A 57,180-nucleotide genomic window follows, 5' to 3' on the forward strand; every position below is an offset into this window, starting at 1 on the left:
TCATAAAGGAATCTCCAACCGATCCAGAGGACCGGCCGGGGATGTCAACATATCTGGCGTTGACTTTTGGCACGCTGTTGAGTTCTCAAGGAACGGACGCTTCCTTCGAGCCGCATTCCTGCGGGCCCTCCGGGCGCTTCGTTCTTTCGTGTTCTCAGCTTATCAGATGTTTTCCGCTCCGTTTTCCGGAGTTTCATTCAGTCCGACTTGCTTTCGTTCGCCCCTCTCGGTGCGACTCCGGAACTGTACGGGGATCGGCGTCCGCAAAGCAAATCCGCCCCCGCACGCGAACGGTGCGGGGGCGGAAGAGGGACCGGGACGTCCGGGAGGTCAGTGGACCTCGGTGATCTCGGGGCCGCGCGAGAAGGGGTCGATGGAGCCGCCCGCGTAAGGGGAGTCGGCGTCGGCCGGGGCCGCGGCGCCGTCGGCGACCATCTGGGCGTTCTCGGGGAGCTTCAGGACGATCGGGTCCCGGGGAGCCATGGGGGACTCGCCACGGACGACGACGGTCTGGCGGAAGACCTCTTCGAGGATGCCGGCCATCTCGGGGTGGACGGCCGCCTGGCCGGAGATCACGCCGCGGAGGAACCAGCGCGGGCCGTCGCAGCCGACGAAGCGCACCAGCTGGGCGCCCTGGGTGCCGTCCGGCAGCGGAACGGGGACCTGGGCCCGGAGGTGCCAGCCGAGCGAGCCCTCCTCTTCCTCGATGACGCCGCCCTGGCTGGTGATGCCGTTGGCGATCTCCTCGCGGACCTCGCCCCAGATGCCCTCCGACTTGGGGGCGGCGAAGGCCTGCAGCTGGATGGCGCTGTTGCCGAGCACGAGGGTGGCGGCGACGATCGAGTCCCCGGCCACCTCCACCCGGAGCTCCATGCCCTCGACGCCGGGGACCAGCAGGCCGCCCAGGTCGACACGGCCCTCTTCGGGCGTCTCCAGTTCGGAGTGGTCCCACGGCCCGTCGGGGCGCGGGGCCGGCGGGAGGCCGACGCGGTCGGCCGGGTCGAGTTCGGTGTCGTTCTCGTTCTCGACGGAACCCTCGACGTCATCGGCCGTCTCGTCGGCGCTGATGGCGTCCTCGGCGAGCTGCTCGACAGCGTCCTCGCTCTTGCGACGACGGAACACGGTCACTGTCCTTCCCGGTCCAAGACCGAATCCAAGACCGAACGCGAATATCTGCTACCTGCTACCCATCGGACCGGCCGAAAATCGCTGCAACTGCATCGCTTCTTCCACCGCTCGTCGTGCTGCCCGGCTGAGCCGAGACCGCGGCGCATGCTAGACCGCGGCGTGACCGCCGGTCGAGCCGAACCCGCCTTCGGCACGGACCGAACCCGGGAGTTCACCCACTTCATGGAAGCGGGCCTTCTCGACCTGCTGGATGACCAGCTGGGCAATTCGGTCGCCTCGCTTGAAGTTGACCGGCTCCCGAGGGTCCAGGTTGACGACGATCACCTTGATCTCACCACGGTACCCGGCATCGACCGTCCCTGGGGCGTTCACCAGTGCAACTCCGCAACGGGCTGCCAGACCCGATCGGGGGTGGACGAACGCGGCGTAGCCGTCCGGTAGCGCAATGGAGATGCCGGTGGGGAGCAGCGCGCGCTCGCCGGGCTGGAGTTCGGCGTCCTCGGTGGTGCGGAGGTCGGCGCCGGCGTCGCCGGGGTGCTCGTAGGCGGGGAGCGGGATCTCCGGGTCGAGGCGGCGGATCAGGATGTCGACGGGCTGGCGGGCGGAGTCGGTCACGGGTTCACCTCGAAGGCTCGGGCAACTTTGATCCGGTCCGGGTCGTCCAGGACCTTCTGCACGTCCTCGGGACGGCCGTGCGTGGTGAAGTGTTCCAGCTTCACCTGGACGAACAGTGCCTGGGCGCGGATGGCGACCGGCCCGTCGGGGCCGTCTATCCGACCCTCGGCGGCGCTGTAGACCTTGCGGCCGTGGACGCCGGTCACCCGTGCGTGGATGTGCAGCACGGAGTCGACGGGGACGGGGCGGACGAAGTCGGTCTCCAGGCGGCCGGTGACGGCGGGGGCACCGAGCAGCCAGTTGAGGGTGCCGAGGGTCTCGTCCATGGCGCTGACCAGGATGCCGCCGTGGGCCAGGCCGGGGCCGCCCTGGTGGGCCTGCTTGACGGTGAACTGCGCGGTGACGTCGAGCTGTTCGCCGGCGACGGCGGTGAGCTGGAGACCGTGCGGGTGGTGCGGGCCGCAGCCGAAGCAGTCGTCGTAGTGGGCGCCGATGACGGTGCCGGGTGCGGGGGCCAGCGGGGAACGGTCCGGCAGGACCGCGTCCGCGGGCGGGGTGGTGGGGGTGGGGATCGATCCGTTCACAGCCGCGACCCTACCTGCCGGTAGTTTGCCGGGACAGGCACGCCGAGGGGCCCCGGCCGCCGGGCTCGGCGTGTGCTGCGCCCACAATGGGAGGCATGTACGAGGAACGTCTCACCGTCCCGCGGTCCTGGTGGCTGCTGCCCGTGGCGCTCGGGCTCTCGCTCGGGCTGATCATGCTCCGCTTCAGCGGCCTGGGCGCCCTGATCGGACTGGTCGTGGGGGTGGCCGCGGGGGCGGCGGCCCTGAGCAGCTACGGCTCGGCGCGGATCCGGGTGGTGCAGGGCTCGCTGGTGGCCGGGCAGGCCCGCATCCCGGTGAGCGCGCTGGGCGAGGCCGAGGTGCTGAACCCGAAGGAGGCGACGGCCTGGCGTTCGGTGAAGGCCGACCCGCGGGCGTTCATGCTGCTGCGCAGCTACGTGCCGACGGCGCTGAAGGTCGCGGTGACGGACCCGACCGACCCGACGCCGTACCTGTACCTCTCGACCCGGTCGCCGCAGCGGCTGGCGGACGCGCTGGGCGAGGCGGCGGGCGGCCGGAGCCGCTGACCGCCCCGGAACAACTGGACCGGACAGACCGAAAGGGACGACCCCACAGCTGTGGGGTCGTCCCTTTCGGTCTGTCTGCGTGCTCTGCAAGGGGTGCAGGCGCGCGGTTCGCGCTCTGCCGGGTGCGACCGCTCGGGACGGTCGCTGCTTCTGCCTCCGGCCTCGCTGCTCAAGGCCGGACGGGGCGGCGTACCGGGCCGGCGGAGGGGTCTCGCCCGCCCGGGCCAGTGCCGCGCCGTTTTCAGGCGCCGCAGTCCCGGCAGATCGGCTGGCCGTTCTTCTCGCTGTAGAGCTGGCTCCGGTGGTGCACCAGGAAGCAGCTCATGCAGGTGAACTCGTCGGCCTGCCGAGGCAGCACGCGAACCGACAGTTCCTCGTTCGAGAGGTCGGCGCCCGGAAGCTCCAGCCCCTCATTGGCGTCGTACTCGTCGACGTCGACGGAGCTGGAGGCCTTTTCGTTCCGGCGGGCCTTCAGTTCCTCGATGCTGTCCTCGTTGAGGTCGTCATCGGTCTTGCGTGGGGTGTCGTAGTCCGTTGCCATGTTTCGCTCTCCCCCTTTGGGTGTGTGCGGTATCTCCAGCGCACGTAACGCCTGGGGGGCCGGTCTTGTGCCCGACCCGAGGCCGAGATTGTGCCTTACTTCAAGCCCTGTTACTCAATCGACACCCGGCCGGGGGCCTCTCGGGGTGATCGAACAGGGCCCGAACGGGTTCCCTCGTGCGGGTGAGCCGGTCGGCGACGCACGTCAGCACTCGTGACGCTGGGTGGCGGCCCACCGGCGGTGTGGGCGACAACTCGGCTCGAGGGAAGGGTTCTTGACGGCGGGTCGTGATCCCGACGACGGCCCGGCACGGTGACCGAGCGCAACCGACCCACCCGAACGGGTGATCACCCGGCCGGGTGGCGCGAATGCGCCGCCCGGCGGTGTGTGATGTTCGTCACATCTGGCGCGAGTGCGGGCGTTTCCCGCAAAAACGGGCCTTTCGACCCGACCCCGCGCGGTCGGATTGTCCGCATACCGACCGGAATCGAACAGATGCGCTCCGCGTCCGCCCGACCACGCTCGGCTCCGGGAGGCGCCGAGCGACTCCGGGGAGCTCCAGCGGACCGCGGGAGGCCGCGAGCCACTGCCGGCGGCTGCGGGCGAGCGGCGCGGGCGAGCGGCGCGGCCGGGCTCAGGCCCGGGCGGCGGCCGCGGCGGCGCGGCGGGCGAGCAGCGCGGCCTGGCGCTCGTCGAAGCGGGTGGCCTGGGCGTCCAGGCCGTCCAGGAAGGCGCCCAGCTCGTCCTGGGCCTGCTTGCCGGCCGGGCCGAGGCCGGTGATCTCCATGACCTTCAGGTGGCGCAGCACGGGCTGCAGCACGTCGTCGTGGTGGATCCGCAGGTTGTAGATGCCGCCGATGGCGATCTGGGCGGCGGAGCGCTCGAAGCCGGGCATGCCGTGGCCGGGCATCCGGAAGTTCAGCACCACGTCGGCGACGGCCCGCATGGCCTGGTCGGGGGCGATCTCCAGGGCGGCCCTGAGCAGGTTCCGGTAGAAGACCATGTGCAGGTTCTCGTCGTTGGCGATCTTGGCCAGCAGCTGGTCGCAGAGCGGGTCGCCGGAGTGGTGGCCGGTGTTGCGGTGGGCGATCCGGGTGGCCAGTTCCTGGAAGGCGACGTAGGCGACGGACTGCAGCATGCTGTGCGAGTTGTCGGACTCGAAGCCCTCCGACATGTGCGCCATCCGGGCCCGCTCCAGCTCGACCGGGTCGACGGCGCGGGTGGCCAGCAGGTAGTCGCGGATCGCTATGCCGTGCCGGCCCTCCTCCGCGGTCCAGCGGTGCACCCAGGTGCCCCAGGCGCCCTCGCGGCCGAACATGGTGGCGATCTCGTGGTGGTAGCTGGGGAGGTTGTCCTCGGTCAGCAGGTTGACCACCAGCGAGATCCGGGCCAGCGGGGTGACCTTGGACTGGTCGAGGGACCACGCCTCGCCGCCGAGCACGCCGTCGAAGTCCCGCCCCTGGCTCCACGGCACGAACTCGTGCGGCATCCACTCCTTGGCCACCTTGAGGTGGCGGTTGAGCTCGGTCTCCACGACCTCTTCGAGCGCGAGGATCAGCCTGTCGTCGGTCCAGGCGGTCGTTGCGGTGCGCTGCACGGGGGCGATGGTCACGGCGGTTGCTCCTGCGGATGGGCGGGCGGACCTGGCGGGCGGTGCGGACCTACGGATGCGTAGGTTACGACACCGTAAGTTGTTGCGGGCGCAAATGACAAGCCGCCCCTGTCCAGCGCTTATGTCGTTCCGACAAAGGCTGGACAGGGGCGGCCGAGGACGTCCCGGCGCGGGAAAACGCCGTGGGCGGGCGCAGGCGGCGCGGAGCGCCGTCCGGCGGCTATGGGATACGGACCTGGATGCGCAGGCCTCCTCCGGGGCGGGCAGTGGCCTCCAGGGTGCCTCCGTGGGCACGCACCACCGAGCGGACGATCGACAGGCCGAGGCCGACGCCCTTGTCGCTGCGGGTGCGGTCGGTGCTCTTCAGCCGACGGAACGGCTCGAAGATGTGGTCCAGCTCGTAGCCGGGGACCACCGGGCCGGTGTTGCTCACCACCAGCTCGCCGCCCCCGCCGCGGACGGTGGCGGTGGCGATCTCCACCCAGCCGCCGGGGCTGTTGTACCGGACGGCGTTCTGCAGCAGGTTGATCGCGATCCGCTCCAGCAGCACGCCGTTGCCGTGGGCGGGCGCGGCGGCCAGTTCGGGGCGCAGCTCGACCTCGCGGTTGCCGGCCTCGGGGCGGATCTGCTCCAGGGCGCGCTGGGCGACCTCGGCGAGGTCGATCGGGCGGCGGTCGGTCAGCTCGTTCTCGCTGCGGGCCAGCAGCAGCAGGCCCTCCACCAGTTGTTCGCTGCGCTCGTTGGTGGCCAGCAGGGTCTTGCCGAGCTGTTGCAGGTCGGGCGAGGTGTTGGGGTCGGAGAGCTGGACCTCCAGCAGGGTGCGGTTGATCGCCAGCGGGGTGCGCAGTTCGTGCGAGGCGTTGGCGACGAACCGGCGCTGCGAGTCGAAGGCGCGGTCGAGGCGTTCCAACATCTCGTCGAAGGTGTCGGCGAGTTCCTTGAGCTCGTCGTCCGGGCCGTCCAGGTTGATCCGGCGGTGCAGGTCGGAGCCGGCCACCTCGCGGGCGGTACGGGTGATCCGGCCGAGCGGGTGCAGGACCCGGCCGGCCACCGTGTAGCCGACCGCGAAGGCGATCACGGCCAGGCAGACCAGCGCGGTGAGCGCCTTGCGCAGCAGGGTGGAGAGCGCCTCGCTGCTGCGGGTGGACTGGAAGTTCGCCAGCCACCGGTCCAGGTCTCCCTGGGTGGTCAGGCTGGTGCCGTCGTAGGCCCGCAGGGTCACGCCCTGGCCGAGGGTCAGGTGCGGCACCAGGTCGACCTGGAACGCCGAGCGGACGAAGTAGTACATCAGCAGCAGCAGCACCACGCCGGCCATCAGGAACATCCCGCCGTACAGCAGGGTGAGCCGGATCCGGATGGTGGGCCGCAGCGACAGCCAGGCGAACAGGCCGTCGCCGGGCCGGTAGGCGTCGTCGTCACGGCCCGGGGCGGGTCGGCGCGGGGGGTGGTTCGGACGCGGGGGCACCTGGCCCGGGCCCGGAGTGGGCGCGCCGGGGGCCCCGCCGGGGAGTGGCGGGGTGGTCATGGCCGGGAAGTCCTCTCAGACGACGATGGGGGTGGCGGCGGGGACGGGTGTCAGACCCGGTAGCCGGAGCCGGGGACGGTGATGATCACCGGCGGGTCGCCGAGCTTGCGGCGGAGCGTCATCACGGTGACCCGGACCACGTTGGTGAACGGGTCGGTGTGCTCGTCCCAGGCCTTTTCGAGCAGCTGCTCGGCGGAGACCACGGCGCCGCCGGCCCGCATCAGGACCTCCAGCACGGCGAACTCCTTGGGGGCCAGCTGGACGGGCTTGCCGTCCCGGATCACCTCGCGGCGGCCCGGGTCCAGGCTGATCCCGGCGCGCTCCAGCACCGGGGGCAGCGGGACGGTGGCGCGTCGGCCGAGGGCGCGGACCCGGGCGACCAGCTCGCTGAACGCGAACGGCTTCGGGAGGTAGTCGTCGGCGCCGATCTCCAGGCCCTCGACCCGGTCGCTGATGTCGCCGGAGGCGGTCAGCATGATCACCCGGGTGGCGAGGCCCTGCTCGACGACCCGGCGGCAGACGTCGTCGCCGTGCACCAGTGGGAGGTCCCGGTCGAGCACCACCACGTCGTAGTCGTTCACGGCGATCCGCTGCAACGCGGCCTCACCGTCGTAGACGACATCGACCGCCATGGCTTCCCGGCGAAGACCGGTGGCAACGGCCTCGGCAAGCAGTTGCTCGTCCTCGACGACGAGTACCCGCACGGTGGTGTCCCTTCTCCTGGAGCGGCCCAGGCCGTGCTGCCCGTGCGGGCCGTGGTGCGCCGGGCGCGGATCCGGACAGTCGGATCCGACGGTGCCTCCATCCTGCCTGGTCGCGCGGTAAAGCAGTCGTAAGTCCGATGCGCCGACGGCGAAAACGGAGCCTTCGAATGCCGCTTGGACTGTGACCCGGGCAACTTTCCGACGAGTAGAGGTTTCCCGGCCCCTCGGGCGGGGAGGACACGTGCACACCGTGATGCCCGTACTGCGGCACATCGCGGCCACTACCCGCCGAGTGCCCCATCCGCACCGGCCTGGGATCGAGAGCCACCGGGTCGCGGCCCACGCGCCGCCCGAGCACCCGACCGGATCCTGCACCGGTCGTCGGGTGCCCGTCCGGGGTTCATCCGATTCCGTGCCGGGGGGTTTCTCGGACCGTGCCCGTCCGACACAGGAAAAGGGGGCCCGTATGGACGCCTTCACCGCCGGAATCCTTCAGCGGATCAAGAACGCCGAGCAGGATCTGCACCGCGCGATCGAATCCGGGGACGAGTTCCTGGCCGAGGTCGAGCAGTCCGAGCTGGAGGACCTCCAGCGCCTCGCCGCCGAACACGGCGTCGACCCGATGCTCGGAACGCACCGCTCCGCGGCCTGATCCCTCCCTCAACAACGCACCAGCGAGCCCTGGCACGGTCCCCGTGCCGGGGCTTTTCGCTGTCCGCGCGCGGCCGGGCCCGGGGCGGGTCAGTCGTGCCAGGCGCCGAGCTCTTCGAGGCGGGCCTGGAGCTGCTCGAACACGCCGGGCGGGGCGGCCACGGTGAGCTCGCCGTCGGCGGGCAGGCCGGGGCGGGAGCCGCTGAGCGCGCCGGCCTCGCGGGCGATCAGCACGCCGGCCGCCCGGTCCCAGGGGGCCAGGCCGCGTTCGAAGTAGCCGTCGAAGCGGCCGGCGGCCAGGTCGCACAGGTCGACGGCGGCCGCGCCGGCCCGGCGGATGTCGCGCACCTCGCCCATCAGCGCGTGCAGCACCTCGGCCTGGTGCACCCGCCGCTCGCGCAGGTAGCCGAAGCCGGTCGCCACCAGCGCCTGGCCCCAGACCGGGGCGGGTCGGACGGCGAGCGGGCGGCCGTTCAGCGTGGCGCCGCGGCCGCGCACCGCCTGGAACAGTTCGCCCCGGGCGGGTACGGACACCACGCCGACGACCGCTTCGCCGTCCAGTTCGGCGGCCACGCTGACCGCCCAGGAGGGAAGCCCGTAGAGGTAGTTGACGGTGCCGTCGAGCGGGTCGACCACCCAGCGCACGCCGCTGGTGCCGGGGCGGTCGGCGCCCTCCTCGCCGAGGTAGCCGTCGTCGGGGCGGCGGGCCGAGATCAGTTCCAGCACCAGCTTCTCGGAGGCCAGGTCCATCTCGGTCACCACGTCCACCGGGCTGCTCTTGGTGGCAGCCACCCCGAGGTCCTCGGGCCGGCCGTCGCGGAGCAGTTCACCGGCCCGGGTGGCGGCCTCGACGGCGGTGGCGAGCAGGTCGTCCAGCAGGTCGTCGGTCATGGTCGGTCCTCCGGGTTCAGGCTTCGGCGGCGGCGGGGCGGGGGGCGCGCGGGTTGGGGCAGCAGGCGGTGGCGCACACGTCGTGGCTGGGGCCGAGGGCGCCCAGCGCGCAGCGGGTGACCGGCTCGCCGCGCTGGGCGGCGGCCCGTTCCAGGACGAGTTCGCGGACGGCGGCGGCGAACCGCGGGTCGGCGCCGACGGTGGCGGCGCGGGCGACCGGCAGGCCGAGTTCGGCGGCCTTCGCCACCGCCTCGGTGTCCAGGTCGTACTTGACCTCCATGTGGTCGGAGACGAAGCCGATCGGCACCATCACCACGGCCTCGACGCCGTCGGCGTGCTGGGCCTCCAGGTGGTCGCAGATGTCCGGCTCCAGCCACGGGATGTGCGGGGCGCCGCTGCGGCTCTGGTAGACCAGCTGCCAGGGCCGGTCGGTGACGCCGGTGCGCTCGGCGACCGCGTCGGCGATCAGCCGGGCGACGTCCAGGTGCTGGGCGACGTAGGCGCCGCCGGGGGTGCCGCGGGCCGGGTCGTCGGGGGCGCCGGAGGTCTCCGCCATGGCGGTCGGGATCGAGTGCGTGGTGAACGCCAGCCGGGCCTTCTCCCGTGTGCCGTCCGGGAGTTGGGCGAGCGCGGCGAGGGTAGCGTCGATCATCGGCTGCACGAAGCCGGGGTGGTTGTAGAAGTGCCGGAGCTTGTCGACGGTCAGCTCGGGCCGGCCCTCGGCGGCCAGGTGGACGAGCGCGTCGGCCAGGTTCTCCCGGTACTGGCGGCAGCCCGAGAAGCCCGCGTAGGCGCTGGTGGCGAGCACCAGCACCCGGTTGTGTCCGGCGTCGGCGATCTCCCGCAGGGTGTCCACCAGGTACGGGGCCCAGTTCCGGTTGCCCCAGTACACCGGCAGGTCGAGGCCGTGGTCGGCGAAGTCCTGGCGGAGCGCGGCCAGCAGCTCGCGGTTCTGCGCGTTGATCGGGCTGACCCCGCCGAACAGGAAGTAGTGCTTGCCGACCTCGGTCAGCCGCTCCTTCGGGATGCCGCGTCCCCGGGTGACGTTCTCCAGGAAGGGCACCACGTCCTCGGGGCCCTCCGGCCCGCCGAAGGACAGCAGCAGCAACGCGTCGTACGGCGCGGGGTCGGTGAGGGTGCGCGTGTCGGACATGGCTCCGATCCTGCCACCCGTGGCGGCACGGTCGGCGCACGGCCGCCGGCGGCACGGTGTCCGGATTATCCCGGGTGCGGACGATGGATCACGGTTCGTAAGCTGTGTGAGCGATAGTTGTGCCTTACCTCTATCCCCGTGCCGCACCCGTCCGACGGAGCCACCCCGTGCTGTCCAGCTACCGCCAGATATTCGCCGCCCCCGGCAGTCTTGCCTTCTCCTCCTCCGGGCTGATCGCCCGCCTGCCGATCTCGATGACCGGGATCGGCACCGTCACCATGCTCGCCGAGATGAAGGGCACCTTCTGGCTCGGCAGCGCGCTGTCCGCCACCCTCGCGGTCTCCGCCGCGATCCTCGGCCCGTGGATCTCCCGCCTGGTCGACCGGCACGGCCAGCGCCGGATCGCGCTGCCCGCCACCCTGGCGACCGTCCTGGCGGCGACCGGCCTGCTGCTCGGCGCCCGCACCGGGCTGCCGGACTGGACGCTGTTCGTATTCGCGGCGGGCATGGGCGTGATGCCCAGCACCGGGTCGATGGTCCGCGCCCGCTGGGCCCACCTGTACCGGAACGAGCCGCCGAAGCTGCACACCGCGTACTCCTTCGAGGCGGTCGCGGACGAGATCTGCTTCATCGTCGGCCCGATCCTCGCGGTGGCGCTGGCCACCACGGTGTTCCCCGAGTCGGGCGTCCTGCTGGCCGGGGTCTTCCTGGTGGTCGGCGTCCTGCTGTTCACCGGCCAGCGGCGCACCGAGCCGCCGGTCCATCCGGGCGCCCACCATGACGGGCCGAGCGCGATCGCCAACGGGGGCCTGCGGATCCTGGTGATGACACTGGTCGCCACCGGCGGCGTGTTCGGCTCGGTCGAGGTGGTCACCGTCGCCTTCGCCAAGGCCCAGCAGCACACCGGCGCCTCCGGTCCGGTGCTCGCCGTCTACGCGCTCGGCTCCTGCCTGGCCGGCGCGGTGTTCGGCACCCTGAAGCTCTCCGGTTCGATGGCCCGTCGCTTCCTGATCGGCGTGACGGTGATGGCCGTCGGCATGGTGCCGCTGATCCTGGCCGCCCAGCTGATGCACGGCACCGCGGCGCTGATCGGCGTCGGCGCCGCGCTGTTCCTCTCCGGTCTGGCCATCTCGCCGACCCTGATCACCGCGATGGCGCTGGTCGAGCGCCTGGTGCCGGCCGCCCAGCTGACCGAGGGCATGACCTGGACCACCACCGGCCTGGCGCTCGGCGTGGCGGTCGGCTCCTCGGCCGCGGGCCTGGTGGTGGACGCGAGCGGCGCGGCCAACGGCTACTGGGTGCCGGTCGCCGCCGCCGGCTTCGGCGCGCTCGCCGCCTACGCGGGCATGTCCAGGCTGCGCAGCCGGCTCGCCGAGGCCGAGCAGCTTGCCGTGCCGGAGCCGGTCTCGCCGTAGTCCCCGTTGTGGCCCCCACTCCGACATGAGCTTCCCTCATGTTGGGCCCTTCGGACCATGGACCCGCAGGCGGGGCAGTGACTACGCTCCCCCTACCCACCGGTAGAACCGGCAGGCGGGACATGCGAGCGGGAGGGCTCTGGAGATGACCGAGGTCTGGCGGAACTGGGCGGGGAACCAGAGCGCGCGGCCCGCGCAGGTGGCGGCGCCGGGCTCGGTCGAGGAACTGGCCGCCGTGATCAAGTCGGCCGCCGAGGCCGACCGCCCCGTCAAGGCGGTCGGCTCGGGCCACTCGTTCACCGCGATCGCCGCCGCCGGCGACGCCGTGATGGTGCGCCCGGACCGGCTGACCGCGGTGCGCGGCATCGACCGCGCGGCGGGCACCGTCACCGTCGAATCGGGCCTGCCGCTGCACAGGCTGAACCGCCTGCTGGCCGCCGCCGACCTGTCGCTGACCAACATGGGCGACATCGAGGTGCAGACGGTGGCCGGCGCCACCAGCACCGGCACCCACGGCACCGGCCGGGACTCCGGCTCGCTGGCGGCGCAGATCCGCGCGGTGGAGATCGTCCTCGCCGACGGCTCGGTGCAGACCTGCTCCGCCACCGAGAACCCCGAACTCTTCCAGGGCGCCCGCCTCGGCCTCGGCGCGCTGGGCGTGATCAGCGCACTGACCTTCGCGGTCGAGCCGATGTTCCTGCTCGGCGCGCACGAGAAGCCGATGGGCTTCGACGAGGTGCTCGACAGCTTCGACGAACTGACCGCCGTCAACGAGCACTTCGAGTTCTACTGGTTCCCGCACACCGACCGCTGCTCGACCAAGCGCAACAACCGCAGCCAGGGCCCGGCCGCGCCGCTGCCGAAGTTCAAGGCCTGGCTGGACGACGACTTCGTCTCCAACACCGTGTGGGAGGGCGTCTGCCGGGTCGGCCGCACCTTCCCCGGCGCCATCCCGACCATCGCCCAGGTCGCCAGCCGCGCCTGGTCGGAGCGCCGCTTCACGGACCAGGCGTACAAGGTCTACACCAGCCCCCGCAAGGTCCGCTTCGTCGAGATGGAGTACGCGGTGCCGCGCGAGGCGGCCACCACCGTGCTGCGCGAACTCAAGGCGCTGGTGGAGCGCTCCGACTGGCGGATCAGCTTCCCCGTCGAGGTCCGGACAGCCCCGGCGGACGACCTGTGGCTGTCCACCGCGAACGGCCGGGACAGCGTGTACATCGCCGTCCACCTGTACCGGGGCACCCGTGAACTCGGCTACTTCACCGAGGTGGAGCGGCTGATGACGGCCCACCGGGGCCGCCCGCACTGGGGCAAGCTGCACACCCGGGACGCCGAGTACCTGGCGTCCGTGTACCCGCACTTCGGCGACTTCACCGCACTGCGCGACAAGGTCGACCCGGAGCGCCGGTTCGCCAACGACTACCTGCGCCGAGTGCTCGGCGCCTGACCCGTCAGCCGACCGCGACCGCCTCGGGCGCGGCCCCTCCCGCCGGGGCAGGAGCCTCCCCGGTGGGCGCCGGAGAGACGCCGGCGCTGGGCGAGGCGGTCGGCTCGGGCTTGCCGGACGGCCGGGCCGAGGGGCTGGGCGAGGCGGAACTCCCGGACGGGGGAAGGTCGCTGGGCCCCGGCCGGGACGGCTCGACGCTCGGTGACGACGAAGGCGCCGGGGCGGGCTGCTGCTGCTTCTCCTCCTTGTGGCCACCGTCGCCACCGGACGGGCGGGACGGATTGAACGACGTGCCGCCGCCGTCCTGACCGGTGGTGATGTTGTGCATCGGCTTTCCGGCGGCGACTTCCACCGCGACGATCGGCACCATCGCAATAACGAACACCAGTGCGGATACTGCCGTGTACGACTTCCACGTCCAGCGGCGTTTCGCCCGCACCAGCCGCGGCGCGTTCCACTCCTCGCTGATTCCACCCGCCGGAGCCGACCGGGGATGCGCGGCGGGCGCGGATTCGGCGCCGCGATCCACCGCGTTGCGCAGTTGTTCCCCGGTGCGTTTGAACAGGTGCTGGAAGACCGCGCTTCCGGTCGTCGCCCCCACCGAGACGACGGCCGCACCGAGTATCGTTCCGTACACTCCGAGTTCCGAGGCGAGTACCGCACCGACCACCGTCGCCAGTGCACTCGCCGCGACCTGAGTCACCGTCAGATCAAGCCGTCTGCGCTCGCCCTTCTCCGCGGCCTCGGCCGCTCCGTGCGCGAACTGCTCCCTCTGCTGCGGCATCCCGGTCCCTCGGTCGGCGTGGCGGAATTTCGAACAAGTCTCTCCATCTTGCCCAAAGAAGGACACAAGGGTCGAAAATCCGGTTCCTCCGGCGCGATATATGTGAAGATGATCACCGTCCGCCGATCACCGGCCGTCCTATGGGGTGCACACCTCGGAGATTCCGATGATTCGCGGGAGACTTGAGCGGCGAGCCGCCCCTGTGGATGCCACGAATGGAGTACTGTTCGTGGAGCCTGAGCCTTCGGTCCGGCCTGTCGACACTCCGTCAGACGGCGGCCCGGGCGCCCGGGTGCGATGTCGACCGTCGACGTGGCAAACAGGCAACCGTGCCACAGCGGCGCGCACGGGCGAAAGCCCGACACGCCGGGTAACTCTGCAAGGTTGTGGCCACTCGCCAGCGGGCAGGCCACACTCAGTACGGGAGCAGCGACGCAGGTGACGTCGGCAGGCACCACCCGGGAGGTAACCGTGCCCGAACTGCGCGTCGTGGCCGTCAGCAACGACGGCACACGGCTGGTGCTCAAGGCTGCCGACAGCACGGAGTACACCCTTCCGATCGACGAGCGGCTGCGCGCCGCCGTCCGGGGTGACCGGCCGCGGCTCGGCCAGATCGAGATCGAGGTGGAGAGCCACCTCCGCCCGCGAGACATCCAGGCACGGATACGAGCCGGTGCCTCCGCCGAGGAGGTCGCCCAGGCCGCCGGCATCTCGGTCGACCGCGTCCGTCGCTTCGAGGGTCCGGTGCTGGCGGAGCGCGCCTTCATGGCCGAACGGGCCCGCAAGACGGCGATCCGCCGCCACGGCGAGTCCACCGGCCCCCAGCTCGGCGAGGCCGTCGCCGAGCGCCTCGCGCTGCGCGGTGCCGAGAAGGACACCGAACGCTGGGACTCCTGGCGCCGCGACGACGGCACCTGGGAAGTCATCCTCGTCTACCGCGCCGAGGGCGAACACCGGCGTGCCGCCTGGTCCTACGACCCGCCGCGACGGCTGGTGCAGCCGAACGACGACGAGGCGCGCGCGCTGATCGGCGAGAACGTGGAACGCGAGGAGGACTCGGTCTTCCCGTTCATCCCGCGGATCGCCCGCCTCCCCCACGACCGGCCGACCCGCCCGATGATCGAGCGCCCGTCCGCCGACCGCATCATGCACCGCGAGGCGGTCGCCGCGGTCTCCCCCGAACGGGACTCCCTCACCAGCCTGCTGGACGTCGTGCCCTCCTACCGCGGCGACCTGACCCCGGTCGGGCCGAGCGTGGAGACCACGGTCACCGAGGAGCCCGAGGAGATCGAGGAACCCGCGAGTGCGCCTGCGGCGAGCGTCGGCGCGGGCTCCGCGTACGCGGACATCCTCATGCCGCGCTCGGTCTCCCCGCACCGCGACCGCATGGTCGGCGCGACGGACCGCCAGGCCGAAGCCGACGGCGTCCGCCCGGGGCGGCGGGCGACGGTGCCGAGCTGGGACGAGATCGTGTTCGGCTCCCGCCGCAAGAAGCCCGAGTAAGGGGTTCTTCGGGGCTCGTGGATGCGCATCCAGGGGCTCGTGGGGGCACCTCCCCGACGAGCCCCTGAAGGCTCACCCGATCGCGACAGGGTTCTCCGGGTCGGCAGACCACTCGCTCCAGGAGCCCGGGTACAGCGCAGCGCCCTTGTGGCCCGCGAGTTCCAGCGCGAGGAGTTGGTGTGCGGCCGTGACGCCGGAGCCGCAGTAGACGGCGGTGTTCGCGGGGTCGGTGACGCCGAGGGCCGCGAACCGGGACGCGAGATCCGCGGCGGGGAGGAAGCGTCCGTCGGCGGCGAGGTTCTCTGTCGTGGGGGCGGAGGTCGCGCCCGGGATGTGGCCGGCGCGGGGGTCGATGGGCTCGGTCTCGCCGCGGTAGCGTTCGCCCGCCCTTGCGTCCAACAGGAGCCCGGCGCGGCCGAGTTCGGCGGCGCCGGCGGCGTCGACGGTGGGCAGCCGGCCGGGTTCGACCTGGAAGTCGCCGTCCCCGGGAACGGGCGTCTCGGTGCTCAGGGTCTGCCCGGCGGCGAGCCACGCCGCGAGGCCGCCGTCGAGGACGCGGACGTCGAGGTGGCCGGCCCAGCGGAGCAGCCACCAGGCGCGGGCGGCGGAGAGCGAGGGCCCGGCGTCGTAGGCGACGACGGGGCGGCCGGAGGTGACGCCGGCCCGGTGCAGCGCGGCCGTGAGGCGTCCGGTCTCCGGCAGCGGGTGCCGGCCGGCGCGGCCCGGCGGGTCGGCGAGTTCCTGGTCGAGGTCGAGGTAGTGCGCGCCGGGCAGGTGGCCCTTGGCGTACTCCTCGGCACCGGGCGGGCCGCCGAGCTGCCAGCGGATGTCGAGCAGCACCGGCGGGTGCGGGGAGTCGAGCGCGGCGGCGAGTTCGGCGGCGGTGATCAGCGGCGAGGTCATGCTGCCATTGTGGCGCGGCGAACAGCCTGACGGGGCGTCAGCCCTCGAACGGGAGGACGTCCGGGGAGAGCACGGCGGCCCGGGCGGTCGCCGCCGTGAGGCGGCGGCGGTGGTGGCGCCGACAGAGCACCTCGTAGCCGATCTCGTCCTCGTTGACGGCGACGTCCCCGACCACGACCTGCGCTCCCTCGACCACCATGACGCCGCCGACGGTGCGGGCGTTGTGGGTGGCGCGGGCGCCGCACCAGCAGAGTGCCTCGACCTGGAGGACCTCGACCCGGTCGGCGAGTTCGATCAGCCGCTGGGAGCCGGGGAAGAGCTTGGTACGGAAGTCGGTGGTGATCCCGAAGGTGAACACGTCGATGCCCAACTCATCCACGATGCGGGCGAGTTGGTCGATCTGCCCGGCGGAGAAGAACTGCGCTTCGTCGCAGATCAGGTAGTCGACCTTGCCGCCGGTGGAGAGCAGGTTGACCACGAACGCCTGGAAGTCGAAGGCCTCGCCGACCTCGACCGCGTCGGCGCGCAGGCCGAGGCGGCTGGAGATGGTGGCGGCGCCGGCCCGGTCGTGGCGGGTGAAGATGATGCCCTGCCGGCCGCGGGCGGCGTGGTTGTGGTCCATCTGGAGGGCGAGCGTGGACTTGCCGCAGTCCATCGTGCCCGAGAAGAACACCAGTTCAGCCATGGGTGGAGCGTCAGCCTTTCGGGCGTGGGTGGTTGACGGGCCGGTCTCAGCCACGGACTTCGAGCAGCGGGACGAGTTGTTCGACGGGGGTCATCGAGCCGTGCAGGCCGATCATCCGGGACTCGCCGGGTTCGGTGCGGCTGGCGATGATCGCGATGTCGTCGCGCGCGGCGGCCACCACGTCGCCGATCCGGTGGTAGACCCGTTCGTCGACGTCGGGGCCGAACCAGCCTGCGGCGATGGCCTGTTCGCGGGTGGCGACCCACATCTGCTCGCCGAGCACCTCGCTCCACACGGCGTACACGTCGCCGGCCGCGCCGGGGTGGGCGTAGACGTGGCGGGCGCGGCCCTCGCCGCCGAGCAGGGCGACACCGGCCGAGAGTTCCCAGTCCTCGTCGAAGTCGATCCGGTTCTCCTCGGTGACGTCGATCATGCCGTGGTCGGCGGTGACGTAGAGGGCGGAGCGCGGCGGGAGCTGTTCGGCGAGGCGGCGGGCGAGCCGGTCGACGGTGGACAGGGTGAGCCGCCACTCGTCGGAGTCGACGCCGAACCGGTGCCCGGCGGCGTCGAGTTCGCTCAGGTACGTGTAGACCAGGGCGCGGTCGTGCTCGGCCAGCCAGGCGGCGGCCCGGTCCATCCGCTCCTCGCCGGTGGTGCGGCCGAGGAAGGTGCCGCCGGAGAGCGCGACCTGGGTGAGCGGGGTGGTGGCGAACAGCGGCGAGGACACCTGCGCGGTGGCGACCCCGGCGAGGTGCGCCTGTTCGAAGACGGTCGGGTAGGGCTGCCAGCCGCGCGGGTCCACGTACGGCTGCCAGCGCAGCTGGTTCATCAGCTGCCCGCGGCCGGGGATCGCCACCGTGTACCCGGCCAGGCCGTGCTGCCCCGGCGGCAGGCCGGTGCCGACGGAGGCCAGCGAGGTGGCGGTGGTGGACGGGAACCCGGCGGTGATCGGCGAGCCCGCGGCCGTCAGCGAGTTGAGGAACGGCGCCCAGTCGGGGTGGCGGCGGATCAGCTCCCAGCCGAGGCCGTCGACCAGGAAGACGCAGACCCGGTCGGCGGGCTCCAGCGGCAGCGTGGCCCGGTAGCCGGGCACGCCGAGGCCCGCCGCCAGGGTCGGCAGCAGGTCGGAGAGGGCGGCGCAGCCGTAGCGCGGTGCCGGCGCGTCGGCGGGGTCGAGCGGATCGAACGAGTCGTAGCCGTGATGCATACCGGGCTCAGCCGTTGGCCACGGTCGCCTCGGACAGCGCCCGGGCGAAGACCAGCGCCTGGGCGACCGTCTCGGGACCGTCCCCGGCCTCGCTGACCCGCAGCGACAGGTCGTCGGCGGTGGCGGAGCCGGTGTAGCCGTGGTCCGCCTCGCAGTTCGGGTCGGAGCAGCCGGCCGGCTCCAGGTCGAGGCGCTGCACGGCGCCCCAGCCGATGGTCAGGACGACCTCGCGGGGCAGGGTGCCGGGGGTGTACGTCTCGGGGTTGGCGACCATGCGGCTGATCACCACGGAGCTGATCCGGTCCAGCCGGACCGTTTCGGTGGAGGTGGTGGCGTACGGGACGGGCGTGGCCGCGTCGCCGTTCTGCTCGTCGGTGTGGCTGACCACGAAACGGGACGGGGTGAGCACCAGCACGGTGACGTGCCGGCGGACCTCGTTCGCGTCGAAGGTGGTCTCCTGGTGCACCAGGTACGAGCTGATCGGCTCGGGGCCCACCGCGGACTCCACCGCCTCGGAGACCAGCGCCGGGTAGTAGCCGCTGCGCTCGATCGCGGACCGCAGGTCCTGCGTGGTGGTACCGGTCTTCGCCATATCTCCATCCTGGCATGTCCCGCCGGTCCGGCGGGTGGCACTGCGCCGGGGTCGCCCGGTCCGTCGTCCTGCCGTCGGGACCGGGGGTCGTCCGCTCCTGCCGGGCGGGCAACCACGCAAGGTTACAGCGTGCTCATGGCGCGCGGTCCCAGATCGGTGCGGACCGGCAGCGGGGCGATTCGGACCCGGGCACCGAGCACGGTGAGGCCCTGCGGGGCGACCACGACGGGTTCCAGGTCGACGGAGGCGATCTCCGGCAGGTCGTCGACCAGTCGGGAGACCCGCAGCAGCAGTTCCTCCAGGGCGCCGGTGTCCACCGCCTCCGCGCCGCGCCAGCCGAACAGCAGCGGCGCGGCCCGGACCTCGCGGATCAGTTCGGCGACGTCCCGGTCGGTGGCCGGGACCAGGCGGTGCGAGACGTCGCCGAGCAGTTCGGCGGGGGCGCCGGCCAGGCCGAAGGACAGGATGGTGCCGACCGCCGGGTCCACGGCCGCGCCGATCATGGTGTCCACGCCGCGCGGGGCGAGCCGCTGCACCACCAGTTCGGCCTGCGCGGCGCCGCCCAGCAGGGCGTCGAGTTCGCGGTGCGCGCGGCGCAGTTCGGCCTCGCTGATGAGGTCGAGGCGGACGCTGCCGAGGTCGGGGCGGTGGCGCAGGTGGTCGGCGGTGGCTTTCAGCGCAACGGGGTAGCCGAGGGTGGCCGCCGCCTTGACGGCAGTGCTCTCGTCGGGCGCGGCCAGCGTCGGGCTGACCTTGATGCCGTAGTGGCCGAGCAGCGCGGCGGCGTCCGCGTCGGGCAGGGTGACGCGGGCCCCGCCGGACTGCAGCCGGGCGGCGACGGCCTCGCGGCTGCCCAGCGCCTGTTCGACCAGGGCGCCGGCGGCGGCCTCGTCCACGCCGTCGAGTTCGGGGACCCGGGCGGTCTCCTCGGCCTCGGCGCTGCGGCGTCGCCACTTGGCGTAGCGGACGGCGTCGGCGAGGGCGTGGACGGCGCGCTCGGGGGCCGGGTAGGCGGGCACTCCCCCGGCGCGCAGCCGGGCGACCAGGGCGGGCAGCGCGAGGTGGGCGAGCAGCAGCGGCTTGCCGAGTTCCCGGCCGCGTTCGGCGGCGTCCAGCAGGGCCTGGGCGATCTCGGGGGCGTCCTCGACCAGTTCGGGCGCGGATTCGGGAGTGTGCACGCCGATCGGCGGGATGGCGACGGCGATCACCGCGTCCACCTTGGGGTCGCTGAGCGCGGTGTCCAGGGCGATCCGGAAGTTCTCCCCGCTGGCGCCGGTGGTCAGGTCGACGGGGGTGCGCGGGCGCAGGCCGGCGGTCAGGCAGGTGTCGTAGGTGATGAGGCCGAGGGAGTCGGAGTTGCCGACGACGGCGACCTTGCCGCCGGCCGGGAGCGGCTGGCCGGCCAGCAGTTCGCCGGTGTCGAAGAGTTCGGTGATGGTGTCCACCCGGATCACGCCGGCCTGCTGGAACAGCGCGTCCACGGTGGCGTCCCGCAGCCGAGTGGCGGCGGGCTGGACGGCGTGGCCGGGCGGCAGGCTGCCGGTGTGCCGGGCGCTCTTGAGCACCACCACGGGCTTGGCGGCGGCGAGTCGGCGGGCGATCCGGGTGAACTTCCGCGGGTTGCCGAAGGATTCGAAGTACAGCAGCACCACGCCGGTGGCGGCGTCCTCCTCCCAGTACTGGAGCAGGTCGTTGCCGGAGACGTCGGCCCGGTTGCCGACCGAGGCGAACGAGGAGATGCCCATGCCGCGGCGGTGCGCGGCCTCCAGCAGGGCGACGCCGATCGCGCCGGACTGGCAGAACACGCCGAACGGGCCGCGTTCGGGCAGCACGGGCGCGAGCGAGGCGTTCAGCCGGTGCTCGGGGTCGGTGTTGATCAGGCCGAACGCGTTCGGGCCGATCACCCGCATGCCGGCGGCCCGGGCCTGCCGGACCAGCTCGCGCTGCCGGTCCCGTCCGTCCGGGCCGGTCTCGGCGTACCCGGCGGTCACCACCACCAGGCCCTGCACGCCGTGCGCCCCGCACTCGGCGACCGTGCCGGGGACGGCGGGCTCCGGCACCGCGATCACGGCCAGGTCGATCGGCCCGGGGACGGCCAGCACCGAGCGGTGGCTGGGCACTCCGTCCAGCAGGGTGCCCGGCTCGACGGTGCGGTTCACCGCGTACACCGGGCCGTCGAAGCCCGCCCGGATGTCCCGCAGCAGTGCCCGGCCGACCGACTGCGGATTGCGCGAGACGCCGATCACGGCGATCGACCGCGGCGTCAACAGGCGCTGCACGGACCGGGCTTCGGCGCGGTGCTCACGGGCCCGCATCACGGCGAGCGACGCGGCGGTCGGCTCCAGGTCGAACTCCAGGTGCACCACGCCGTCGGCGAAGCTGCGCCGCTGGGTGTAGCCGGCGTCGGTGAACACCTTCACCATCTTCCGGTTCTCCGGCAGCACCTCGGCGGTGAACCGGCGGATGCCGCGCTCCTGCGCGACCGCCGCGATGTGCTCCAGCAGCGCGGACGCGATGCCCCGGCCCTGGTGCGCGTCCTGCACCAGGAACGCCACCTCGGCGTCCGTGCCGGTGGTGGACGGCATGCCCGCCTTGTCGATCCGGTCGTACCGGACGGTGGCGATGAACCGGTCCCGCACCACCAGCGCCAGGCCGACCCGGTTCACGTAGTCGTGGTGCGTGAACCGTCGCACGTCCTTGTCGGACAGGTGCGGGTACGGGGCGAAGAAGCGGAAGTACTTCGACTGGTCCGAGACCTGCTCGTAGAAGTCCACCAGCCGGTCCGCGTCGTCCGCGTCGATCGGTCTGATCCGGGCCGTGCCGCCGTCGCGCAACAGGACGTCGGCCTCCCAGTGCTGCGGATAACCGTGCTCGGCCTCTTCGCGCGCCGTGGCGTGCTTGGCGGTGTCGTGCTCCACGGTCGTCAGCGTAGCCCTCGGCGAGCCTGGTGGCGCCGGCCCTGTCCCGCACGGCACGCTGGCCCTGTTCGCGACCGGCCCGGTCAGCAGCGCCGTGCAACACTGGTCTAGACAACATGCACCACCTGAAAGGCACCTCATCATGGCTGAGCGCCGCGTCACCATCGGTTGGGCCGAGGGCCTGCACGCCCGTCCCGCCTCCGTCTTCGTCAAGGCCGTCACCGCCACCGGCGTCCCCATGACCATCGCCAAGGAGAACGGCACCCCGGTCAACGCCGGCTCCATGCTCGGCCTCCTCACCCTCGGCGCGGAGGGCGGCGACACCGTCATCCTCTCCGCGAGCGCGGAGGGCGCGGACGCCGCGCTGGACCGCGTCGCCAAGATGGTCCAGGAAGGCCTCGACGAGCTGCCTGCCGCGTAGCCGACTGCGACACCGGCGGCCCGGAGAACGGCGGGCCGCCTGCACGCTCGCGCTGGACCCCGCCCGACCTGCCGAAACGGAAAATTCGGGTGCATGCCGCCCGACCGGTGACGTAGCCTCGGGCCCATGTCGACGCTCTTCATCTCCTAGCAACAGGACCCGCTTCCACGCCACCCGTGTGTCCTTTTGCTGTTGTTTCGGAGCGTCTTCTCTCATGATCACCGTCAGTGGTCTCGACGTGCGCGTCGGCGCGCGCCTGCTGTTGCACGACATCTCTTTCCACCTCGCCCCCGGCGACCGCGTCGGCCTGGTCGGCCGGAACGGCGCGGGGAAGACCACCCTGCTGTCCACCCTGGCCGGGCTGGTCGAACCCGCTGCCGGCGCCGTGGCGCACACCGGGTCGACCGGGTACCTGCCGCAGGATTCCCGGGTCGCGGATCCGGCCGCCCCGGTGCTGGACCGCATCCTGTCCGCCCGCGGCCTGGACGAGGCGCAGCGGGCGCTGCGCCGGGCCGAGGCCGCGATGGCCGTGGCCGAAGGGGCCGCGCTGGAGCGGGCGATGCGCGGCTACACCCGGGCCGAGGCCGCGTTCGAGCGGTGCGGCGGGTACGCCGCGCAGGCCGAGGCGTCCCGGGTGGCGGCGGGTCTGGGCCTGCCCGAGCGGCTGCTGGAGCAGCCGGTGGGCGACCTTTCGGGCGGCCAGAAGCGGCGGGTGGAACTGGCCCGGATCCTGTTCGCGGGGCACGACACACTGCTGCTGGACGAGCCGACCAACCACCTGGACGCCGAGTCGATCGGCTGGCTGCGCGGCTTCCTGGCGTCGCACCGGGGCGGGCTGCTGCTGATCAGCCACGACCTGGAGCTGATCTCCGCGACGGTGAACCGGGTGTTCCACCTGGACCCGCAGCGGGCCGCGCTGGACGTGCACAACACGGACTGGTCGACGTACCTGACACAGCAGGCGGCGGACGAGCGGCGGCGCGCCCGGGAGTGGGCGAACGCGGAGCGCAAGGCGGCGCGGCTGCACGCGCAGGCCGACCGGATGCGGGCCAACGCGAGCACCACCATGGCCGCGCAGTCGATGGCGCGCCGGGCGGACCGGCTGCTGACGGAGACCGAGCAGGTCCGGCGGGCCGAGCGGACGGCGCGGATCCGGCTGCCGGAGCCCGCGCCGTGCGGGCGGATCCCGCTGGGCGCGATCAGTCTGGCGAAGACCTACCGCGGCCACCGGGTGCTGGACGGGGTGGACCTGGCGGTGGACCGGGGCAGCCGGCTGGTGGTGCTGGGCCCGAACGGCGCCGGCAAGACCACCCTGCTGCGGCTGCTCGCCGGTCGTGAACTCCCGGACGGCGGACGGACGGTGGCCGGCCCGGGCCTGCGGCTGGGCTACTTCGCCCAGGAGCACGACACGCTCGTCGCGGACCGCACCGTGTTCGCGCACCTGTCGGCCGCCGCACCGAAGCTGACGGACAGCGAGGTGCGTTCGGTGCTCGGCGGGTACCTGTTCCGCGGGGACGACGTGGACAAGCCCGCCGGGGTGCTCTCCGGCGGCGAGAAGACCCGGCTGGCGCTGGCCTGCCTGGTGCACTCGGGCGCCAACGTGCTGCTGCTGGACGAACCGACCAACAACCTCGACCCGGCGTCCCGGGACGAGGTGCTGCGCGCGGTCGCCGAGTACCCGGGCGCGATGGTGATGGTCACCCACGACCCGGACGCCCTCGACGCGCTGCGCCCGGACCGCGTCCTGCTGCTGCCCGAGGCGCACGAGGACCTGTGGAACGACCGCTACCGCAGCCTGGTCGAGACCGCCTAGCCCCGGGGCCGGGGAGCACGTGCCGCGCTCCCCGGCCCCGGCGGGCCTTCACGTCAGCCGCGGTCGAACTGCTGCTGGACGCACCGCGTCCACGGGCCGACGTCGTGGTACTGGTAGCAGTCCCGGCTCCGGTCCGCGAACCACACGAGGACGAACGCCATCACCACGGCCACCGCGACGGCGAGGGCGGACAGCGCGGCGCCGATCAGTGCCGTCGCCCGGCCGGCGCCGGTCCGGCGGGCGGCCCGCAGCGCGAACGGGCCGAGGAGCAGGCCGAGCACGCCGAGCAGGCCTCCCGCCACCACCGGCGAGGTCAGCAGCGCGACGGTGCCGAGGACTGCGGTGGCCACCGCGAGGCCCGGCATCCGGCCGGGCCGCGGTCCGTAGGCGTCGGTCGGGGTGGTGGGGGAGCTCATCGTCGTCCTCTCGTCGGGGCGGGTCGGATCCGATCCTGACGGCGGGGGCGGCCCCCGCACATCGCAGGAACGGGGGAAGATCCACTCCCCCGGTCGGGGGAGGTCGGCCCCCGGCGGCCCGGCCATACTTGCCGCCATGACCAGGGGATTTCGGCCGCTGCTGCGCGGCTCCACGTACTCCGGCGCGCTGTTCGCGTTCTGCGCCGCACCGGCGAGCCTCGTGCTGCTGCCACTCGCCGCGATACCGGCGGTGGCGTGGGCCTCGGGCCTGTACGAGGCCCGGGCGGCGCTCACCGTGCTGGTGTGGGCGGTGCTGGTCGCCGCGCTCGGGCTGCCCCGGATCAGTCGGCGGGCGCTGGCCGCCGGCGCCCGCCGGCTGCTCGCGGTGCGGCTCCCCGACGTGCCGGCCCCGGCGGTCGGCGGCGGCCGGTGGCGGACTCCGCTCTGGCTGGTGGCGCAGGTGGCGCTGGGCTGGGTCGGCGGGCTGAGCTGCCTGGTACTGCTCCTGGCCGCGGTGTCGCTGCCGAACAACTGGCTCGACGGGGAGGCCCGGCTGAGCTGGTCCGGCCGGTCGGTGCAGGTGACCGGCGTCTGGAGCTGGCCGGTCGCGGCGGTGTGCCTGCTGCTGGTCCCGGTGATCTGCGCGGCGGTGGCGGGCTTCCTGCGCCGGCTGGCGCCCGCGCTGCTCGGGCCCTCGGCGGCGGAGCGGCTGGCGCTGGCGTCCGAGCAGGAACGGCGGCTGGCCGAACGCAACCGGCTGGCCCACGAGTTGCACGACTCGATCGGGCACACGCTGACCGCGACCACCATCCAGGCGGCGGTGGCCGGCGAGGTGCTGTCGGCCGACCCGGTGGCGGCGCGGGCCGCGCTGCGCAGCATCGAGGAGTCGACCCGTGCCGCGCTGGAGGACCTCGACTACGTGCTGGGCGTGCTCCGCGAGGACCGGCCCGGGACGGCGCCGACCCGGACGCTGGCCGACCTGCCCGAGCTGCTGGAGCGGCTGCGGCACGCCGGGGCGGTGCTGGAGCCGGAGCTGTCCGGCGAGTTGACGCGCCTTCAGGGGACGCTGTCCCGGGCGGCGTACCGGATCCTCCAGGAGGGGCTGACCAACGCGCTGCGCCACGGCGCGGGCGGCCCGGTCGAGGTCCGGGTGACCGCCGGGCCGGAGCTGTTGGAGCTCTCGGTGGTGAACCGGACCGGTGCTGCCGCGTCCGGCCGGGCCTTCCCGACCTCCGGGCACGGCCTGCCGGGGCTGGCCGAGCGGGTCCGGCTGCTGAACGGCGAGTTCGAGGCCGGTCCGGACGGTCCGGAGCACTGGCGGCTGGCGGTCCGGCTGCCCGTGCGGTGGTCGGCATGACCGACCCCGCCGCCCCCGTCACCCTGCTGATCGCGGACGACGACGCCGTCACCCGCAGCGGCCTGCGGGTGCTGCTCGCCGCGCAGCCCGGCCTCACGGTGCTCGGCGAGGCCGCCGACGGCGTCGAAGCGGTCGAACGCGCCCGGCAGTTGCGGCCCGACGTGGTGCTGATGGACGTCCGGATGCCGCGCTGCGACGGGATCGAGGCCACCCGGCGGCTGCTGGCCGGGGCGGCGGACCCGCCGAAGGTCGTGATGATCACCACCTTCGAGAACGACGGCTACGTCACCGCGGCGCTCGGCGCCGGGGCCAGTGGCTTCGTGCTCAAGCGGCTGCCGGTCGGGCAGATCGCGGAGGCGGTGCGGGTGGTCGCGGCGGGCGAGGCGATCCTGTTCCCGGCCGCGCTGCGCCGGATGGTGACCGCCCGCCCGCTCGGCTCGGCCGAGGCGCTACCGCGGGCGGCGCTGACCGGCCGGGAGGAGGAGGTGCTGCGGCTGATGGCCACCGGGCTGTCCAACCCGGAGATCGCCGAGGTGCTCACGGTCAGCACCGAGACGGCGAAGACGCACGTCGGGAACGTGCTGACCAAGCTCGGCGCGCAGAACCGGACGCACGCGGTGGTGATCGCGTACGAGTCCGGCCTGGTGGTGCCCGGCCTCCAGGCACCACCGGGTTTCTGACGTTCCGCCGGCTTCGTCAGCCCTTGACGCAGATCACCTGCTTGAGGTGCGCGACCACCTCGACCAGGTCCTTCTGCTGGGCGATGACCTTCTCGATCGGCTTGTACGCGCCGGGGATCTCGTCGACCACGCCGGCGTCCTTGCGGCACTCGACGCCGGCGGTCTGCTCGGCGAGGTCCTTGGCGGTGAAGCGCTTCTTCGCGGCCGTCCGGCTCATCTTGCGGCCGGCGCCGTGGGAGGCCGAGTTGAAGGACGCGGTGTTGCCGAGGCCCTTCACGATGTACGAGCCGGTGCCCATCGAGCCGGGGATGATGCCGTACTCGCCGGAGCCGGCCCGGATCGCGCCCTTGCGGGTGACGAGCAGGTCGACGCCGTCGTAGCGCTCCTCGGCCACGTAGTTGTGGTGGCAGGAGATCATCTCGCCGAAGGTGGCCCGGGCCTTGGGCAGTTCGCGGCGGACCGCGTCCTGGAAGAGGGCCATCATCAGCGCCCGGTTGTGGCTCGCGTACTCCTGCGCCCAGAACAGGTCGGAGCGGTAGGCGGCCATCTGCGGGGTGTCGGCGATGAAGACCGCGAGGTCCCGGTCGATCAGGCCCTGGTTGTGCGGCAGCGAGCGGGCGATCGTCATGTGGTGCTCGGCGAGCTCCTTGCCGATGTTGCGCGAGCCGGAGTGCAGCATCAGCCAGACCGCGCCGTCGTCGTCCAGGCACAGCTCGATGAAGTGGTTGCCGCCGCCGAGGGTCGCCATCTGCTGGGCGGCCCGCTCGCGCCGCCAGCGGACGTCGGAGGCGATGCCGTCGAAGCGCTGCCAGAAGTCGTTCCAGCCGGCGGTGGGCTGCCCGTGCAGCTTGCCCGGCTCGATCGGGTCGGAGTGCAGGCCGCGGCCGACCGGGATGGCCTGTTCGATCCGGTGGCGCAGGTGCGACAGGTCGTCCGGGAGGTCCTTCGCGGTGAGCGAGGACTTCACGGCCGTCATCCCGCAGCCGATGTCGACGCCGACCGCGGCCGGGCAGACCGCGCCCTTCATGGCGATGACGGAGCCGACCGTCGCGCCCTTGCCCAGGTGGACGTCCGGCATCACGGCGAGGCCGTGCAGCCACGGCAGGGTGCTGATGTTGCGCAGCTGATCCATGGCCTGGCCCTCGACGGTGGCCGGGTCGGTCCACATCCGGATGGGCACGCGGACGCCGGGCACCTCGGTGTACGTCATGGCGGTTCGACCTCCTGGGTCGTCGATTCCAAGGGTGCCGCACGAAGACGCCCGGTGCGGCGGCGGGGAAGATCGAGGGGGCGGCCCGGCAGGGCGGGACCGCGGGCGGCAGACGGGTGCTGCGCGGCGACTGCTCAGGCAGTTCGGTACGAACGACGGGAGGGCAGCCTCGGGGAGCGTCGTCGTGGCTCGACCCGCATGGTGACCGCCTCCTCCCGCATTCGTCGTGGCCGCGCGTTCTCGCCCGGCGGGGACCATCTACCCATGCCGCGCCGACAGCGTGCAAGGGATTAAAACGCCGCGGGCCCGGCGGAGCTGACACTCCGCCGGGCCCTGTGAAGGGACGTCGAAAGGACGTCAGTTGGCGATGACCGTGACGTCGCCGATGCCGAGCGCCTTGACCGGCTCGGCGATCACCGAGGCGTCGCCGACCAGCACGGTGACCAGGCGGTCCGGCGGGAAGGCGGCGACGGCGGCCCGGGTGGCGGCCTCGGTGTCGAGCGCGGCCAGCTGCCGGTAGAACTCGGCCTGGTAGGTGTCGGGCAGGTACTGCTCGACCTGGTCGGCCAGGGTGGCGGCGACCGACCCGGCCGTCTCGTACTTCAGCGGCGCGACGCCGACCAGGAACTGCACGGCCTCCTCGCGCTCGGCGTCGGTGAGGCCCTCCGCGGCCAGCGTCCGCAGGATGGTCCAGGTATCCTGCAGCGCGGGCGCGGTGGACTCGGTGTCCACCGAGCCGCTGATCGCCAGCAGCCCGCGGCCGGAGCCGTCGGCGGCGGAGCGCAGCGGCTGGGCGAACGCCCGGACGCCGTAGGTGTAGCCCTTCTCCTCGCGCAGCACCCGGTCGAGCCGGGAGGTGAGGGTGCCGCCGAGGCAGTAGACGCCGAGGACCTGCGCGGCCCACGCCGGGTCGTGCCGGTCCGGGCCGATCCGGCCGATCAGCAGCTGGGTCTGCACCGAGCCGGGCCGGTCGACGATGACCACCCGGCCGGCGTCGTCGGCGGTCACCGGGCCGTGCACGGACGGCTCGGCGCTCTCGCCGGTCCACCGGCCGAGGGTGGACTCCAGCAACGCGGTCAGGTCGATGCCGGTGAGGTCGCCGACCACCACGGCGGTGGCGGTGGACGGGCGCAGGTGGGTGTCGTAGAACGCCTTCACCGCGTCCCGGTCGATCCGCTTGACGGTGTCGGTGGAGCCGGCCCGCGGCCGCGACAGCCGGTCGGCCTCGGCGAACAGCGCGGCGTACAGCGCCTTGGCGGAGCGCCGGGACGGGTTGGCCTGCTCGTGGACGATCTCGTCGAGGCGGTTGGCGACCAGCCGCTCGATCTCCTCGGTGGGCAGCGCGGGGACGCGCAGGGCGTCGCCGAGCAGGGTCAGGCCGCGCTCCAGCCGGGAGGCCGGGACCTCCAGCGAGACCCGCAGCGCGGGGTGGTCGGCGTGCGTGTCCAGGGTCGCTCCGGCCCGCTCCAGCTCGCCCGCGAACTCCTCGGCGGTAAGCGTGTCGGTGCCCTCGGAGAGCGCCCGGCACAGGATCGAGGCGACGCCGTCCAGGCCCTCGGGCTCGGCGGCCAGCGGCGCGTCCAGCACCACGTCGACGGCGACCAGCTGCTGGCCGGGGCGGTGGCAGTGCAGCACCGTCAGGCCGTTGGCCAGGGTGAGCCGTTCGGGAGCCGGGAACGCCCACGGGGTGGGGATGCCGGGCTGCGGCTGCGGGTGGAAGTCCATCGCCGGGACGTACTTCTCGGGGGTGTCCTGCGCGGGGGTGTCGCTCATGCCGCCGCCTCCTCGTTCTCGGAGCTGTCGTCGTCGGTGCTGTCGTCGGGGGTCGGCTCGTACACCAGCACGGCCCGGTTGTCGGGGCGCAGCCGGGCGGCGGCCACCTCGCGGACCTCCTCGGCGGTGATGTCGAGGACCTTCGGCAGGGCCTCGTTCACCAGCTTCGGGTCGCCGAACAGCACGGCGTAGCGGCAGAGTTCGTCGGCGCGGCCGGCGACGGTGGTGAGCCGGTCCAACCACTCGCGCTCGATCTGGGCCTGGGCGCGTTCGAGTTCCTCGGCGGTGGGGCCCTCGGCGGCGAACCGGGCGAGTTCCTCGTCGACGGCGGCCTCGATCTGCTCCAGGGTGGCGCCGGCCCCGGCCTTGACGTCCAGCCAGCCCAGCGAGGGCGCGCCGGCCAGCCGCAGCAGGCCGAAGCCGGCCGAGACGGCGGTGCGGTCGCGGCGGACCAGCCGGTTGTACAGGCGGGACGACTCGCCGCTGCCGAGGACGGTGAGCGCCAGGTCGGCGGCGTCGGCCTGCCGGGTGCCGTCGTGCGGCAGCCGGTAGGCGGCCATCAGGGCGCGGGAGGGGACGTCCTCGCGGATCAGTTCGCGGGACTCGGCGCCCATGGTGTCGGGCAGGGTGCCGTCGCGCGGCGGCTGCTTGCCGTCGTGGCCGGGGATGGAGCCGAAGTACTTCTCCACCCAGGCGACGGTCTGCTCGGGGTCGAGGTCGCCGACGATCGACAGCACCGCGTTGTTGGGCGCGTAGTAGGTGCGGAAGAACGCCCGGGCGTCCTCCAGCGTGGCGGCGTCCAGGTCGGCCATCGAGCCGATCGGGGTGTGGTGGTAGGGGTGCTCGCCGGGGAAGGACAGCGCGGTGAGCTTCTCGAACGCGGTGCCGTAGGGCACGTTGTCGTAGCGCTGGCGGCGCTCGTTCTTCACCACGTCGCGCTGGTTCTCCATGGACGTGTCGTCCAGGGCGGCCAGCAGCGAGCCCATCCGGTCGGCCTCCAGCCAGAGCGCGAGCTCCAGTTGGTGGGCGGGCATGGTCTCGAAGTAGTTGGTGCGCTCGAAGCTGGTGGTGCCGTTGAGCGAGCCGCCGGCGCCCTGGACCAGCTCGAAGTGCCCGTTGTTGGAGACGTTCGCCGAGCCCTGGAACATCAGGTGCTCGAAGAGGTGGGCGAGGCCGGTGCGTCCCTTCACCTCGTGCCGGGAACCCACGTCGTACCAGAGGCACACGGCGGTGACCGGAGTGAGGTGGTCCTCGGAGAGCACCACGCGCAGACCGTTGGCGAGGCGGTGTTCGGTGATGGCGAGGCCGCTGGCGGGGCCGGGGTTGGCCATGCGGGGGTCCTTCCCGTCGTCGGTTCCGGAGTGTCCGGGCCGGGGGCTTGTGACGTCCCCCATTCTGGTCCAACGCCCGGACCCGCCGTCAGGTGTCCGTGTGTCGGGCGCGTTCGCCAGCGGCGGAAGCGGCCCGGGTGACAGGCGGTGTCCCACCGAGGGTCCACAATGGGGGGCGTTCATGCCTTGGCCCTGCCCACCCCAGTACCGCAAGGGAGCCCCGCAGCGATGGCCCGCCGCAGTTCGCCCACCCCGCCGCCCGGTGACTTCGAGGAGCGCATCCTCGATGTCGATGTCGTGGACGAGATGCAGGGCTCGTTCCTGGAGTACGCCTACTCGGTGATCTATTCCCGGGCCCTGCCGGACGCCCGCGACGGCTTGAAGCCGGTGCACCGCCGGATCCTCTACCAGGCCAACGAGATGGGCCTGCGCCCGGAGCGCGGCCACGTCAAGTGCGCCCGCCTGGTCGGCGAGGTGATGGGCCGGCTGCACCCGCACGGCGACACCTCGATCTACGACGCCGTGGTGCGCATGGCACAGCCGTTCTCGATGCGTCTGCCGCTGATCGACGGCCACGGCAACTTCGGGTCGCTCGGCAACGACGACCCGCCGGCCGCGATGCGCTACACCGAGTCCCGGCTGACGGCCGCCTCGATGTCGATGGTGGAGTCGATCCACGAGGACACCGTCGACTTCGCCCCGAACTACGACGGCTCCGAGCAGGAGCCCCAGGTGCTCCCCGCGGCGTACCCGAACCTGCTGGTCAACGGTGCCACCGGCATCGCGGTCGGCATGGCGACCAACATGCCGCCGCACAACCTGTCCGAGGTGGTGGCCGCCGCCCGGCACCTGATCAAGCACCCGACCGCGGACCTGGAAACCCTGATGCGGTTCGTCCCGGGTCCGGACCTGCCGACCGGCGGCCGGATCGTCGGCCTGTCCGGCATCCGCGACGCGTACGAGTCCGGCCGCGGCACCTTCAAGATCCGCGCCACCACCACGATCGAGAACGTCACCGCCCGCCGCAAGGGCATCGTGGTCACCGAGCTGCCGTACACGGTCGGCCCGGAGAAGGTGATCGCGAAGATCAAGGACCTGGTCAACGCGAAGAAGCTCCAGGGCATCGCCGACGTCAAGGACCTCACCGACCGCGCGCACGGCCTGCGGCTGGTCATCGAGGTGAAGAACGGCTTCGTGCCCGAGGCGCTGCTGGAGCAGCTCTACAAGCTGACGCCGATGGAGGAGACCTTCGGCATCAACAACGTGGCGCTGGTGGACGGCCAGCCGCTGACGCTGGGCCTGAAGGAGCTGCTGGAGGTCTACGTCGACCACCGCTTCACGGTGGTCAAGCGCCGCAGCGACTTCCGCCGCCGCAAGCGCCAGGACCGGCTGCACCTGGTCGAGGGCCTGCTGATCGCGCTGGTCGACATCGACGAGGTGATCGCGCTGATCCGCAGCAGCGACGACGCGGCCCAGGCCAAGGAGCGCCTGATGGAGCGCTTCGGCATCTCCGAGACGCAGACCGCGTACATCCTGGACACCCCGCTGCGCCGGCTCACCCGCTTCGACCGGGTCGAGCTGGAGGCGGAGCAGGCCAAGCTGCTCAAGGAGATCGCCGAGCTGACCGAGATCCTGGAGTCCGACACCAGGCTGCGTTCCGTGGTGTCCTCCGAACTCGCCGCGGTGGCCAAGCAGTTCGGCACCGAGCGGCGCACCGTGCTGCTGGAGGCCGGGTCGGTGCCGTCGGCGGCGCTGTCGGTGCCGCTGGAGGTCGCGGACGACCCGTGCCGGGTGCTGCTGTCCGCCACCGGTCTGCTCGCCCGCACCTTCGACCTGGAGCCGGTCACCGAGGAGCCGTCGCGGGCCAAGCACGACGTGCTGGCCTCCGCCGTCCCCGCCACCGCGCGCGGCGACATCGGCGTGGTCACCACGGCGGGCCGGGTGCTGCGCCTGCCGGTGATCGACCTGCCGGCGCTGCCCCCGGGCACCAGGGCGCTGTCCGGCGGCGCCGCAGTCTCCGAGTTCCTCCGCCTGGAGGAGGACGAGCGGGCGCTCGCGCTGACCACCCTGGACGAGTCCTCGCCGGGCCTGGCGCTCGGCACCGTGCAGGGCACGGTCAAGCGGGTGGTGCCCGAATGGCCCGCCAACAAGGACGAGTTCGAGGTGATCGCGCTCAAGGACGGCGACACCGTGATCGGCGCGGTCGAACTGCGCACCGGCGAGGAGGACCTGGTCTTCCTCACCTCCGACGCCCAGCTGCTGCGCTACCCGGCGGGCCAGGTCCGCCCGCAGGGCCGCCCGGCCGGCGGCATGGCCGGCATCAAGCTGTCCGACGGCGCGCGGGTGCTGTCCTTCACCGCCGTCGACCCGGCCGAGGACGCGGTGGTCCTCTCGGTGGCCGCGACCACCGGCACGCTGGACGGGGAACAGCAGACCAGCTGGAAGCTCACCCCGTTCGACCAGTACCCGCGCAAGGGCCGGGCCACCGGCGGCGTCCGCTGCCAGCGCTTCCTGCGCGGCGAGGACGGCCTCGCGTTCGCCTGGGCGGGCCCGCTGCCCGCCCTCGGCGCCGCCGCCAACGGGCAGCCCGTCACGCTCCCGGAGCGCGACCCGCGCCGCGACGGCTCCGGCACCCCGGTGACCGCGCAGATCGCGGCGGTCGGCGGCCGGATGTGACGGAACGGCGGGCGCCCCCTCGCACGAGGGGGCGCCCGCCGTTTTCACCCGTGCGGGTTCAGAACAGCGGCGCGCGCTCCGCGGGGCGCTACACCGGCAGCGGCACCGGATCGTCCGTCAACACCTCGACGGTGTCGGTCAGTTCGGACAGCAGCGCGACGTACTGCGGCAGGTCGGGCAGCGACGGCGTCGTCAACGAGAACACCAGCAGCTCGGAGATCTCCGGCAGCGGCAGGTAGACGTCCACCCGGACCAGCGGCAGCGCCGGCTGCTCGGGCACCGGCGTCCACTCGACGCCGCTGAACGCCACCACGGCCGGGCCCTGCTCGGTCTCGGTGCGGTGCACGTCGGCCGCCGGGTCCAGCGAGAGGACCTCCTCCAGCGTCTCGATCACCGCCTCCGGGTCGGCCGCCGGCTCCAGCGTCTCGCTGCGGGCCACCAGCGACGCGGTGGACACCCGGTCGTCCTCGGTGGCCATCAGGCACACCCCGGCGTAGCTCGCACCGTCCTCGGCGGCGGCGTCGGCCAGCTCGCCGTAGAACTGCTGGACGCCCGCACGCTGCGCCTCGGTGCCGCCCGCCCATATCTCGCATGCCAACTCCCGCAGGTGGACGGCGCGTTGATCATCGTCCAGGTGCATGCCGAGGTCGTGGAAGTGCACCGGCACGTCGAAGGTGTAGCTGCTCATCGGGCCACCGCCCGGTTCCACGCGGCAACGGGGGCCAGCTCGACGCCGAACTCGCCCGCGGAGCGGGCCGTCAGGCCGTGCTCGGCGGCGATCGCGTGGATCCGCTCCGGCCGCACGCCCCGGTAGTCCTTCGGGGAGAGCACGAACGCGAACATCTCGCTTCCCCAGCGCAGCCCGGCCCAGCCGTCGAGCTCCTGCCTCCCGGCCGGCCGACGCGCGTACGCCGCGGCCGCGGTACGGCAGATCCCTGCCATCCGGGCGTCCCAGAGCCGCTGACCGTCGCCCCACTCGCGGACCAGCCGGGCCGGGCCGACGAACCTGGTCAGCGGCCGCAGCAGCATCCGCAGCCAGCCCCGGTCCGGCCACTCCAGATCGGTGACCACCTCGATCCCCACGAGCACCGGCACGTACAGCAGCCGGGCCATCAGGTCCAGCGGGACCAGCACCCACTGGACGGCGCACCACAGCACCAGCCCGATCCGCGAGCGCCGCCCCGCCGACGGGGTCAACGGCGGCGTGCCGTACATCAACGGCGGTGTGCCGTCCATCAGTTGCCTCCGCTGAACTGGTCGTGGATGCCGGTGACGATGCCCGGCAGCGAGGGCACCCCGTTGATGCCCCGGCTCCACCAGGACATCGGGTCGAGGCTGCCGTCGGCCCGGATCGCGTTCTGGAACGAGGGGATCGAGCGCAGGCCCGGCAGGTTGGCGACCCGGGTGGACTTGAACGTGTCGACCGCGGTGCCGTACACGGACTCGGCGACGTGCTTCTCCCAGGCGAACTTCATCCGGTTGCCCATGCCGGGCAGCGCCTTGAAGGTGGTCTTCAGCGCACCCTCCGCGCCGATCTCGGTGACCCGGACGGCCGACCCGCGCAGTGCGTCGCCCAGGTGGTCGACGATCTGGCTCTTGGCGATCTCCCGGACCTTCCCGCCGGTCTGCCGCATCACCGTCCCGCCGGTCTCCAGCGCCACCTTCTCGATCTTCGGGACCAGCTTGGTGGTGACCTTCATGACCGGCTTGGCCGCGGTGCCGACCAGCTTGCCGAACGGCAGCGCCCCCAGCCCGTCGCCGACCAGGTCCATCGCACTGACGTTCGCGCCGCCGAGTTTCGCCAGGCCGTGGCCGGCCAGCGCACCGGCCGAGAGCACGCCGCCGGCCAGCGCCAGCGCGCCGGACAGCGGCGGGAACCACAGGGTGCACAGGGCCGCCACGCCCAGGACGGTGGAGGCGATGCCCAGCCAGTCGCCGATCTTCTTCAGCAGGTCGGCATGCTTGGTGGCCCACTCCTTGAGCGCGTGCCCGGCCCGCTTCAGCGCGTCCTTGAAGCCGTCCCACATGCTGGTGGACGGCGCGTTCTGGTTGGCCTTGCGCAGAGCCCGGGCGACCTTCCCGGCCGCGTCCTGGTGATCCTCGCGAAGTTCCTTCGCCTGCTTCACTATCGCCCGGAAGGCGTCCTCGGCGTTCTCCAACGCCTGCTTGGCGTCGTCGAGTTCCTCGCCGGCCGCGTTCAACTCGCGCTGCGCGGCGTCGATCTCGGCCTGGGCCTGCCGCAGCTGCGCGTCGTCGGCGTACATCCGCCCGGCCAGCCGGAACGCCGGGGCGCCGGCCGCCGTCTCGTACCGCGAGCGGGCGGCGTCCTGCTGCCGCTCGCAGGTCCCGCAGCGCCGCCCGGCCGCCTCCGCGTCCGCCTCGTAGCGTCGCGCGACCTCCTGGAAGTGAGTCAACTGGCCACGCCAGCCCTCCAGTTGCCGGGCCGCCGCGCGCACCGCGTCATCGCTGTCGCGGAGCAGGCCGGGCAGTTCGCCGACCTTCCCGGCGAACGCGCGCGCCGCGTCGCCGCGCCAGCTGCCGCCGGCCCGGGTGAGCCGCTCCAGGGTGCCGTGGGCACTCTCCAGCGCCCCGGCGGCGGTGGTCAGCCGCCGCACCAACTCGTCCACGCTGCCCGGGTTTCCGGGCGCCGGGTCGAAGCCCAGCGCGGGGAACTGCGCCGTGTCGCTCACGCGGCACCGCCGCCGAACGCGTCGCGCAGGGCCTGGTCGGTCTCCGCGTAGGCCCGCCGGGTGATGGTCAGCCCCTCCTCCACCTGCTGGGTGGACTCGGCGATCTTCTTGATCGCGTCGTCCCAGCTGTCGTGGAACTCGTCGCAGGCGTGGTCCAGCGACGCGGCGCCGGTGGTCTTCGGCCCGGTGTCGCGCATCGCGTTCAACGCGGTGCGCAGCTCGTCCTGACTGCGGTGCAGGTCAGCCAACAGACGGTCCAGGTCCGCCACGTCGACCGCGAAGAACGACCCCAAGATTCCCCCAAAAGAACGTCAACTCCAGGTAATGGGGCTCAGCATAATCCGTGCCCGCCGCGACCCTCCGCACGCGAAGCTCCGTCCGCCCCTCACCGCCACCCGGACATAAGGTGGGCAGGTGAGCACCTGTACGACGCTGTCGCGCGAACTGACCGAGCCGCTGGCCGCCACCGCGGCCACCGCCACCACCTGGCTGCTGCTCGAACAGCCCGGCCCCTGGGGCGCCCAGGCCCTCGTCGGCAGCCACCTCGACCACGGGCTCGGGGCGGCGCTGGACCGGGCCACCGGGGGCACCGGCGTCCGGGTCGCACTGATCCGCCGGCCCGGCCGGCACGCGGACACCGACACCGCCGCCCGGCACGAGGTCCTGATCGCGCACACCGCGCCCACCGACCCGTGGGTGCGCCGGGCCCGCCTGGACGACCCCGCCGCGCTGCTCGACCTCGACTTCGCCGCCCTCGGCGCGGGCCGCCACGACGGCTTCGGCGCCGAGCACATCGGCGGCCCGATCGCCCTGGTGTGCACCAACGGCCGCCGCGACCGCTGCTGCGCACTGCTCGGCCGCCCGCTGGCCGCCGACCTGGCGTCGGCCGGCCACAGCGAGGTCTGGGAGGTCACCCACCTCGGCGGCCACCGCTTCTCCCCCACCATGCTGGTGCTGCCGCACGGCTACGCGTACGGCCGGCTCACCGCGGAGTCCGCCAAGGAGGTGCTGTCCGCCACCGCCGCCGGCCACACCGTCCCCGCCCACTCGCGCGGCCGCTCGTACTGGCCCCGCCCGTCCCAGGCCGCCGAGCAGGCCGTCCGCGAACTGACCGGCGAGAGCGCCGCCGACGCGCTGGCCATGCGTCAGACAGCCGACGGCGACGGCTGGACGGTCGAGGTCGCGCACGCCGACGGCCGTCGCTGGCGGGCGACGGTGGCGGAGTCCGCGAGCGAGCCACCCCGCCCGGAGAGCTGCGGCAAGGCCCCGGGCACCCCGTCCCGGATGGACGTCACCGCCCTGGAGGCGCTCCCCGCCGCATGACGAACGGGCCCCGCACCGGTCGGTGCGGGGCCCGTCGTCGAGGCGTCCGTCAGGCGGCTCCGGCGCCGGTCAGGGCGCGGACCTCCAGCTCGGCGTAGCCGTCCTCGTCGGCCGGCTCCCGGTCCAGCAGGGTACCCAGCCAGCCGGCCAGGAAGCCGAGCGGGATGGAGATCAGACCGGGGTTCTCCAGCGGGAACCAGTGGAAGTCCATGCCGGGCAGCACCGAGGTCTTCGTCCCGGAGACGACCGGCGAGAACAGCACCAGCACCACCGCCGGAACCAGACCGCCGTACACCGACCAGACCGCGCCCCGGGTGGAGAAGCGCTTCCAGAACAGCGAGTACAGCAGCGTCGGCAGGTTCGCCGAGGCGGCCACCGCGAAGGCCAGACCGACCAGGAACGCGACGTTCAGGCGCTGCGCGAACAGGCTGAGCACGATCGCGAGCCCACCGATCACCACGGCGGAGATCCGGGCCGCGATCACCTCCTCGCGCTCCGACACCTGCCGACCGCCCTCCCGCCGCCAGGCCCGGGCGTACAGGTCGTGGGCGAACGCCGCCGAGGAGGCCAGCGTCAGACCGGCGACCACCGCCAGGATGGTGGCGAACGCGATCGCCGAGATCACCGCGAACAGCAGCAGGCCCCCGGTCGATCCGTCACCGCCGCCGAGGTCCAGCGCGAGCAGCGGAACGGCCGTGTTGCCCGCCGAGTTGGACGCCCGCAGGTCGTGCCCGCCGACCACCGCGCCGGCCCCGAGGCCGAGCACGATCGCCATCAGGTAGAACGAGCCGATCAGGCCGATCGCCCACATCGTGGAGCGCCGGGCGGCCCGCGCGGTGGGCACCGTGTAGAACCGGCTGAGAATGTGCGGCAGACCGCCGGTGCCGAGCACCAGCGCCAGGCCGAGGCTGACGAAGTCCAGCCGGTCGAGCGCGCTGGAACCGTAGTTGAGGCCCGGCCGCAGGTACTTCTCGCCCTCGCCGCTGCGCCGCGCGGCGGTCTCCATCAGCGCACCCAGGTCTCCGTGGAACCGGGCCACCACCAGCACCGTGAGCAGCACCGAGCCGCCCACCAGCAGGAACGCCTTGACGATCTGGATCCAGGTGGTGGCGCGCATGCCGCCGACCGTCACGTAGACGATCATCAGGGCGCCGACCGCGATGATGGTCCACGCCTTGGCGGCCCCGCTGTTGGTGCCCAGCAGCAGGGCGACCAGGCTGCCCGCGCCGACCATCTGCGCGATCAGGTACATCAGCGTGACGACCATCGAGGACAGGCCGGCCGCGGCCCGCACCGGCCGCTGGCGCATCCGCAGCGCCAGCACGTCGGCCAGCGTGTACCGACCGGTGTTGCGGACCAGTTCGGACACCAGCATCAGCACGACCAGCCAGGCGACCAGGAAGCCGATGCTGTAGAGCACGCCGTCGTAGCCGTACAGCGCGATCAGCCCGGTCACGCCGAGGAAGGAGGCGGCCGAAAGGTAGTCGCCGGACAGCGCGAAACCATTCTGCAGCGGGGAGAAGTCCCGGCCGCCGGCGAAGAAGTCCTCGGCGGCGTGGCCGCGGCGGCCGACCCAGATCGTGATGGTCAGCGTCACCGCGACGACGACGGCGAAGAGCGCGACGGCGAGGCCGTGGTTCGGGTGGTGAGCGGTCATCGCAGCTGGTCCTGGGTGTCCCAGCGCAGTTCGAGGGCGGCTCGATCGCGCTTGGTGCGGGCATTACGGGCGTAGAGCCAGGTGAGCAGGAAGGTCGAGGCGAACTGGCCGAGACCGAGCGTCCAGGCCACGTTCAGCGGCCCGGCGATCCGGCGGCCCAGCAGGTCGGGCATGAACGCCTCGGCCGACACGAACAGCAGGTACCAGGCCAGGAACCCGGCGCAGGCCGGGAACACGAACGCACGGTAGCCCCGCCGGATCTCCTGGAACGCCTCGCTGTCCTGAACACTCCGGTAGACCGCGCCCCCCACCCGGTCCTCCAGTGGTTCCGGCTCCGCCTCCACACTGCGCCGCGGCGCCACCACCCGGGGTTGGGGGGCGGCGGCCCCGGCCCACCAGTCGACTCTCTCCTGCTGCGCCACTTGCCGACACCTCATCATTTCGGCCACTACGACCGAACCATGATGGAGCGTCACAAACCACACAAGGAAACCAGTGAAGATACGTTCAGCCTATGCCGCGAAAGGGCGGTACGTTCACCAACCTTCTGAAATTCCATGCTTGAAGGCGTACGCAACGGCCTGCGCACGGTCCCGAACGGCCGTCTTGGCGAAAAGGTTGTTGATATGGGTTTTCACCGTTGCGGGGCTGACGAACAACCTCTCGGCGATCTCCGCGTTGGACAGTCCGGACGCGATCAACGCCAGCACCTCGGCCTCCCGTTGGGTCAGCCCGTCCGGCAGCACCACCCGACCGGCCCGCCCGGGCTCGGCCTTCGGCGCGGCCCCGGGCCGCTGCTCCGCGACCGGCCGCGCCGGCTCGGCCGGGGCGACCGGGGCGGTCGGCGTGCCCGACAGGCGTTCCAGCAGCCGCAGTTGGACCTGCGGGGAGAGCCCGGCCGCGCCCGAACGGACGTCCGCCACCGCGCGGGCGATCTCCTCCGCGCCCGCGTCCTTGGTCAGGAAGCCGCGCGCCCCCGCCTGCAGGGCGGAGAACAGCGAGTCGTCGTCGGCGTAGGTGGTGAGCACCACCACCTCGGTGCCCGGGTACTCGGCGCGCACCCGGCGGGTGGCCTCCACCCCGTCGCAGCGCGGCATCCGCAGGTCCATCAGCACCACGTCGGGGGCGTGTTCGGCGACCAGCCGCAGCGCCTCCTCGCCGTCCGCCGCCGAGCCGACCACCGTGATGCCCGGCAGCAGCCCCAGCAGCATCACGATGCCCTCGCGGACCACGGTCTGGTCGTCGGCGACCACCACCCGGATCGGCCCGCCCGTCATCTCCGTACCCGTCACGCCGGCACCCGCAGCAGCACGCGCCACCCTCCGTCCTCGGGGCCCGCCAGCAGTTCGCCGCCGAGCAACTCCGCGCGTTCGCGCATCCCGAGCAGACCGTACCCGCTCCCGCTGTCCCCCAGCATCGGGTCCGCACCGCGCGGGGCACCGGAGTTGCGCACCGTCAGCTCCACCGAGCCGTCCAGGTAGCCGAGGCGGACGTCGACCCGGCCGCCCGGCGCGTGCTTGCGGGCGTTGGTCAGCGCCTCCTGCGCGGTGCGGCGCACCGCCAGCCCGGCCTCTGCGGACACCGGCCGGGGCACCCCGTCCACCGTCAGCTCGGCCCCGGACTGCGCGGCCAGCTCGGCCACGAACTCGGCGACGGGGGCGAACTCGCCGCGCAGCGCGGACAGCGCCTGCCGGGTCTCGGCCAGCCCGTCCTGGGCCATCCGCCGGGCGGCGACCACCCGTTCGCGGACCTCGGCCCGTTCGGCTCCGGCGTCCAGCATCAGCCGGGCCGCCTCCAGGTGCACCAGCTGCGCGGACAGGCTGTGCGCCAGCACGTCGTGGATCTCCCGGGCGATCCTGGCCCGCTCGGCGAGCGCCGCCGACTCCGCCTTCGCCGCCTGCGCGGCCCGCTCCTGGGCCAGCAGCGCGCGCTGCGCGGAGCGGGCCTGGGTGTCCAGGCGCAGCAGGTAGCCGAGCAGCCCGAGGCCGCCCGCGACGACCAGCATCACCAGCAGCGACTCACCCGAGCTCAGGCCGTAACCCGCCAGTGCGGCAGCGGCGGTGAGCAGCCCCGCGGCCAGCGGCAGGCGGATCACCGCGAGCACCGCGAGGCCGTACCAGATCATCGAGGCCAGGGTCTTCGCCCCGCCGTCGTCGGCCAGCCCCGCGACCACCAGCAGCCCGGCCGCGCAGCCCAGCGCCTGCCACAGCCGCTGCGCCCGGCAGAAGAAGAACCAGCCGGTGAACAGTCCGGTGGCGGTGAGGATCCAGAGGATCGGCGGCAGCAACCGCCAGCCCGCGTAGTGCTGTTCGGCGAAGGTGCCGAAGACCACCGTCGACAGCAGGCCGAAGCGGCCGACGAACCCCAGCACCAGCCGGGCCCGCGAGTGGTGCTCCCGGATCGGGACGCCTCCGGCCGGCCAGCGGGTCCAGCGTTCCAGGGTGCTCACCGAACGATCCTCTCTCAATGCCGGTGCCGCCGACACCCGGTGGGGTCGGCGGCACGGTGCCGGCGTTCCGTCAGGCGGCCAGGGTGTGCTTGTGGTCGTCCAGCCGGCGGGCCCGCCAGCTGACGGCGGCCGAGCGGACCAGCAGCAGCAGGCCGAGCGACAGCATCAGCACGCTGGTGGACTGGTGGACGTGCAGCGCGGTGCCGACGCCGTACCAGCCGATCCGGATCACGATCGCGCCGACCCAGGCGAACACCGTGGCGACGGAACCCTGGGTCCACAACTGGCCCTCCTGGTCGCGCCAGAGCCGCATCGTCCAGCCCCAGGCGCAGCCCATGCCCACGGTGGTGACCAGCGAGCCGGCCAGGATCAGGGCGGCGGCGCCCTTGTGGGCCGGGTCGATCAGCACCGGGTCGCGCAGCGCGACCGCGGCGAGGATCAGCGGCAGCAGCCAGAACCGGCGTTCGGTGTCCAGCCGGCGGGCCCGCAGCTGCCGGCCCACCACCAGGACGATCACGGCGACGGCGATCAGGACGTTGGACAGGGCGGTCATTTCGGGTGCCTCCTGGGCGGGGTGTTCTCGACACCACGAAATCTACGGAGGACGGGCCGCCGAATCCTCGGAGCGGGGGTGGAACCGCAGACGGAAAGGGCTCTCCACCCGTGGGTGGAGAGCCCTTTCGCGCGGGTCTGCTCAGGCGTCGATCCGGGACCGGTCCAGGGTCGCCGCCGAGTCCACGATGAACTCCCGCCGCGGCGCGACGTCGTTGCCCATCAGCAGGTCGAAGGTCTTCTCCGCGGACTCCAGGTCGCCCAGGTTGATCCGGCGCAGGATCCGGTGCCGCGGGTCCACGGTGGTCTCCGCCAGCTGGTCGGCGTCCATCTCGCCGAGGCCCTTGTAGCGCTGGATCGGGTCCTTCCAGCGCAGCCCCTTGCCCTGGAACTCCAGCAGGGTGCGCCGCAGTTCGGCGTCCGAGTAGGTGTAGTGGTACTTCTCCTGGCCGCGCTTGGGGTTGGTCAGCTCGATCCGGTGCAGCGGCGGCACGGCGGCGAACACCCGGCCCTGCTCGACCATCGGCCGCATGTAGCGGTGGAACAGCGTCAGCAGCAGGGTGCGGATGTGCGAGCCGTCGACGTCGGCGTCGGCCATGAAGATGACCTTGCCGTAGCGGGCCTGGTCGATGTCGAAGGTGCGGCCGGAGCCCGCTCCTATGACCTGGATGATGGCCGCGCACTCGGCGTTCTTGAGCATGTCGCTCACCGACGCCTTCTGGACGTTCAGGATCTTGCCGCGGATCGGCAGCAGCGCCTGGAACTCGGAGTTGCGGGCCAGCTTGGCGGTGCCCAGCGCCGAGTCGCCCTCGACGATGAACAGTTCGCTGCGGTCGACGTCGTCGCTGCGGCAGTCGGCCAGCTTGGCGGGCAGCGAGGAGGTCTCCAGCGCGGTCTTCCGGCGCTGCGCCTCCTTGTGCTGCCGGGCGGCGACCCGGGTGCGGGCGGCGGCCACGACCTTCTCCAGCACGGCCCGGGCCTGGAGCTTCTCGTCCTTCTTGGCGGAGGTGAGGAAGCTCTTCAACTCCTTGGCCACCACGGCCGCCACGATCCGGTTGGCCGCCGAGGTGCCCAGCACCTCCTTGGTCTGCCCCTCGAACTGCGGCTCGGCCAGCCGGACGGTGACCACCGCGGTCAGGCCCTCCAGCGCGTCGTCCTTGGTGACGTCGTCCTCGGCGACCCGCAGCAACTTGCTGGACCGCAGCACCTCGTTGACGGTCTTGGCGAGCTGCCGCTCGAAGCCGTTGACGTGGGTGCCGCCCTTGGGGGTGGCGATGATGTTGACGAAGGAGCGCAGCGTGCTGTCGTAACCGGCGCCCCAGCGCAGCGCGATGTCCACCCCGAGTTCCCGGGTGACCTCGGTGGGGGTCATGTGCCCGAGCTCGTCGAGCACCGGGACGGTCTCCTTGAAGGTGCCCTCGCCGCGCAGCCGCAGCACGTCGGAGACCGGGCGGTCGGGGGCGAGGAACTCGCAGAACTCGCTGATGCCGCCGTCGAAGCGGAAGGTCTCCTCCTGGACCTGCTCGCTCTCCGTCAGCCGCTCGTCACGGACCACGATGGTCAGGCCGGGCACCAGGAACGCGGTCTGCCGGGCCCGGGCGTGCAGCGACTCCAGCGAGAGCTTGGCGTCCTTGAGGAAGATCTGCCGGTCCGCCCAGTAGCGGATCCGGGTGCCGGTGCGGGTCTTGGCGAACCGGCCCTTCTTGGTCAGCCCGCTGCCGGCCGTGAACGTCGTGTCCGGGCCGTCCTCGGCGAACACACCGGGGGTGCCGCGCCGGAAGCTGATCGAGTGGGTGGTGCCGGAGCGGTCCACCTCCACGTCCAGCCGGGCGGACAGGGCGTTCACCACCGAGGCGCCGACGCCGTGCAGGCCGCCGGAGGCCGCGTACGAGCCGCCGCCGAACTTTCCGCCCGCGTGCAGTTTGGTCAGCACCACCTCGACGCCGGACAGCCCGGTCTTGGGCTCCACGTCCACCGGGATGCCGCGGCCGTTGTCCCGCACCTCGACCGAGCCGTCCTGGTGCAGCAGCACGTCGATCCGGTCGCAGAAGCCGCCGAGCGCCTCGTCGACCGAGTTGTCGATGATCTCCCACAGGCAGTGCATCAGACCGCGACTGTCCGTCGACCCGATGTACATGCCCGGCCGCTTGCGGACCGCCTCCAGCCCTTCGAGGACGAGCAGATGCCGCGCGGTGTAGTCGGACCCGCCCTCGCCGGTCACCAGTGAGGACGGGACGGTCTTTTCTCCACTCACGCTCTGCACTCCTCCACGATGTTGACGGACACCCCGCATGCTCTCAGCAACTGAGACTTCGGCCGCCGAGGCCCGCACGCCTTGTACGCGCTGCGCGAACACGGCTCCCGCCGCGGACGCGGCCCTCACCCTGCCATCTCCTGCCGACACCACGGGTCCTGGCGGACCTGGACGGCCGGGGAGGGCGGCGGAGCTGCTGTGATGCGGTCAAACGGGGTCCGGGACGGGGCTTATGCTCCACCCCAGCGGAGGATTATGCTACGCGGACCTCGCCCCCCGGCTCGGTCGGGCGTTCGAGGTGATTGGCGGACCATCGGAATCGGTACGCATGAACCACCGGTGCCCGGGGCACGTCCTCATCAACGAGACAGCAGAATCCTCAAAGAGAAAAGCCACGAGCGGGAACGAATTCGACCTGGTTGGATGTTGATCCTGGTACACAGCTCGTCGAGCTAGAGAAGAGGCGACGTGACTACTGTTCTGACCCCTGCGAGCCCGCTCACCGCGGCAGACCGCTGCGACCGTTGCGGCGCTCAGGCCTACCTGCGCGTCGTCCTTTCCAGCGGTGGAGAGCTGCTGTTCTGCGCCCACCACGGGCGTAAGTTCGAGCCCGAGCTCAAGAAGATCGCCGTGGAGATACACGACGAGAGCAACCGCCTCTCCGGCACCTCGGCAACGGCTACCGAGGGCGAGCGCTGACGCTCCCGCCCATCTCCCGAGCTGCTTGAACGGCCGGGCGGCCCTCCCTTCGGGGCGGGCCGCCCGGCCGTGGCGTTTGCCCGGCCGCCGCGGCAGGTCGTGTCGGCCATGTCACAGCACGTTCTGCACGGACTCCGCGACCGCGGAGATCCGGGTGTAGACCCCCGGGTGCTCGGCCTCCGCACACCCGGCGCCCCAGGACACCAGGCCGGCCAGCCGCCCGCCCACCACCAGCGGACCGCCGCTGTCGCCCTGGCAGGCGTCCTTGCCGCCCCGGTCCTCCCCGGCGCACACCATGCTGCGCGCGTCGTACGCGCTGTCCGGCCCGCCCGGGTAGGCGTGCCCGCAGGCGGCGTCCGAGATGATCGGCACCGTCACCTGCCGCAGCGTGTTCGAGTACGTTCCGTTGCCTCGGGTGTCGCCCCAGCCGAACACCGTCGCCGGAGTGCCCACCGCGTACGGCGGGTTCTCGCCCGGGCCGACCATTTCCAGCAGCTGCCGGTCGTTCTGCGGCTCGGCCAGCGTGAGCACCGCCACGTCCCGGCTGTTCGCGGCGAAGCTGTAGCCCGGCTCGATCCACACCCCGTCGACCGCCACCTCCTTCCCCGCGCTGCCCCGCAGGTCGTCCCGCCCGACGATGACCCGCAGCGCGGGCCGCTGGGTCGGCCGGCCGGTGGTCTCGTCGTAGAAGCAGTGCGCGGCCGTCACCACCTTCGTCGGCGTGACCAGCGCCCCGCCGCAGAACTGCCCGGAGCGGGACGAGCCGAACTGCGGACGGCTGGACAGCGCCACCATCCACGGGTGGTCGCCCGTGCTGGTGCCCGTTCCCCCCACGATCCGCCGCTGCGCGGCAGCCGGAGCGGCCGCCCCCAGCGCGACCAGCGGGACGGGCAGAGCGGCCACGGCGACGAGTGCGACCGCCCGACGGCGGCGCCGGGGCGCGGGCGGGTCCAGGAAGGGCACCGGGTTCTCCAGGGGTTTCGGCGTGCGGACGGGAATGCGCTGGGGCGTCGTCGCACCGCTCGGAATGGGGCAACCTGCCCAGCGTAGTCACCTGCTTACCCACCGTGCCGCCCCAGCCCACGCCGTCCACTCCATCGGGCGACGTCCGGACATGCGAACGGGCCCCTCCGCCGGTGGCGAAGGGGCCCGTCCAGGTGGCGAACTGTCAGTCCAGGTAGTCGCGCAGCACCTGCGAACGCGACGGGTGGCGCAGCTTCGACATGGTCTTGGACTCGATCTGGCGGATGCGCTCGCGCGTCACGCCGTAGACCTTGCCGATCTCGTCCAGCGTCTTCGGCTGACCGTCGGTCAGGCCGAAGCGCATCGAGACCACGCCCGCCTCGCGCTCGGAGAGGGTGTCCAGCACCGAGTGCAGCTGCTCCTGGAGCAGGGTGAAGGAGACCGCGTCGGCCGGGACGACCGCCTCGGAGTCCTCGATCAGGTCACCGAACTCGCTGTCGCCGTCCTCGCCGAGCGGGGTGTGCAGCGAGATCGGCTCACGGCCGTACTTCTGGACCTCGATGACCTTCTCCGGGGTCATGTCGAGTTCCTTGGCCAGCTCCTCCGGGGTGGGCTCGCGGCCCAGGTCCTGGAGCATCTGGCGCTGCACGCGGGCGAGCTTGTTGATGACCTCGACCATGTGCACCGGGATGCGGATGGTGCGGGCCTGGTCGGCCATGGCGCGGGTGATCGCCTGCCGGATCCACCAGGTCGCGTAGGTGGAGAACTTGTAGCCCTTGGTGTAGTCGAACTTCTCGACCGCACGGATCAGACCGAGGTTGCCCTCCTGGATCAGGTCCAGGAACAGCATGCCGCGGCCGGTGTAGCGCTTGGCCAGCGAGACCACCAGGCGGAGGTTGGCCTCCAGCAGGTGGTTCTTGGCGCGGCGGCCGTCCTCGGCGATGATCTCCAGCTCGCGCTTGAGCTTCGGGGCGAGCTTGTCGGCCTGGCTCAGCTTGTCCTCGGCGAACAGGCCGGCCTCGATCCGCTTTGCGAGCTCGACCTCCTGTTCGGCGTTGAGCAGCGGGACCTTGCCGATCTGCTTCAGGTAGTCCTTGACCGGGTCGGCGGTGGCGCCGGCCACCGCGACCTGCTGCGCCGGGGCGTCGTCCTCGTCGTCGTCGGAGAGCACGAAGCCCTGGTCCGACTCCTCCTCGGGGCCTTCTTCCTTGCCGTCACTGGGCAGAGCCACGTCTTCGAGGAGCTCTTCCCCGCCGACCATGTCCTCGTCGCCCTTGGCGCCGGCCTTGCCGGCCGCAGCGGTCTTCTTGGCGGCGGTCTTCTTCGCGGGGGCGGCGGCCTTCTTGGCCACCGCCTTCTTCGCCGGGGCGGCCTTCTTGGCGACCGTGCGGGCCTCGGCGAGACCGATGGTCTCGACGACGGTGACCTCACTGGTCGTCACGGCGGCGGCCACGGCCACGGTCGGGGCGGGCGCGCCGGGGGCGATCCGCACCGGGGGCTTGGTCTGGGCGACCGGCGTGCGGGTGGTGACCGCCTTGGTCGCAGTGCGCTTGGTGGTGCTCTTGGCCGCGACGCTCTTGCGCTTGGCGCCGGCCGGCTCGGCCGCGCTGACCATCAGCTCCACCCCCTCCTCAATCAGCACCTGGTTGAGGCTGCGCATGACGTTCTTCCACTTGGTGACCGGGATCTGGTCCGCCTCGAACGCGTGGCGCACGTCGTCACCGGCGATCTGCCCCTGGGCCTTGCCCCGCTCGATGAGCGCCAGCAGTGCCGCGGACTCGGCGATCTCGGGGGGAAGCGAACGGGATGTGCTGGCCGACACGAACAACCTCTCGGACGATGAGTGGACGATCCCGCACCGACCACCCGAGCGACTCGGGTGGGTGGACGATGATCGGGGTCTGCAGGACGGCAGCAGCGCCGCGCACCAACACAGCCATCTGGCCTGTGGTGGTTATTCCGGAGCTGCTTCCGCTCCGTACACATCGCTGCCGCCACTCAAGTGTTACGCATGCCCGTCGTGGCGCCCGTCACACCACCCGGCGGCCGGTACCGGCTGCCCCCGGGCGGCCTATCGGCGACCGGCTCCACGAGGCGTTCGCACCGGGCCGGCACGGGCCTCCGACGGTGCGTCCGGGGCCTCCGACGGTGTGTCCGGGGCAACTGTGTGGGACGCGACACGCCGATGGCCCCCCGGCTGCGGGTGGAGCAGCAGAAGGGCCATCCGTTTCGGAACGGGCGGGGCTGGACTCGGCCGGACCGCTCAGTGCTCCCGCGGGGCCGGAACGGCGTGCTCGACGTCCGGGTGAACGGTGAGCAGCGCGCGGACGGCGGCCTCGGCGGCGGTGCCGTCCCCGGTGCCGAGCGCGTCGACCAGCCGGCTGTGCAGGCCGACCGAGGTCTCGGACGGGCGCTCGCAGGTGGTGCCGGCGCCGCCGGACACCTGGAGGGCGCCCGCCACGATCCCGGACAGGTGCTCCAGCATCCGGTTCCCCGCCATCTGCAGCACCAGGCTGTGCAGCTCGGCGTCGGCGCGGGCGTAGCTGACCAGGTCGCCCTGGCTGCCGGCCTGGGCCATGATCTCGGTCAGCTCGGCCAGCCGGTGCTGGACGTCCTCCCGGCCGTGGCCGGCGGCGAGGCGGGCGGCCAGCGGCTCGATCGCCCAGCGCAGCTCGAACAGCTCGCGGCGCTGCTCGTCGCGCTGCGGGCCGAACGCGCGCCACTCGATGATGTCGGGGTCCAGCAGGTTCCAGTCGCTGACCGGGCGGACCCGGGTGCCGACGTTCGGCCGGGCCGAGACCAGGCCCTTGGCCTCCAGCACCCGGAGCGACTCGCGCACCACGGTGCGGGAGACCTCGAAGCGCTGGCCGATCTCCTCCGGCACCAGCGGGCGGTCGGCGCCCAGGTCTCCGGAGACGATCATCTGGCCGAGCTGCTGGACCAGCTGGCCGTGCAGGCCGCGGCCGCGGCTGCTGGTGGTCTTCCGGCCGGCCCGGGCGAGGTCGTGCTCCGCCCCCTCCCAGCGGGGGGCGGGCGGCATCGGGCGGTCGGCGTACGGGAAACGGTCCAGCTCGGAGGCGGAGATCGACTCGGCCTGGCGAGCGGCGGTCACGGTGGGGTGCGCAAGGGTACTCACGCCATCCTTTGTCGGCGATCGGCGGGGCCGTCTTGAGCATTCTCCTGAAAAGCACACGAAAGGGTGATCGGCCGCGTCTGGATAATTGACTTCTTATCAGCAAGAAATGCGCATATCGGTCATCCCGGCGCGGATTCAACTGCCATTCCGGACACCGCTTCGACCGGGCTCCGCGAGGTCCGCGGGGGTCCACGGGGGTCCGCGCGGAGACGGGACCGGCTCGACTGTCGGGTCCTCAGCCCCGGGTGCCGAAGGGGCCGACAGCCGTGGGGGTTACAACGCGCGACGACGGAGCTGGGCCACCAGCACGGCCAGCACCAGCAGGGCGGCCGGGGCCAGCAGGGCGGCGATCACCATGCCGTCCAACGCCGCCGCCGTCCGGTCGGCCGCCACCCGCACCACGTTCAGGCCGTACTGGAAGGGCAGCAACTCCCGTATCCACACCGGCCAGTTGAGGCCGAGGCGGTGCAGCAGCAGACCCGCGGTGGGTTCCAGCAGGGCGGGCGTCGCGCCGGTGAGCAGCACTCCGACGAGGGCGCTGCGCACCAGGGCCGTCAGCAGCAGGCCCGCCCAGCCGCCGGCCACCGCCAACGCCAGGTACGCCGGGAGCGGGCGACCGACCCCGCCCACCGCGAACGGCCCCGCCGCCGGGGCGGGTGCCAGGCCCGGAAGGGCGGTCAGCTCCGCGGGGTGCGGGAGGGACAGCAGCGCCGAGGCGTCCACCGCGGCGGGCAGCGCGAACCGGACCACCAGGGTGTTCACCGCGAGCGTCAGCACCGCCAGCAGGACCGCCGACGCACCGACCACCAGCAGTTTCGCCAGCAGCGCGCCGAACCGGCGGACCGGGTTGACCCGGGACGCGGCCAGCCCCGGCCAGCGCATCTCGTTGCTGTACACCAGCGCGCCGAGCACCGCCGCACCCAGCGCCGTCAGCGGGAGCGGCAGCCACGGGGCCACGCCCGCCATCGCGCGCACCGCGCCCGTCGCCGTCAACTCCCCTGCCGGGAAACGGCGGGCCGACACCGCGGCCAGCGCCGCGTTCAGCAGCAGCACCGCCGCGACCACCACCCACGTGGAGCGCACCCCGCGCAGCCGACGCACCTCACAAGCCACCAAGCGCACGGTCTCACTCACTCCCGTTCTCATCACCGACGGCACGCCTGCGCACCGCACTCGCCCCGCCCTCGCCCGCCACCGCCTGCGCCCGGCCTGCCACCGGACCTGCCACCGACCCTGCGTGGCCCGTCTGGCCGAATTGCCCTGCCGAGCGCAACTCGGTGGCGTGGACGGGCCGAAGGCGTACCTGCGACCCGTCCTGGTCCGACGCCGGGGCCGGTGTCGGAGCGCGTCCGGAGGTCCGGCCTGGAGTGGGTGCGTGGCCGACTCCCGCGATCCGGGCGGGAGTCAGCAGCTCCGCGTCGGTCGGATTGGCGGCCAGCTGCTCGGCATCGATCACAACCGGCTTGGGCTCAGCGGGAGTTGGGGCGGGCACGGAGGCAATGTCGGCGGACGGCCGACCGAGCGCGGAGGCGCCGCGGGGCGTCCGCCGGGTGAGGTCGACGGCGGGGGCCTCGGGCGGGGCCGACGGGGCGGGCCGGGCCGACTGGTCGGGCGCGAGGGCGGCGGCGGCCCAGCGGCCGGCCTGTAGGGCACGGTGTCCGCGGGCACGGTGCTCGACGGTCCGCTCGTCGGTCCGCTTGTCGGACCGCTCGTCGGACCGCTCGTCGCCGGGGGCGGCGGCCGGGCGGCCGACCGTGGCGGTCCGCTGGGCGACGGGGAGTTGCTCACCGGCGTTCCGCTCGCCGGCGAGCTGACGGACCGTCCGGATCACCACCTCGCCGGAGTGGCCCGAGCCGCTGGGCAGGGCGGCCGGGAACGAGAGCGGACGCTGCATCACCCGGTCGGCCAGCTCGTGCAGCAGGACGCCGTTGCGGTAGGCGAGTTCGCCGATCTCGGTGCGACCGATGCCGCTCACCGCGATGCCGACGCCGCTCTCCCGGCGGACCTGCGCGCCCTGGGCGACCAGCAGGTCCGCGAGGCGGGCCATCTGCGGGCCCCGGACCAGGACTTCGGGGTGCAGCCGGGTGCGGCGGAACTCCACGACGGGCTGGTCGGCGGCCAGTCGGCCCGCGTCCAGGGTGACCACCCGGTCGGCGAGCGCGGCGGCCTCCTCCGGGCTGCGGGTGGACACCAGCACGGTGCCGCCGGTCAGCGCGAAGGACCGCAGGAAGCCGTGCAGCCACTCCTCGCTGCGCGGGGACAGGCCCTCGGCCGGGGCGTCCAGCAGCAGCGTCGTGGGGTCGCCGAGCAGCGCGGCGGCCAGGGCGAGGCGGCGGTGCATTCCGGGCGAGAAGGTGCTGATCCGGTGGTCGGCGACAGGGGCGAGGCGGACCTGTTCCATCAGGTCGTCGGCCCGCCGCGTCGGGACGCCGACCGCCCCCGCCAGCATCCGCAGGTGCGCCCGGGCCCGCTGGCCCGGATGTCCCGCCTCGGGCCTGCCGGAGGAGAACAGCACGCCGATCTCCCGCTCCGGACGCCGGATCCGCCGATAAGTGCGCCCGTCGAACAGGGTGAGGCCGTGGCCGCGTTCGAGTTCCACCATCAGCCGGAACGCGGTGGACTTGCCCGCCCCCTCGCCCCCGAGCAGCGTGGTGATCATCCCTGGACGGGCGTCGAAGGTCAGGTCCAGGACCGCCGGGGGGTGGCCCCTCCGGTACGTCTTGGTCAGTCCGGTGATCTGGATCATCGCCGCCCGCTCCCTCGCCCGCCGACAGGCCGGCGTTCGTCCGCCATGCCTGAGCCAGCACAGTAGGACGCGGAAGCGGTGAAACCAGGCATTCCGGATGGATCGTGGACGGTGTTAGCGCCGAGCTCACCCGAACAGGGGACAGCGCTCTCACGCCACTGACGCCTCCCCCACGAACCCTCCGAGCCCTCGACCCCTGGCGAGCCCCCGAGCCCTCGAGCTCAGCGCTCAGCGCGCATGGCTCACGGGCTCACGCTTCGGGACGGAGCATCGGCGGGTTGAGCACGGTGGCCCCGCCGGCGGTGAACAGCTGGGCGGGACGGCCGCCCTGACGGGTCGTCGTGCCGCCGGAGGGCAGCAGGAAGCCGGGGGTGCCGGTGACCTTGCGGTGGAAGTTCCGTGGGTCCAGCACCACGCCCCACACCGCCTCGTACACCCGGCGCAGCTCGCCGACGGTGAACTCCGGCGGGCAGAAGGCCGTCGCCAGCGAGGAGTACTCGATCTTCGACCTGGCCCGCTCCACGCCGTCCGCCAGGATCTGCCCGTGGTCGAAGGCCAGCAGCTCGCCGTCGTTCCGGTCCTCGCCGAACAGTTCACTGACCGGCGCCCACCGGGCGCTGCTCGCGTCGCCGCCCGCGCGGGGCGAGGGCAGGTCGGGAGCGAGCACCAAGTACGCGACGCTCACCACCCGCATCCGCGGGTCGCGCTGCGGGTGCCCGTAGGTGGCCAGCTGCTCCAGGTGCGCACCGAACGGGTTCTGCCCGGCCAGCACCTGGCCCGGCGCGGACTGTGCCCGCAGCCCCGTCTCCTCCGCCAGCTCCCGGGACGCCGCCTCGGCCAGACCCTCGTCGGGCCGCACAAACCCACCGGGCAGCGCCCAGTAGCCCTGGAACGGTGCCTCGCCACGCTTCACCAGCAGGGCGCACAACTCATGGTCGCGCACCGTCAGCACCACCAGGTCAACCGTGACTGCGAACGGGGGGAAGGCCGACGGGTCATAACGCGACATGCCGCCGATCTTAGTCGTCTCTCTGACGATAATCACAGACCACGAACCTTTTCCGGCCTCCTTCGCCGCCTCTCCCGCCGCCTCCGGCCCACTCCCTTCCCGTTTCCTTCCCTTCGCCTTCCCGCCTGCCGTGCCGCCTGCGGGCGGTCAGCTGGCGGTCAGTTGCAGGAACGAGGGCGCCTCCTCGACCACCGCGACACCGATCCGGCTGACCCGGACCGAGAACGGCTCCCCGGCCACCCGCAGGCCCGTCAGTTCCAGGGCGCCCAGGGGTGCGGTGGTCGCCGGGTGGGTGGCCACCCGCCCTGACGGGACGTCCGGCCTGACGCCGGCCAGCGAGAGCACCAGGTGAACCGCTGCGGCCGCCGACATCGCGGCCGGACGGCAGGCCGCCGGGTGCGGCACCGGTGGGCAGTCGGCGACCTTCTGCTCGCCCGCGTACATCTCCGGCAGCCGGTACTCGAAGTGCGCCGACGCCTCCAGCAGGCCTTCGAGCAGGATCTCGGCCTCCCGCTCGAACCCGGCGTCCACCAATCCGCTCACCGCGAGCGCGGTCTCCTGCACCCGCACCACGCCGCTGCGGTGCCCCAGCGGGTTGAACCGCGGGGACTTCGCGCTCAACGTCCGCAGGCCCCACCCGCAGTCGAGTTCGGGCGTCACCAGCCGTTGTGCGAGCAACCTGGTCTGCTCCCGGTCGAGCAGGCCCTCGTGCAGTTCGCCCTCGGCGGCCAGGCCGACGTCGAACAGGTGGACCAGGGTGGAGGCGAAGGCCGGCACCGGCCGGTCCGGCGCCAGCAGTGCGGCCGCCGGACGGCCGCCCGACAGGTCGTCGATCCAGAACTGCTCGCGGAACCGTTCCCTCAACTCGGCCGCCCAGGCCCGCCACTCGGCTGCTCCGGGGCGGTCGAACGCCTCCAGCAGGTCCGCTCCCTGGAGCGCCGCGCGGTGTGCCTGCGCCTGGACCTCACACCGGGCCGGACTCGGCCGCACGACCCGCTCCTCCGCCGTCCGCCCGAGGTCGGTGACGAACCCGACCGGACCGTCCGGCCCCTCCGCCACCGCGGCGCGCAGCGCCCCGAGGGCACGCTCCGCGGCCGGGAGCAGCTCGGCGACCTCGGCCCGGGGCATGCCCCAACGCCAGGCCTCCGCCAGCACGGTGACGAACAGCAGGGTCGCTTCCGTGGCCGTGCAACTCGCCGGCAGCTCGGGGCCGCCGTGCCGCAGCGGCCCGGGGATCACGCCGTCCATCGCCTGCGCCGGCGACCCGCTCTCGGTGCCGGCGGCCGACGGGTTGCCCGCGCTCTGGGCCGCAGTGGGCGGCGCTGCCGGAGCACCGCCGGTGCCACCTGCCGCCGACGGGCCCGCGGCCTGCAACGGGCCGGTCGTCGACGGGCTCGACGCACCGTCGGCAGGGCCGCCCTCGGCCGGGCGGGCGGTGCCTGCCCCTGCCCCTGCCCCTGCCGGTGGCTGGGGCGCGAGGTGCTGGCGGCGGGCCGTCGCGCGGAGCGTTCCGGCCGCGAGCCGGGTGCCGAGCGGCAGCGTCATCCTGGCCGCCCAGAGCGCGTCCGCAGCGGTGAGGCCGAAACGCCAGGGTGCACCCGACGCGGTGTAGAGGTCGGTCGGACGGTCCGCGTCCGCGAGCAGCAGCCCGCTCAGCGTGTCCAGGGCGCGGCCGACGAGGCGTGCGGCGCGGCGGTCGTCGGCCCGGACCTCCGGCTCGGACCACGGCAGTGGCACACCCGGGCCGCGCCCCGTCGGCGGACGTCCGGTCGACGGGGCCTCCAGCTCGACCTGCAGGTCCACGGACCAACGGGCCCCGGGCTGGACCTCCAAGTCCCATCGGAGCACGCCCGCGCCGGCCAGTACCGCGTGCGGGGAGGGGCGGGCGCTGACGGTGGCCGCGCGCCCCTGCCCGGCCCAGCGCAGGCCCGAGGACTGGACCTGGCCCGGCAGGTCGGGCGAGCGTCGGCCCGCCGCGATCTCGGTGAGCTGGCCCAGGTCGGTACCGAGGGCGATCTCCAGCGGGAGGCGGGCTGGGCGGGCGCCGGTGTTCCGGACTGTCACCGTCTCTGCGCCGTCGGCGTGCCGCAGCCGTTCGACCGTCAGCGCCGGATCCGGATCGAGATCACCCGGCACTCGGACCGAGCCGACGAAGCGCGCCGCCGCCGCAGACGTCAGGGTGCCCTGGAGCGGCACCGGTTCCATGCCGCCGAGCCGCAGCTCCATCCGGGCCAGGGCGCGTACCCCGTGCCGGAAGAAGCCGTGCAGGCTCTGGCCGCGGAGCTGCCCGTCCGGGCCGGAGGTCGCCATACTCGGGGCGTTGACGCACAGGATGTCGTGCGCCGCCGAGGGCTGCGGCCGTGGGGCCACCGCCGGACCCGGCTGCCGGCCCGCCGCGGGAGCGGCCGCACCGGCCACCTGCTCCGACCGCACGCCCACCCCACCGCGCCCGGCTGCCGTCGCACCCGGTGCCGGCGCGCCGGGGCCCGGCCGGGTCGGGGTGCCGTACGGCGGGGTCGGAGTGCCGTAGGGCGGGGTGGCTCCCGGCGCGTAGGGCGTGGGCGTGGTGAGCGTGCCGTACGGCGGCGTGGCCCCCGGCGGGTGCGGCACGGGTGTGCCGTACGGGAGTGTGGCGAGCGGGGCCCCGTGCTGCTGGGCGGTCCCGGCGAGCGGTGTGCCGTGCGCCGGGGTGCCGGGCGCTTGGACCCCGGCCGTCTGGGCACCGGGAACGGCCGTGCCTGCCCCGGGCGTTCCGGAGGCGTGGCCGGTGGGTACCGGGGCGCCGGTGGGCGTGCCGAACGGGGGTGTGGCCTGGCGGGGGTACGGCGGGCCGGCCAGGTGTGGGGGAACAGCGGGAGCCGAGGCTCCGGTCGGCACCGGATCGCCGCCCGGTGCGGGCGGGTTGGCGGGTGGCAGCGGTTGGGACGCTGCTTGGGGTGGCCTTGACTCGGTCACCAGGCTCTCCTCCCCTCGACCGGCCGACGGCTGCGGGCTCGGCCGGCCGCGAGCGTGCTCGATCGCGGACTGTGCTGCTCTGCCGCCGGAACACGCGGCTCCGACCTGGGCGGGACCGGATCGCCGGTGCTCCGCCCCGGCCGGGGTGGTGGCCCGGTCCGGACGCCAAGGCCGCCCGTGGCCCGGTCGCGCCGGGTCGAGCGACACGTGACCGGTGCCCGGTGCGGTCGCCCTGGCCGCCGGCCCGGCTGTGCCGGTTCGGGTGATGGCGTTCCGCAGGTTGAACGCAGCACACCTGCCCCAGGTCACGCCCGTCCGGCGGACCTCCGGTCGAATGCGGCCACGCGCCGTCGGTCCTTCGGCGGTCTGCGGCCGACACCCGGGGTGCCCGCTGTGTCGTGGCGCCGTTCGGGGTTCTCCGCATGTGGCGGACGCCCCCCGGCGGCTCCTGTCCGCCGTCAGGATACGGTGCGAGCACGATGCCGGAACCATCGGTGACCTCGGTGACCGGCCACGCAACCAGCCTGTGACCTGCTCATACCTAGGAGTTGCATGTCCTCCCCCAGCCGCATCCCCGGGATCGTCACCACGGACCACGTCTTCCGGGTGCCGTTGGACCACGGAGCTCCGGGCGGCGAGGCGATCAAGGTCTACGCCCGCGAGGTGGTGGCCGCCGGACGCGAGCACGACGAGCTTCCGTGGCTGCTGTACCTGCAGGGCGGTCCGGGCGGCAAGGCCAACCGGCCGCTGGGCCGGGACGGTTGGCTGGACCGGGCGCTCGACGACCACCGAGTGCTGCTGCTCGACCAGCGCGGCACCGGCCGATCCACCCCCGCCAACCGGCAGACCCTGGCCCGTCGCGGCGACGCCCGCTGCCAGGCCGACTACCTGGCGCATTTTCGCGCCGACTCGATCGTCCGGGACGCCGAGCTGATCCGCCGCCAGCTGCTGGGCGAGGACGGCCGGTGGAGCCTGCTGGGGCAGAGCTTCGGCGGCTTCTGCACCCTCACCTACCTCTCGCTGGCCCCGGAGGGCCTGCGAGAAGCGTTCGTCACCGGTGGGCTGGCCGGTCTCCGCCGTTCGGCGGACGAGGTCTACCGCGCGGCGTACCCGCGCGTCGCCCGCAAGAACGCCGGGCACTACGCGCGGTTCCCCCAGGACGTGGCGGCGGTACGGCGAATCGCGGCGCACCTGATCGAGCGGCCCGCGCCCCTGCCGGACGGCGGGGTGCTCACTGTCGAGGCGTTCCAGGCGCTGGGCATGATGCTGGGCAGCGGCACCGGCTCCTACGTCCTGCACTACCTGCTGGAGGAGGCCTGGGTGGAGGGACCGGACGGGCCGGAACTCTCCGACACCTTCCTGGCAGGGGCGCAGTCCCACCTGTCCTTCGCCCACGGGCCGCTGTACGCCGTGCTGCACGAGTCGATCTACGGGCAGCGCTCGGTCGACTCCGGAACCACCGACTGGTCGGCGGAGCGGGTGCGCAAGGAGTTTCCGGAGTTCGACGCCGTGGCGGCGCTCGCCGGGGACGGGCCGGTGCTGCTCACCGGCGAGATGATCTACCCCTGGATGTTCGAGACCGACCCGTCGCTGCGACCGCTGCGCGAGGCGGCGCAGCTGCTGGCCGAGCGCACCGACTGGCCCGACCTGTACGACCCGCAGCGCCT

Annotated in this window: 49 protein-coding genes (1 of these 49 only partly in view); 13 read left to right on the plus strand and 36 right to left on the minus strand. The window is 72.9% G+C overall.

The window, feature by feature from the left end:
• Positions 1 to 330 precede the first annotated feature (330 nt).
• The 3 genes from AMK19_RS29475 to AMK19_RS29485 form a co-directional block, all read right to left on the minus strand.
• Positions 331 to 1,122 (minus strand): DUF3710 domain-containing protein, encoded by a 792-nt coding sequence (locus AMK19_RS29475; RefSeq protein WP_073817672.1) that lies wholly within the window; start codon positions 1,120 to 1,122, stop codon positions 331 to 333.
• 153 nt (positions 1,123 to 1,275) lie between these two features.
• Entirely contained in the window at positions 1,276 to 1,743 is a 468-nt protein-coding gene (dut, locus tag AMK19_RS29480; protein ID WP_073817349.1) for a dUTP diphosphatase, read from the minus strand.
• Positions 1,740 to 2,327 carry a PaaI family thioesterase gene (locus AMK19_RS29485; protein ID WP_198953493.1) on the minus strand — a complete coding sequence of 196 codons (588 nt, stop codon included), beginning with the start codon at positions 2,325 to 2,327 and terminating at the stop codon, positions 1,740 to 1,742. The genes dut and AMK19_RS29485 overlap by 4 nt, the downstream gene beginning before the upstream one ends.
• Positions 2,328 to 2,422: 95 nt before the next feature.
• Here AMK19_RS29485 and AMK19_RS29490 point away from each other — a divergent pair, with 95 nt between their 5' ends.
• Positions 2,423 to 2,872: a DUF3093 domain-containing protein gene (locus tag AMK19_RS29490; RefSeq protein ID WP_443135052.1), complete on the plus strand. Its 450-nt coding sequence runs from the start codon at positions 2,423 to 2,425 to the stop codon at positions 2,870 to 2,872.
• Between the two features lie 241 nt (positions 2,873 to 3,113).
• On the opposite strand, the gene AMK19_RS29495 is transcribed toward AMK19_RS29490, so the two are convergent.
• The 4 genes from AMK19_RS29495 to AMK19_RS29510 form a co-directional block, all read right to left on the minus strand.
• The gene (locus tag AMK19_RS29495) at positions 3,114 to 3,413 is read right to left on the minus strand and encodes a DUF4193 domain-containing protein (RefSeq protein WP_014138508.1); all 300 of its coding nucleotides are present in this window, start codon (positions 3,411 to 3,413) and stop codon (positions 3,114 to 3,116) included.
• Between the two features lie 634 nt (positions 3,414 to 4,047).
• A complete protein-coding gene (locus AMK19_RS29500; protein WP_073817357.1) occupies positions 4,048 to 5,025 on the minus strand; it encodes an acyl-ACP desaturase in 978 nt (325 codons plus the stop codon).
• A 220-nt stretch (positions 5,026 to 5,245) separates the two neighbouring features.
• On the minus strand, positions 5,246 to 6,550 hold the full coding sequence (locus tag AMK19_RS29505; protein WP_083647476.1) for a sensor histidine kinase: 1,305 nt from the start codon (positions 6,548 to 6,550) through the stop codon (positions 5,246 to 5,248).
• A 50-nt stretch (positions 6,551 to 6,600) separates the two neighbouring features.
• Positions 6,601 to 7,254 carry a response regulator transcription factor gene (locus AMK19_RS29510; RefSeq protein ID WP_073817360.1) on the minus strand — a complete coding sequence of 218 codons (654 nt, stop codon included), beginning with the start codon at positions 7,252 to 7,254 and terminating at the stop codon, positions 6,601 to 6,603.
• A 466-nt stretch (positions 7,255 to 7,720) separates the two neighbouring features.
• On the opposite strand from AMK19_RS29510, the gene AMK19_RS29515 reads away from it, so the two are divergent.
• Positions 7,721 to 7,906: a hypothetical protein gene (locus tag AMK19_RS29515; protein WP_073817364.1), complete on the plus strand. Its 186-nt coding sequence runs from the start codon at positions 7,721 to 7,723 to the stop codon at positions 7,904 to 7,906.
• Between the two features lie 89 nt (positions 7,907 to 7,995).
• On the opposite strand, the gene AMK19_RS29520 is transcribed toward AMK19_RS29515, so the two are convergent.
• Both AMK19_RS29520 and AMK19_RS29525 read right to left on the minus strand, forming a co-directional pair.
• A complete protein-coding gene (locus AMK19_RS29520; RefSeq protein ID WP_073817368.1) occupies positions 7,996 to 8,796 on the minus strand; it encodes an inositol monophosphatase family protein in 801 nt (266 codons plus the stop codon).
• Between the two features lie 16 nt (positions 8,797 to 8,812).
• On the minus strand, positions 8,813 to 9,949 hold the full coding sequence (locus tag AMK19_RS29525; protein WP_073817372.1) for a ferrochelatase: 1,137 nt from the start codon (positions 9,947 to 9,949) through the stop codon (positions 8,813 to 8,815).
• Between the two features lie 167 nt (positions 9,950 to 10,116).
• On the opposite strand from AMK19_RS29525, the gene AMK19_RS29530 reads away from it, so the two are divergent.
• Both AMK19_RS29530 and AMK19_RS29535 read left to right on the plus strand, forming a co-directional pair.
• Positions 10,117 to 11,364 (plus strand): MFS transporter, encoded by a 1,248-nt coding sequence (locus AMK19_RS29530; RefSeq protein WP_073817376.1) that lies wholly within the window; start codon positions 10,117 to 10,119, stop codon positions 11,362 to 11,364.
• Positions 11,365 to 11,509: 145 nt separating this feature from the next.
• Positions 11,510 to 12,811: a D-arabinono-1,4-lactone oxidase gene (locus tag AMK19_RS29535; RefSeq protein ID WP_073817379.1), complete on the plus strand. Its 1,302-nt coding sequence runs from the start codon at positions 11,510 to 11,512 to the stop codon at positions 12,809 to 12,811.
• Between the two features lie 4 nt (positions 12,812 to 12,815).
• Here AMK19_RS29535 and AMK19_RS29540 read toward each other — a convergent pair whose 3' ends face one another.
• Positions 12,816 to 13,661, minus strand: a complete 846-nt coding sequence (locus AMK19_RS29540) for a hypothetical protein (protein WP_143200463.1) — start codon at positions 13,659 to 13,661, stop codon at positions 12,816 to 12,818.
• A 372-nt stretch (positions 13,662 to 14,033) separates the two neighbouring features.
• On the opposite strand from AMK19_RS29540, the gene sepH reads away from it, so the two are divergent.
• Positions 14,034 to 15,098 (plus strand): septation protein SepH, encoded by a 1,065-nt coding sequence (gene sepH, locus AMK19_RS29545; protein WP_073817386.1) that lies wholly within the window; start codon positions 14,034 to 14,036, stop codon positions 15,096 to 15,098.
• Positions 15,099 to 15,170: 72 nt separating this feature from the next.
• On the opposite strand, the gene AMK19_RS29550 is transcribed toward sepH, so the two are convergent.
• From AMK19_RS29550 to AMK19_RS29570, 5 genes are all read right to left on the minus strand, one after another.
• The gene (locus AMK19_RS29550) at positions 15,171 to 16,001 is read right to left on the minus strand and encodes a sulfurtransferase (protein WP_073817389.1); all 831 of its coding nucleotides are present in this window, start codon (positions 15,999 to 16,001) and stop codon (positions 15,171 to 15,173) included.
• A 37-nt stretch (positions 16,002 to 16,038) separates the two neighbouring features.
• Complete coding sequence (locus tag AMK19_RS29555) at positions 16,039 to 16,686, minus strand: thymidine kinase (protein WP_073817393.1); 648 nt, start codon at positions 16,684 to 16,686, stop codon at positions 16,039 to 16,041.
• Between the two features lie 46 nt (positions 16,687 to 16,732).
• On the minus strand, positions 16,733 to 17,893 hold the full coding sequence (locus AMK19_RS29560; protein ID WP_073817396.1) for an alkaline phosphatase family protein: 1,161 nt from the start codon (positions 17,891 to 17,893) through the stop codon (positions 16,733 to 16,735).
• 7 nt (positions 17,894 to 17,900) lie between these two features.
• Entirely contained in the window at positions 17,901 to 18,485 is a 585-nt protein-coding gene (locus AMK19_RS29565; protein WP_035866851.1) for a DUF5998 family protein, read from the minus strand.
• 122 nt (positions 18,486 to 18,607) lie between these two features.
• A complete protein-coding gene (locus AMK19_RS29570; protein WP_073817400.1) occupies positions 18,608 to 21,403 on the minus strand; it encodes a GNAT family N-acetyltransferase in 2,796 nt (931 codons plus the stop codon).
• 142 nt (positions 21,404 to 21,545) lie between these two features.
• Here AMK19_RS29570 and AMK19_RS29575 point away from each other — a divergent pair, with 142 nt between their 5' ends.
• Together AMK19_RS29575 and AMK19_RS29580 are read left to right on the plus strand one after the other, a co-directional pair.
• Positions 21,546 to 21,824 carry an HPr family phosphocarrier protein gene (locus AMK19_RS29575; RefSeq protein WP_073817404.1) on the plus strand — a complete coding sequence of 93 codons (279 nt, stop codon included), beginning with the start codon at positions 21,546 to 21,548 and terminating at the stop codon, positions 21,822 to 21,824.
• A 214-nt stretch (positions 21,825 to 22,038) separates the two neighbouring features.
• On the plus strand, positions 22,039 to 23,637 hold the full coding sequence (locus AMK19_RS29580) for an ABC-F family ATP-binding cassette domain-containing protein (protein WP_073817407.1): 1,599 nt from the start codon (positions 22,039 to 22,041) through the stop codon (positions 23,635 to 23,637).
• Between the two features lie 53 nt (positions 23,638 to 23,690).
• Here AMK19_RS29580 and AMK19_RS29585 read toward each other — a convergent pair whose 3' ends face one another.
• Positions 23,691 to 24,053 carry a hypothetical protein gene (locus AMK19_RS29585; RefSeq protein WP_083647477.1) on the minus strand — a complete coding sequence of 121 codons (363 nt, stop codon included), beginning with the start codon at positions 24,051 to 24,053 and terminating at the stop codon, positions 23,691 to 23,693.
• A 136-nt stretch (positions 24,054 to 24,189) separates the two neighbouring features.
• On the opposite strand from AMK19_RS29585, the gene AMK19_RS29590 reads away from it, so the two are divergent.
• A complete protein-coding gene (locus AMK19_RS29590) occupies positions 24,190 to 25,410 on the plus strand; it encodes a sensor histidine kinase (protein ID WP_073817410.1) in 1,221 nt (406 codons plus the stop codon).
• Positions 25,407 to 26,090, plus strand: coding sequence for a response regulator transcription factor (locus AMK19_RS29595; RefSeq protein ID WP_073817684.1), 684 nt, complete (start codon positions 25,407 to 25,409; stop codon positions 26,088 to 26,090). The genes AMK19_RS29590 and AMK19_RS29595 overlap by 4 nt, the downstream gene beginning before the upstream one ends.
• A gap of 16 nt (positions 26,091 to 26,106) precedes the next feature.
• Here the strand turns inward: AMK19_RS29595 and AMK19_RS29600 are convergent, their stop codons facing one another.
• The 3 genes from AMK19_RS29600 to AMK19_RS29610 form a co-directional block, all read right to left on the minus strand.
• A complete protein-coding gene (locus tag AMK19_RS29600; protein ID WP_073817413.1) occupies positions 26,107 to 27,300 on the minus strand; it encodes an RtcB family protein in 1,194 nt (397 codons plus the stop codon).
• 357 nt (positions 27,301 to 27,657) lie between these two features.
• Complete coding sequence (locus tag AMK19_RS29605; RefSeq protein WP_073817688.1) at positions 27,658 to 29,025, minus strand: M16 family metallopeptidase; 1,368 nt, start codon at positions 29,023 to 29,025, stop codon at positions 27,658 to 27,660.
• A gap of 44 nt (positions 29,026 to 29,069) precedes the next feature.
• Entirely contained in the window at positions 29,070 to 30,404 is a 1,335-nt protein-coding gene (locus AMK19_RS29610) for a M16 family metallopeptidase (protein ID WP_073817416.1), read from the minus strand.
• A gap of 228 nt (positions 30,405 to 30,632) precedes the next feature.
• Between AMK19_RS29610 and AMK19_RS29615 the strand changes: the two genes are divergently transcribed.
• A complete protein-coding gene (locus AMK19_RS29615; RefSeq protein WP_073817420.1) occupies positions 30,633 to 33,080 on the plus strand; it encodes a DNA gyrase/topoisomerase IV subunit A in 2,448 nt (815 codons plus the stop codon).
• Positions 33,081 to 33,168: 88 nt separating this feature from the next.
• Here AMK19_RS29615 and AMK19_RS29620 read toward each other — a convergent pair whose 3' ends face one another.
• From AMK19_RS29620 to AMK19_RS29635, 4 genes are read right to left on the minus strand one after another with little or no spacing between them, the layout of a single operon-like run.
• Positions 33,169 to 33,768, minus strand: a complete 600-nt coding sequence (locus AMK19_RS29620) for a hypothetical protein (RefSeq protein ID WP_073817423.1) — start codon at positions 33,766 to 33,768, stop codon at positions 33,169 to 33,171.
• Complete coding sequence (locus AMK19_RS29625; protein ID WP_073817426.1) at positions 33,765 to 34,316, minus strand: hypothetical protein; 552 nt, start codon at positions 34,314 to 34,316, stop codon at positions 33,765 to 33,767. Before AMK19_RS29625 ends, AMK19_RS29620 begins: the two co-directional genes overlap by 4 nt.
• Positions 34,316 to 35,770, minus strand: a complete 1,455-nt coding sequence (locus AMK19_RS29630; protein WP_073817430.1) for a putative T7SS-secreted protein — start codon at positions 35,768 to 35,770, stop codon at positions 34,316 to 34,318. Before AMK19_RS29630 ends, AMK19_RS29625 begins: the two co-directional genes overlap by 1 nt.
• The gene (locus tag AMK19_RS29635; protein WP_241844645.1) at positions 35,767 to 36,018 is read right to left on the minus strand and encodes a hypothetical protein; all 252 of its coding nucleotides are present in this window, start codon (positions 36,016 to 36,018) and stop codon (positions 35,767 to 35,769) included. Before AMK19_RS29635 ends, AMK19_RS29630 begins: the two co-directional genes overlap by 4 nt.
• Before the next feature lie 166 nt (positions 36,019 to 36,184).
• Between AMK19_RS29635 and AMK19_RS29640 the strand changes: the two genes are divergently transcribed.
• Entirely contained in the window at positions 36,185 to 37,093 is a 909-nt protein-coding gene (locus AMK19_RS29640) for a sucrase ferredoxin (protein ID WP_073817437.1), read from the plus strand.
• A 49-nt stretch (positions 37,094 to 37,142) separates the two neighbouring features.
• Here AMK19_RS29640 and AMK19_RS29645 read toward each other — a convergent pair whose 3' ends face one another.
• The 6 genes from AMK19_RS29645 to AMK19_RS29670 form a co-directional block, all read right to left on the minus strand.
• Positions 37,143 to 38,750 carry a solute symporter family protein gene (locus AMK19_RS29645; RefSeq protein WP_073817441.1) on the minus strand — a complete coding sequence of 536 codons (1,608 nt, stop codon included), beginning with the start codon at positions 38,748 to 38,750 and terminating at the stop codon, positions 37,143 to 37,145.
• A complete protein-coding gene (locus AMK19_RS29650; protein ID WP_073817444.1) occupies positions 38,747 to 39,172 on the minus strand; it encodes a DUF485 domain-containing protein in 426 nt (141 codons plus the stop codon). Before AMK19_RS29650 ends, AMK19_RS29645 begins: the two co-directional genes overlap by 4 nt.
• A gap of 114 nt (positions 39,173 to 39,286) precedes the next feature.
• Complete coding sequence (locus AMK19_RS29655) at positions 39,287 to 40,027, minus strand: response regulator transcription factor (protein WP_073817447.1); 741 nt, start codon at positions 40,025 to 40,027, stop codon at positions 39,287 to 39,289.
• Positions 40,028 to 40,038: 11 nt separating this feature from the next.
• Entirely contained in the window at positions 40,039 to 41,199 is a 1,161-nt protein-coding gene (locus tag AMK19_RS29660) for a sensor histidine kinase (RefSeq protein ID WP_198953494.1), read from the minus strand.
• 70 nt (positions 41,200 to 41,269) lie between these two features.
• The gene (locus AMK19_RS29665) at positions 41,270 to 41,752 is read right to left on the minus strand and encodes a CcdC protein domain-containing protein (RefSeq protein ID WP_073817451.1); all 483 of its coding nucleotides are present in this window, start codon (positions 41,750 to 41,752) and stop codon (positions 41,270 to 41,272) included.
• A 141-nt stretch (positions 41,753 to 41,893) separates the two neighbouring features.
• On the minus strand, positions 41,894 to 44,044 hold the full coding sequence (locus tag AMK19_RS29670; RefSeq protein WP_443135053.1) for a DNA gyrase/topoisomerase IV subunit B: 2,151 nt from the start codon (positions 44,042 to 44,044) through the stop codon (positions 41,894 to 41,896).
• A gap of 429 nt (positions 44,045 to 44,473) precedes the next feature.
• On the opposite strand from AMK19_RS29670, the gene AMK19_RS29675 reads away from it, so the two are divergent.
• Positions 44,474 to 44,704, plus strand: coding sequence for a DUF7455 domain-containing protein (locus AMK19_RS29675; RefSeq protein ID WP_073817457.1), 231 nt, complete (start codon positions 44,474 to 44,476; stop codon positions 44,702 to 44,704).
• A gap of 111 nt (positions 44,705 to 44,815) precedes the next feature.
• Here AMK19_RS29675 and AMK19_RS29680 read toward each other — a convergent pair whose 3' ends face one another.
• The 7 genes from AMK19_RS29680 to AMK19_RS29710 form a co-directional block, all read right to left on the minus strand.
• Positions 44,816 to 45,667 carry a S1 family peptidase gene (locus tag AMK19_RS29680; RefSeq protein WP_083647478.1) on the minus strand — a complete coding sequence of 284 codons (852 nt, stop codon included), beginning with the start codon at positions 45,665 to 45,667 and terminating at the stop codon, positions 44,816 to 44,818.
• A gap of 205 nt (positions 45,668 to 45,872) precedes the next feature.
• On the minus strand, positions 45,873 to 47,495 hold the full coding sequence (locus AMK19_RS29685) for an RNA polymerase sigma factor (RefSeq protein ID WP_073817461.1): 1,623 nt from the start codon (positions 47,493 to 47,495) through the stop codon (positions 45,873 to 45,875).
• Between the two features lie 435 nt (positions 47,496 to 47,930).
• The gene (locus tag AMK19_RS29690) at positions 47,931 to 48,803 is read right to left on the minus strand and encodes a FadR/GntR family transcriptional regulator (protein ID WP_073817465.1); all 873 of its coding nucleotides are present in this window, start codon (positions 48,801 to 48,803) and stop codon (positions 47,931 to 47,933) included.
• Between the two features lie 273 nt (positions 48,804 to 49,076).
• Positions 49,077 to 49,937 carry a hypothetical protein gene (locus tag AMK19_RS29695; RefSeq protein WP_143200464.1) on the minus strand — a complete coding sequence of 287 codons (861 nt, stop codon included), beginning with the start codon at positions 49,935 to 49,937 and terminating at the stop codon, positions 49,077 to 49,079.
• Positions 49,930 to 51,549, minus strand: coding sequence for an ATP-binding cassette domain-containing protein (locus AMK19_RS38305; RefSeq protein ID WP_073817473.1), 1,620 nt, complete (start codon positions 51,547 to 51,549; stop codon positions 49,930 to 49,932). Before AMK19_RS38305 ends, AMK19_RS29695 begins: the two co-directional genes overlap by 8 nt.
• Before the next feature lie 250 nt (positions 51,550 to 51,799).
• Positions 51,800 to 52,558, minus strand: coding sequence for an NUDIX hydrolase (locus AMK19_RS29705; RefSeq protein ID WP_073817478.1), 759 nt, complete (start codon positions 52,556 to 52,558; stop codon positions 51,800 to 51,802).
• A gap of 147 nt (positions 52,559 to 52,705) precedes the next feature.
• Positions 52,706 to 55,168: an amylo-alpha-1,6-glucosidase gene (locus AMK19_RS29710; protein WP_241844646.1), complete on the minus strand. Its 2,463-nt coding sequence runs from the start codon at positions 55,166 to 55,168 to the stop codon at positions 52,706 to 52,708.
• Positions 55,169 to 56,065: 897 nt separating this feature from the next.
• Here AMK19_RS29710 and AMK19_RS29715 point away from each other — a divergent pair.
• A protein-coding gene (locus tag AMK19_RS29715) for an alpha/beta fold hydrolase (protein ID WP_073817482.1) crosses the window boundary here: on the plus strand, positions 56,066 to 57,180 show its 5' portion. 199 nt of this gene lie beyond the right edge of the window; only the first 1,115 of its 1,314 coding nucleotides appear in the window; its start codon is at positions 56,066 to 56,068; the stop codon falls past the right edge of the window.

Origin of the sequence: Kitasatospora sp. CB01950 (genome assembly GCF_001905465.1) — a bacterium.
GTDB lineage: Bacteria > Actinomycetota > Actinomycetes > Streptomycetales > Streptomycetaceae > Kitasatospora.

Bases quoted from the DNA above. Each gene is read 5' to 3' on its own strand.
- AMK19_RS29490 (WP_443135052.1), top strand. From the start codon at position 2,423: ATGTACGAGGAACGTCTCACCGTCCCGCGGTCCTGGTGGCTGCTGCCC.
- AMK19_RS29495 (WP_014138508.1), bottom strand. From the start codon at position 3,413: ATGGCAACGGACTACGACACCCCACGCAAGACCGATGACGACCTCAAC.
- AMK19_RS29505 (WP_083647476.1), bottom strand. From the start codon at position 6,550: ATGACCACCCCGCCACTCCCCGGCGGGGCCCCCGGCGCGCCCACTCCG.
- AMK19_RS29515 (WP_073817364.1), top strand. From the start codon at position 7,721: ATGGACGCCTTCACCGCCGGAATCCTTCAGCGGATCAAGAACGCCGAG.
- AMK19_RS29520 (WP_073817368.1), bottom strand. From the start codon at position 8,796: ATGACCGACGACCTGCTGGACGACCTGCTCGCCACCGCCGTCGAGGCC.
- AMK19_RS29525 (WP_073817372.1), bottom strand. From the start codon at position 9,949: ATGTCCGACACGCGCACCCTCACCGACCCCGCGCCGTACGACGCGTTG.
- AMK19_RS29535 (WP_073817379.1), top strand. From the start codon at position 11,510: ATGACCGAGGTCTGGCGGAACTGGGCGGGGAACCAGAGCGCGCGGCCC.
- AMK19_RS29550 (WP_073817389.1), bottom strand. From the start codon at position 16,001: ATGACCTCGCCGCTGATCACCGCCGCCGAACTCGCCGCCGCGCTCGAC.
- AMK19_RS29555 (WP_073817393.1), bottom strand. From the start codon at position 16,686: ATGGCTGAACTGGTGTTCTTCTCGGGCACGATGGACTGCGGCAAGTCC.
- AMK19_RS29560 (WP_073817396.1), bottom strand. From the start codon at position 17,893: ATGCATCACGGCTACGACTCGTTCGATCCGCTCGACCCCGCCGACGCG.
- AMK19_RS29565 (WP_035866851.1), bottom strand. From the start codon at position 18,485: ATGGCGAAGACCGGTACCACCACGCAGGACCTGCGGTCCGCGATCGAG.
- AMK19_RS29575 (WP_073817404.1), top strand. From the start codon at position 21,546: ATGGCTGAGCGCCGCGTCACCATCGGTTGGGCCGAGGGCCTGCACGCC.
- AMK19_RS29580 (WP_073817407.1), top strand. From the start codon at position 22,039: ATGATCACCGTCAGTGGTCTCGACGTGCGCGTCGGCGCGCGCCTGCTG.
- AMK19_RS29585 (WP_083647477.1), bottom strand. From the start codon at position 24,053: ATGAGCTCCCCCACCACCCCGACCGACGCCTACGGACCGCGGCCCGGC.
- AMK19_RS29590 (WP_073817410.1), top strand. From the start codon at position 24,190: ATGACCAGGGGATTTCGGCCGCTGCTGCGCGGCTCCACGTACTCCGGC.
- AMK19_RS29595 (WP_073817684.1), top strand. From the start codon at position 25,407: ATGACCGACCCCGCCGCCCCCGTCACCCTGCTGATCGCGGACGACGAC.
- AMK19_RS29600 (WP_073817413.1), bottom strand. From the start codon at position 27,300: ATGACGTACACCGAGGTGCCCGGCGTCCGCGTGCCCATCCGGATGTGG.
- AMK19_RS29605 (WP_073817688.1), bottom strand. From the start codon at position 29,025: ATGGACTTCCACCCGCAGCCGCAGCCCGGCATCCCCACCCCGTGGGCG.
- AMK19_RS29610 (WP_073817416.1), bottom strand. From the start codon at position 30,404: ATGGCCAACCCCGGCCCCGCCAGCGGCCTCGCCATCACCGAACACCGC.
- AMK19_RS29615 (WP_073817420.1), top strand. From the start codon at position 30,633: ATGGCCCGCCGCAGTTCGCCCACCCCGCCGCCCGGTGACTTCGAGGAG.
- AMK19_RS29620 (WP_073817423.1), bottom strand. From the start codon at position 33,768: ATGAGCAGCTACACCTTCGACGTGCCGGTGCACTTCCACGACCTCGGC.
- AMK19_RS29625 (WP_073817426.1), bottom strand. From the start codon at position 34,316: ATGGACGGCACACCGCCGTTGATGTACGGCACGCCGCCGTTGACCCCG.
- AMK19_RS29645 (WP_073817441.1), bottom strand. From the start codon at position 38,750: ATGACCGCTCACCACCCGAACCACGGCCTCGCCGTCGCGCTCTTCGCC.
- AMK19_RS29655 (WP_073817447.1), bottom strand. From the start codon at position 40,027: ATGACGGGCGGGCCGATCCGGGTGGTGGTCGCCGACGACCAGACCGTG.
- AMK19_RS29665 (WP_073817451.1), bottom strand. From the start codon at position 41,752: ATGACCGCCCTGTCCAACGTCCTGATCGCCGTCGCCGTGATCGTCCTG.
- AMK19_RS29670 (WP_443135053.1), bottom strand. From the start codon at position 44,044: ATGCGGGGTGTCCGTCAACATCGTGGAGGAGTGCAGAGCGTGAGTGGA.
- AMK19_RS38305 (WP_073817473.1), bottom strand. From the start codon at position 51,549: ATGATCCAGATCACCGGACTGACCAAGACGTACCGGAGGGGCCACCCC.
- AMK19_RS29705 (WP_073817478.1), bottom strand. From the start codon at position 52,558: ATGTCGCGTTATGACCCGTCGGCCTTCCCCCCGTTCGCAGTCACGGTT.